The organism is Atlanticothrix silvestris CENA357 (assembly GCF_016056295.1).
GTDB lineage: Bacteria > Cyanobacteriota > Cyanobacteriia > Cyanobacteriales > Nostocaceae > Atlanticothrix > Atlanticothrix silvestris.
This window is the reverse complement of sequence record NZ_JAECZB010000003.1, coordinates 1-57,671: the sequence shown is the minus strand read 5'-3', so window position 1 is coordinate 57,671 and position 57,671 is coordinate 1. Positions and strand designations below refer to the sequence as shown.

Here is a 57,671-nt window from a genome sequence, read left to right as displayed (position 1 = left end):
TCCGCCGTTATCGTCGTACTCGTGGAAGCGTTAATTTTAAGTTTTGGGAAAGGTAGAGAGGTAGCGAGAGCAGCAATATGGGAAAAAGTTAAAGGGTAAAGGATGAAAAAATCTCCCCTTTAACCCTTCCCCTTTCCCCCTTACCCCTTCTTTCCCAATGCCCAATGCTCCATAATCAAGTATGTTTTTATATCTTTCCAAATTACTACCACTGTTTGTTTATCCATTGGGACTAGCTAGCGTGAGCTTGGTAGTGGCATTGATAACGCTGTGGAAAAGACCACGTATTGCAGCAGGAGCGATCGCCTTATCTCTAACTTTATTGCTTGTTTGTAGTAATGTTTGGGTGGCTAAATCCCTGGCGCGATCGCTAGAGTGGCAAAATCTCCCTCTTGACCCAATACCTAATGCCGAAGCAATCGTAGTTTTGGGTGGTGCAATTAAATCGGCTTCTCCCCCAAGACCAACTGTTGATTTAAGTGAATCGGGTGATCGTGTAATTTATGCTGCTCAACTATATCGCCAAAAAAAAGCTCCGATAATTATTCTTAGTGGTGGTCGCATCAATTGGCGTGGCAGTGGCTCATCAGAATCGGCAGATATGGCAACAATACTCACGTCTATTGGTATACCACCGGAAGCAATTGTCCAAGAGCCTGATTCTTTCAACACATATCAAAATGCAGTAAATGTCAAGAAAATTTTAGAAACTCGTGGCATTAATCGGATATTATTGGTAACTTCAGCAATGCACATGCCGCGATCGCTAAAAATTTTTCAGCGTCAAGGTGTTGATGTGATTCCTGCACCTACTGACTTTCTAGTCACTCAAGGCGATATCAAAGAACTGGGCAGCACCCCCAAAGCCGCTATACTGAGTTTATTACCTGATAGCGACAACCTCAACCAATTTACTAGCGCCTTAAAAGAATATATTGGTAGTTTTGTCTATCGCTTGCGCGGTTGGCTTTAATAAAGTTAGGAATTATTAATTGTTAGTTATTTAACATTATGTCTAAAAATTTACCTTATATTATTCCATCTGCTCAACCTGAAGTTGAGGAAAGTTTTGCTGCCTACCAAACAACCCATCAGTTTTACCACGAAGTTCAGACGCGCTCAGAGTTTCAGCGCTATTGTGAGTGGTATTACATCACAGCAGAACAACATCGTCAAGAACTAAAAAAAATGCGCGGCGAACTGAATATTTTGCAGTGGTTTCGCCGCCCCTAAGCAATTTAGATAATCTCTAACTCATCTTCACGCAAATGAGCTTTGAATTTTTTACTAAATTGAACAAAAATTGGCAAATTGGCGCTTACAGGTCTACCTTGCCATTCTGTGGCAAAACCTATAATTTCCCCTTCTAGACCTTTAATGTCAAAAGCCTGACCTCGATGCTCAGGATCATGATAAACCACTACCGAATCTTTAACGCGGACGCGATCGCCAACTTTCATAACACCATTTACACCTAGCTTTTGCTGTTCCACAAGTATCTCCACAGCTATTCCTCATTGAACTGCTATTTTGGAAAATAGACTGCTTGCCACAGCCACTCTTATAGGTCTAATTTTTACAGACACTATATTTTGTCCCTCTGTACCTGCTACACAAACAAAGCCTGCCCATGCAGGCTTTGATAGAATTAGTCAGAGACATCAGAATTTCAGAGCAGACTTTAGTATTAACAGACTATGTGGGAAAACTTTACTTCTTATTTCCTGACGGCAATAAAGTGAAAAAACCGAGTGACGGCTTCCGACAGGTAGCAGTTCTGCGGGGAGAAAACCCACAGTGCTTTGTTTCCTCAATGCACTTGTCCACTCCCACGGGTGTCTCAGAGGTGCTTTATCAAGGAAAAATAAGCTATAACGGGCAAGTAAAACCCGCTTTGCTCTTGCTGTGCGCTTTAACGACAAATTTCATTCTACAACAAATAGATTTCTATTCCTATAGCTGTGCTTTAAGAGCAGCATATTGAAAAAGCAGAGGATTAGGAAGAAGACGAGGGTAAAACCCAAGGCTTTCTCTTCTACTTTTGCTCAATGCCCAAAGCTTTAATCAATTAGATTGGCTTTGTGGACAAATTACTTGCATTCCTTGGGGAAGTTGGCGACATACCTGTTGAAATCCCTGCGGATTAAGTTGCCACCAAGCAAATAACCCTAAACTCGTACCTCCCACCAGTAAAGTTGATAATCCTCCAACTAATACTAAAGGTTTGACTCGACTTACTCGTTTTGCCTTGGGAACAGGAGTTGGGATGGATTCTTCTGGCAAATCCAAATCCAAATCTAAATCTAGTAGTGCCTGGGAGCTTTCTGCTAAAAATTCTTCTGTTTCTGGTGGTTTGGTCTCTACAATTTCTACAGATTGCTGCGATCGCGTCACTGGCACCAAGTATTCTTTAGAGACACGGTAAAGTGTCAGCACAACTGAAGTATTATCATGACCATTTTTTAGGTTTGCCAGATTAATCCAATCACGAACAGCATCTTCAACTGAAACTTTACCAGCTAGTACTGGGATTGCGTAATCTTGCCAAGATTGTTCCACCCAATTATGGTCACTCAAGCCATCAGAACACAGCAGTAATATGCCATCTTCATCTAAGATAAAGCGTCTAATTAAAAGACGTAGAGACTCAGCATCTTTTGTCCCCAATGCTTGAGTAAGAGCAGTTGCGTCTGGTCTTTGGAGTGCTTTGTGATACAAACTCCGGGCAGAACGAACTTCTCGTGCTGCCACATCATCATCTACAGTGAGTAATTGGCAATAATCACGAGTCATCCAATAAGCACGACTATCACCAATATTCGCCAAGTAAAGTTCATGAGCATTATCTGACTGCCACCCAGAAATCGTTGGTACTTTTTGCGGCACTTGTATTGCCATCACAAGAGTTGTCGCCATGCGTTCTCTACCTTGGCGTTTTTGTTCATCATTGCGAGAACAAATCACATTATTGACTACCCGTAAACTGGCCTCCAGCTGTTCCTGCAACAATTGTGGCTGTACAGGTTCAGATTGTTCTGCTACCTCTGCAAATAAAGCACGGATTTGTAATTTCAGAGACTGTACTGCCAATTGACTCGCAACTTCACCGCCTTGGTGTCCACCGATGCCATCACAAACAATCGACAAACGCGGTAGTAATGGGTCATCTAGGTCTTGAAAAACTGTGGGATAGCAAGTATCTTCATTTTGCGCTAGTTCAGGCCCAATATCTGTTGCTCCTGCCACCTTGAGGGTTAAGGGCAATTCTGCCGCCGATGCAAGTAATAAAGCATTGAGTTGAGTGGCAATGGTTTCTAACTGTACCTCAGCGTTACCCATCTGCTCAACTATCTTCTCTAATTCTTTGGCTACTGATGTTTTTGCAGACTCTATCCAAGGCTGCCAAGATTGTCCCAAATCCTGCAAAGTTGATGTTTGGGTAGTTTTTTGAAGTTCCAACAGTCGCACACACCAACCTTGTACACGTAGGTTGTTTGGCAATAGCAGACTATGGGCAACTCCTAATTCTAATAAAGGTTTCCATAGCTGGAGAATTTGCCACAGCCAATAAACTTGTCTAACTGCCGTTGCTTTCTCCCATGCGTCAGTAATAGTTGGGTAGATATTTCCTGTTTCATCTATTGGGACATTTTCCAGTAGCAAGATATCATGATCACTTGCACCTTCCTTAAAGGAGGAAGCGAACCCATAGACTTGGGACAGATGCAATCGCTCTGAGTGCAGTTTCAAATAAGGAATAACCATTTGTGGCAACTCTTCAGGCACTTCTGGCGGTAGCCCTGGTTGAGTATCTAACCAAATCTGAGGCTTAATCACCTCATACCTGTCTTCCACTTTCGAGCCTGGTGTAATTTTGGCTGCCAAAGAGCCACTAGCCCAAAGATAACGGTGAACTAGAGAAGTTTGGCAGCTTGCACAAACACTATCTCCCATAGGATTAATAGGGTTATTACAGCCTGGATTTATGCAATAAATTATTCGCTGAGTAGAAATCATGAAATTATAAATTCAAAAAATAAATCAACTCGTAAAGTTCGATTAAATTTAGCTGTCAACAACTTGAAGGCTAGAATAAACTAGGTTTGTGTACCCCTAGCTACACCTTGTTACTGAAATTAATCAAAATTGTCAAAAACCAAGTTTTATTTTCTGTAAACAGTTAGTTTTCGGGTGTATCTAATCTCAGAAATGCATCTAAGTAAATGTAATGTCTAGGATGGCACTATGCCAAGTTATACCTTAATCTGGCTCCTAGCAGGATCAATTCTGTGTTTAATGGAACTGTTTTTGCCATCGGCTTTTGTTGCGTTCATGATGGGAATCAGTGCTTTTATGGTGGCGCTGCTCTCTGTGACGGGCTTGGCAAATTTGTGGCTGCAAGTCGTGGTTTGGCTATTGTTTTCTTTAATACTGGTTGTACTTTCCAGGCGGTTTTCGCAACCAAAACGACGCAAGTCCAAAATTCAGGATGCGACTGTAGCTGAAACATTAACAGAAATTGCTGCGGGAAAAACAGGGCGGGTACTGTACGAGGGCAATTCTTGGCAAGCACGATGTGATGATAACCAACTCAGCGTCGCACCCCATCAAAGAGTGTATGTGGTCAGAAGAGAAGGCACAACTTTAATTGTGATGCCAGAATCTCTGTTGCATTCTTAAGTAGAAGTTAATAATTAGTTAAAAATTATACTTGTAAGTTTCAGGAGAACCAATAAATGTTAGAAAATTTATTTTTACTAGTCTTTTTGGCGCTTGGTGGTTCTGCGGTAGCTGGGTCTGTGAGAGTTATCAATCAAGGTAATGAAGCTTTGGTGGAAAGACTGGGTAGCTACAACAAAAAACTGGAACCAGGTCTGAATTTTGTGATTCCTTTTTTGGATAAACTTGTTTATCAAGAAACTATTCGCGAAAAAGTCTTAGATATTCCCCCACAAAAATGCATCACCCGCGACAACGTTGGTATTGAGGTGGATGCGGTGGTTTACTGGCGCATCGTGGATATGGAAAAAGCTTGGTACAAAGTAGAACATCTGCAATCGGCAATGGTCAACTTGGTACTTACCCAAATTCGTTCGGAAATGGGACAGTTAGAGTTAGATAAAACCTTTACCGCCCGTTCTCAAATTAATGAAATGTTAATGCGAGATTTAGATATAGCCACTGATCCTTGGGGGGTAAAAGTCACGCGGGTAGAACTGCGAGATATTATCCCCTCTCAAACTGTACGGGAATCGATGGAATTGCAAATGTCGGCAGAACGGCGTAGACGAGCAGCAATTTTAACTTCTGAAGGCGAGAGGGAATCTGCTGTCAATAGCGCCAGAGGTAAAGCTGAAGCGCAAATACTGGATGCTGAGGCTCGTCAAAAAGCCACTATTCTCCAAGCAGAAGCGCAACAAAAGACGATTGTGTTGCAAGCGCAGGCTGAACGCCAACAGCAAGTTCTCAAGGCGCAAGCAACCGCAGAAGCAATGCAAATTATTACTAATACCTTGAAAAATGAGCCAGGGGCACAGGAAGCGTTACAGTTTTTACTTGCCCAAAATTATCTGGAAATGGGCATGAAGATTGGCAGTAGTGACAGCAGCAAGGTAATGTTTATGGATCCGCGCAGTATTCCTGCAACTCTAGAGGGAATGCGTTCTATTGTTTCTGACGCTACTGGAGTAAATTCCAATCCCTTGTTTGGTAGTGAATTACCAAAGAATAATAACCGCCCTAATTAAGAAGTCAGGAGATATTCTCTCACTTGTCTTTAGGTGATTTTTGGATGAAAATTTTGAGGGAAGTAATTTATTTTAAATTCCCTCACAAACAATTTTAAGCATCTGCCGTAACCAAAGATTTGCTTGATCTTGATCTGTAAGTTTGCTCCAAAGCATGGAAATCATCCACGGTTCAGTTTGCAGGGGAAGTTCAAAAATTTCTAATGTGCCTTGACATGCAAATGGTTTTGCTAGCCGTGAGGGAATGGCGGTAACTAGGTCACTGGATGAAATGACTGCTGGTAGGATTAGCAAGTGGGGAGTCGTTAGTACGACTCGACGCTGGAGGTTCGATTGAGCCAGCACTTTGTCTAGTTCACCAACCTCATCTCTACGGAGGGTGAAAAGAGCATGAGGAAGTTGAGCAAAGGTTTCTGGCGTAATAGTCTCCTGGGTAATGGCAGGATGTCCACGACGAGAGATACCTACAAACTGTTCTGGAAATAATGGAAGTTGAATTGTTTGTCTAGGGGGATTTTGGAAGACACCCAAGGCTATGTCAATCTCTCGCTGCTCTAGGAGTTCTCCAACACAGTCTTTTTCAAAACCAATCAATCTAAAATCAATACCCGGTGCTGTCTGACGGCAGACTTCTAATAATTTGGGTACAACAACATAGCTGGTATAGTCTGAACTACCAATTGCAAAAGTACGTTTAGAAGTGGTTGGATCAAAAGTTTGGCTAGTTTCTAATGTCTGTCGGATTTGCTGTAGAGCGATTACGATACCGGGAGCAATTTCTATTGCTCTCGCCGTAGGCTGCATTTCTCTACCCATACGAATAAATAACTCATCTTGGAATAGTAAACGCAACCTTCCTAATGCAGCACTCATCGCTGGTTGCCCTAAATACAGCCTTTGGGCGGCGACTGTAACACTCCGTTCTTCAAAAAGCACCTCAAAAGCAACGAGCAGGTTCAGGTCAACGGAGGATAAATCTATTAATGCCATCAATTAAATATATCATTATAATCAATTTGATTAATTTATAACATCTCAGTACAGTAAATTTAAAAGCAGTTTGAAGGTCATAAAAATGACGACTCAAAAAAAGATTGCTGTGGTTACAGGCAGTAATCGAGGGCTAGGATATGCTATTTCCCGTCAATTATCTCAAATTGGCAACCGCGTAATTCTGACGAGTCGTAATGAAACAGATGGTCTTGCTGCCAAACAACAGCTTGATAGTGAAGGGTTTGATGTAGACTATCATGTGTTAGATGCCACCAACGATCAAAGTGTGCAGCAGTTTAGCAATTGGCTGTATGAAACTTATGGCAAAGTAGACATTTTAGTCAATAATGCAGGTGTAAATCCCACAACTAAGCCAGAGGAGTCTAGCTTACTGACTGTTCAACTAGAAACAATGCGATCTACCTTTGAAACTAATGTTCTAGCGGTACTGAGAATTTCTCAAGCATTAATTCCCTTGATGAAGGTGCAAAACTACGGTCGCATCGTGAATATTTCCACGGAAATGGCATCTATGGTGTCAGTTTCCACCGATTATTACCCTTTAGCGCCTTCTTATCGACTTTCTAAGGTGGGAGTGAATGGACTAACTGTGATTCTTGCCAAGGAACTTCAAGGTAGTAATATTCTTGTAAATGCTTATTCTCCTGGTTGGATGAAAACTGACATGGGGGGTGAAAATGCCCCGTTCACGGCAGAAGAAGGAGCCGAAACTGCTGTCTATCTGGCAACATTGCCGGATGGAGGAGCGCAAGGACTATTTTTTGCAGAGATGCGAAAGTTTGGTGGCCCGATTCAATTACAGTGGTAGGTTATACCAATTCGTAATTCGTAATACTTCGGCTCCTTTCGACTGCGCTCAAGGCAAGACGCTCAGTACAAGTGACGCTCCTGCGTCGCTAACGCTGCGCTAACGTAATTCGTAATAACAAAATTCAGATACAATCTGGATTGCCAACTTTGCATCTGTCGCATTCTTTTTTAAAATTGGTATTAATATGGAAAATCCCGCAGGTTTACCGCCGATTTATGTAGATCAGCCGATTGAGTTGGCAGTTGCCAAAATTATTACTTCATTTCCGGTAAATACTTTTTTAGAAAATCTAGCGATCGCTCCAGATGGTACGATTTTTGTCACAAATCACGAAGTTGGTCAAATTGTTCGCATTACCCCAGATGGCAATCAGCAGATTCATGCCACTGTTGAAGGTAAAGTCAGTGGTTTGGCTTTCACTACTAACGGGGATTTAGTAGCAACGGGATGGAATGCTGATTCCATACCTGTGGTTTCTCTAATCGACGCAAATGGCACTGTGGAAACCTTGCTAACACTGCCAGATGCAATATTTTTAAATGGCATCACTACGCTTTCTGGCACTCAGTATTTGACAGCAGATTCCTATCGAGGCGCAATTTGGTTAATTGATATTGCCCAACGCCATAGTTCAATTTGGTTGGAACATCCCTTATTGGCTCGTAGCAATCCAGAAAACGTTATTCCAGCTGCAAATGGTTTGAAGCGTTTTGGTGATATTCTTTACGTTTCCAATACAGAAAAAATGTTGCTGTTGAAAATTCCAATGACTACAGCAGGCGAACCCGGCGAACCAGAAATCTTTGTGGAAAAGACCAATATTGATGACTTTGCTTTTGATGTGGAAGGCAACCTTTATGGAGCAACGCATATTTATAACAGTGTCATCAAGATTACCCCCGACGGAAAAACCACAATCATTGCTCAATCAGAACAAGGTGTAATTGGCAGTACAGCCGTTGCTTTTGGTCAAACCCAGAGCGAACGCACCGCAATTTATGTTGTGATGAATGGGGGAATGTTTTTACCTCCTCCTACAGGTGTAGTTCCTGCTAACGTTGTTCGGCTAGAAGTGGGGAAAGCTGGGTATGTCTTTTAGTAATTTTCTAAGAATTGTATTAGAGACTTATAATGCTCTTGAATATTCATTCTTTGGATGAAGCAAATGCACGAGAGATCGCTGGGTGGCATTACGACTCACCTTACGATTTCTATAATTTAAACTCCAACGAAATTGAACAAAGCGTACAGTACTTTCTCGATCTTCAAAACAACTTCTACGGTATTTTTGAAGAGCCAAGAAAGTTTGTTGGCTATTGTAGTTTTGGCAAAGATGGTCAAGTGCCTGGAGGTAATTACAGCACGCCAGGGCTAGATATTGGTATGGGTATTTGCCCAAATTTAACAGGGCGAGGCCGGGGGCGCTGCTATGTTGCAGCAGTTTTAAATTTTGCTCAACAGATGTTTGCACCTGCTATTGTGCGGGTAACTATTGCGGCATTTAATCAGCGTGCCCTCCAGGTATGGTATGGAGTAGGGTTTCATTCTGTTGATACCTTTGAGCATCAGTACCTGGGTGTGCCTTTTATTATCTTGGTACGAGAAACCGATCATGTATCAAAAGCTTGATAGTGACATAACTATGGAGATGGAACAGGGCGATCAATTTGTAACCGTGGTTATTTCACAGGTTGTCAAACCGGGATGTGAAATTGCTTACGAGGCTTGGTTGAAAGAGATTACCAGTGTTTCTAGAACTTATGCTGGTCATTTGGGTACAAATGTAATTCGTCCCCAAACTGGTGTGCGATCTGAATATGTGATCATCTTCAAGTTTGACGGTTTTGAAAATTTGCAAGCGTGGATGACATCGCGTGATCGCGAATATTGGCTAAGTCAAGCCCAAAATTTGGTCGAATCTGACCCTCATGTTCAACAAATCAGTGGGTTAGAAGCTTGGTTTTCTCTTCCTGGTCAACCACTGAAGACTCCACCGCGTTATAAAACAGCATTACTAACTTGGGCAGCTGTATATGTGTTGATTAATATATTGAATATGTTGATAACGCCCTTACTTCGTGGTTTACCGCCTTTGATTGCTTCGCTGATTATTACTATTATTATGGTTGTATTGTTAACTTACGTTATTATGCCTAGAGTTAGCCGTTTGTTTAGCAAGTGGCTATATCTTAAGTAATAAAGTAGGTAAAAGTTGGGATAACACAACTGATTATCGAATCATTAAGTTTATAGAGGTAGTTAACAAGGTCACGGAGTATACTTAAAGTAATGCCAATAAGCTATTGCTGATATTTAAAAAAATGTCAACAGCAAAAAGAAATAGGCTTGCTGGTATTTTGTTCAGAATATTCCCCAATTATCCAGCAACTAAATAGTATTTGCTAATATTTGTGTTGTTTTGTAAAATTTTTGCAATTTTCCCTCCTGGTTGCTAGTCGTTGTGTCATCATGGGAGACGAGAGTTAATTCGGCGACAGCGTTTGTTTTTAGTATTGACAGGCTTTTTCCTTGTGGTATTTACAGACTTCTCTCCGAAATCTAAATCTCTACACTCTAACGGTTTTGGAGACTATCTATGTCAGTTTATGTAGGCAACCTTTCCTACGAAGTTACACAAGACGCTCTGAGTGCAGTTTTTGCAGAATATGGTTCTGTAAAGCGTGTTCAGATCCCTACTGATCGTGAAACAGGCCGTGTACGCGGCTTTGCTTTTGTGGAAATGAGTACAGATGCAGAAGAAACAGCTGCTATCGAAGCTCTTGATGGTGCCGAGTGGATGGGTCGTGACCTGAAGGTCAATAAGGCTAAACCCAGAGAAGACAGAGGTGGTTCCTTTGGTGGTGGCGGTGGCAACCGTGACCGTGGTGGCTACGGCTCCCGTAACCGCTATTAAGCTACATAGAATCAACCCTTTTATACCTTGAAGGGGCCTATGCTGTTTCTCAATCAATGAGTAGCAGTAATTTAATAAAATTTAGCAAAAGACTCAAGAGTAATACTTGAGTCTTTTGCTAGTTTACCGATTACTTTGCTGACGGTAACGCCGATAGGCTAACCCTGCTCCTGCAAGCATCGTACCAGCCATTGTCATTGGTTCTGGTACAGGTTCAGAAGACTTAGGAGTGAGTAAAAAAGCACGTTGTTGGCCGTCTTTGAAGCCACTGCCTACAATTTGCCCATTGTTATTAATGGCATTAGCTTCGTTAAGTGTCCAACCCAAATTTTGATCAATCAGAGTATTCAAGTCGGTCATCCCCCTGTCGTAGCTCCATAACCAAGCTAGACTGTCACTCAGTGGTATTTGTGATGACCCTACTATCTGACCCTGATCATTAATATCTTGGGCAGCATTTCCACTGGCTCCTGGGAGAGTGCCGAGGTCGGTAATAGGACTATTGCTGCTCCATAAAACGGCGCGATCGCTTTCACCTGTGGAAGTGCCTACTATCTGACCCAAATTATTGATACTTCTTGCCAGACCGTAATCCCCATCTGCCAAAGTGCCAAGATTGGTGATATTACTATCGCTCCACAAAACAGGAGATAGAGCAAAGTCGTTGAAAATTTCCCACGATTCCCCTACTACCTGACCTTGATTATTAATACTATATGCAAAACTGTAAGTGTTATTTGGCAGTGTACCGAGATCAGTCATGCCAGTGCTGCGGCTCCATAAAAAGGCATGAGTGCGGAAAATGTTTGTACCGTTAGAGTAGCCAACTACTTGACCTTCATTATTAATGCCCGTTGCTGTACTAAAATCATCGCCAAACAGACCAAAAGTACCGAGGTCAGTAATAGGACCATTGCTGCTCCATAAAACGGCTCGTCTACCAGTGTTGGTATTGTAAGAAGACCCAACAATCTCACCCAAGTCATTGATGGCAGCAGCCATACTAGAATTATCTCCTAGAAGAGTACCAAGGTCGGTAATGCCACTGTTGCTGCCCCATAAAAAGGCGCGATCGCCAGAGTAACCAACTACCTGACCGTTATTATTGATATCACTTGCAATACTATAATCGCTTCCTGGGAGAATACCGAGGTCGGTAAGGTCATAAAGAGATGCCGCTGTTACTTTGGCATTCACCCCTAATGTCATCATGGCTGCTAACCCACACAAAACTGGCAGCTTTGTTATCATCTTTGTTTTTAAGCTATTCCTCACCACCATCCAACCTGCTCCTTGTCAAATATAAATTTTGAATTCAAAATTAAAATTCTAATTTGAGAATCTTAATTGTTTCGCTATTAGCAAGTGAGCGCTATCTGTATGATGATAGTAGAAAAAAGCCAAAAACTATCGTCATATTTGATTAACATAAATTATGCTTGTGCTGTACCAGGGATTTATCACAAACAAAAAAAAGTCTTACATCAGGGCGTGTAAGACTTTTTTTTGATACATCATAAATTGAAATTTAAGTAGGCAAACATAGTAAGTACAAACCCATGTTAAATGCTTACAATATAGTCTTTTCGTGGCATCAAGGGATTAGCAAGTGTATGGTGTATTGACCAACTTTGCCAAATTTTGCTATCAAAATTGTCATTAATTATAGATTACTGCGATCGCTTGTCCATTACTTAACGCTAGAGCCAGATAAAAAACAGCCGACTTGTTACCAGTTTCAGCGGCTTCAGCATTAATTACAGTCAGACTGATAATCGTGTTAGCTACAGAAGGTGTAATATTTAATGCCCATAACTCTTTGCCGCTTATACCGTCATCAGCACTAACATAGAGAGTGCCGTTGATGTAAGTTAAGTCAGAAGGATTGGAATTACTAGACCCAGCATTGATATCTTGAATAAGGACTGTACCCGCTTAAATTTTCTTTTTCGTGACTCATCATATCGAAATATAGGTCAGAACACACCCTAAAAAAAGTTTATTTTTGCTTTCAAAAATAACATATAAAATCTTTTTTAAGATATAGAGAAATTTTATTTATTGGCTGATTATAATTTTCCTCAGAAGATATATTTTATAAAAATAAACATAAACTTATTAAGGTCAGCTTAACAATTTGTATGCTGTGCAGTGGTTGCTTTACTTAAGCTTCTACATTAGGAAGGGTAAGAGCAGAATAAATTGTAATAGCAAAATCCATGCTCATGCAAATAACTAAGATAGTAAGAAATACTCAAAGCAAACATTGCTAGAATAACAGGAATAACAGTATTAAACTCTATTTTCCGTTTTTCAAATATCTCTAAAACAGAAATAGGAATAGTTAGAGGCCAAAAAATAGTTGTGATTAAAAACATCACAAACGATAAAAATTTTTCTTCAGGAAAAGAACTAGGATGACGTAGAGAAAATCTTAGCCAGTTGCTGAAAAAATAGCAGGACATCAGCACATAACCAATAACTAAAGTCAACTGTATCTGATTCATGATTAAAGCTCCTTGAGTCTGGGTTAGGGAGTCAGTCGCCAGATTATTCTGACTCCTGATTTGTTTGTGGGTTTATTGGATTCATCCGAGAATTACTAGATTTACAAGACGAATTTCACATTTAACAATTCTGATGCTACCCTGATATTCCTTAATACGATAAATATTAGGCGAAGTCAGAAAACACATAAATCAGTACTTTTACTTAATTTAAAGGGAAACTTAACAGGCTTGTAATTATAATTTTGAATCACTAAGAGCCTGCTAAGGATGATATGGTAGTAATTTTAAAGTGTAAAATTAAAGACATTTTTTATTACTCTGGATTTTAAGCAAAGATTGAAGCATAAGAGAATTTACCACCTACACCAGAAAAATTTCAATATAAATGCAATTGCTTTAATTAATGCTGGTAGTTAAGCTGTCACGCATCTAAGTTGCACACCTTTTCGTATGGACTGTTAACGGTAGCAATCCGCATTGAAATATTCAATTGCGATCGCATACAAAAATAATCAAGCGCCACTCTTTGGCGCTTGATCTAGAAGATTATGACGATTTGTTTAATCTTGGGAATGATTTTGAGGAAACAAGTAAGAGATTGCAGTCCAACCAGATACAGTCACTAAACTTACCAAAAATGTAGCCAGAATAAAAGTAAACATATAAAGGCTGCGTATTGGGTATAAGAAGAATTGAAGAAGTCTCCCTGTGCTTTGTATTCTCCTAATTCTTTTTAAGTTAGCAATTTGATATGACGCAGATACAACCAGCTTGTGACAATTCGTTGTATGTATAGCTCAAGCCAAAGGCAAGAAAAAACGAAATGTACTACCAACACCCAACTCGCTTTCTACGTGAATTTGACCGCCTTGTAATTCCACCAAACGGTGAGTGATAGTTAAACCAATGCCTGTTCCTCCAGAATGGCGATCGCGTGATTGATCGGTGCGCCAAAAGCGCTCAAAAACGTGGGGTAAATCCTTTGAGGCAATGCCAATACCTGTATCAACAACCGCAATCCAGAGTTTAGATGCTTCAGTCCAAGCACGAATGGTAATTGAACCTTGAGTAGTGTAACGCACTGCATTACCAAGTAAGTTGACCAATATCTGTTCTGTACGGTCAATATCTGCCAATACCAGTGGTAGTTGGGATGGAAATTCTGAACGCAAAATGGGGCCATCTTCCAACATCTGATCGGTAAACTTTTCTACCAATGATTCTAATAAAGGAGATAAATTAACTGGCTGTATATTAATTGGCAGATAACCAGCTTCTGCCTTAGAAAGTTCTTGCAAATCATTGACCAAACGCTCTAAGCGCTTGGTTTCCTTGGCTAACCGCTGATAAATCTCCGGTGACGGTTCTATTTCTCCATCAGCAAGTTCTTCTAAGTAACCGCGTACAACAGTCAGGGGTGTGCGTAATTCGTGAGTCATGTCTCCAATTAATTCTCGCCGCCGTGCTTCTACTCCTTCTAGACTGGCCGCCATCCGATTAAAACTAGCACCTAATCGATTGAGTTCTGGAATATCAGACAAAGGTAATCGCGCTTCTAGCTGACCACCAGCAAATTTTTGAGTAATTTGTTCCATTTCGGTCAATCGCTGCATAATCCGTTTCGATACCCAATAACTCAATCCTCCCGCCGCAGTAGTACCGACTATAACTGACCAAAGAGTGCTTCGCCGCCAAGCTATTTCAAATCCTTGAACTAATTCTGTACGAATATTGATTAATTTCAACCCTCTACTTTCTAGTCTTTCTAAATGCAGGACGAAAAAGCGCGGTGAAGAAACTTTGCTAATGATCACAAGACTGAGTAATCCCACTATCATTACCACCAAGTGAGAAAAAAACAGACGCGATGCTAAAGGCAAGGATTTCGTCCAACGCCAGTTCGTTTTAGTCATATTTACATTACAGGGGAGTCTTCAAATTTATAACCGACTCCAACAACAGTTTTAATAAAAGCGGGATTACCAGGATCAGGCTCAACTTTTTTTCGCAACCTAGCGACATGAGTATCCACCACCCGTTCATCACCAAAAAAATTATCACCCCAAAGTTTGTCAATTAATTGGGTGCGGTTCCAAACTCGGCCAGGATTGCTGACAAAGGTGCTTAATAAATTAAATTCTAGGGTAGTTAAATCTAAAATTTCTGGCTCTTGAGAATCTATTTGACGACTGGCCGTGCGTTGATCTACATCTACTATAAAGTGTTGGGTACGATTTACTTGATGTTGTCCTCCTTGGCGGAGACTACGCCGCAATAGCGCCCGTACCCTAGCAACCAATTCTCTAGGGCTAAAGGGTTTAACCATGTAGTCATCAGCACCAGTAGACAAGCCAATTACCCGATCAATTTCCTCGCCCTTAGCTGTGAGCATTAAAATATAGGGATCTTTTGCACCTGGTTTCTGGCGAATTCTGGCACAAACTTCCAATCCATCCAACCCAGGAATCATTAAGTCTAGGATGATTAAATCTGGCGGTTGTTCCTGAAACATCCGCAAAGCATTGATACCATCGCGAATAACGCGACAAGAAAATCCTTCTTTTTCTAAAGAGAGTTGGATTAACTGAGCAATTTCTGGTTCATCCTCAACAATTAAAATATCCATCTTGATTAGGATTTAAGTAAAATACGCAGAGAAATTCCCTAGGTTGTGATTTTACTCCAGAAGTTGGCCATCAGATCTGGTAGTAATCAATGTAAACTTCGATGGATTGGCGATCGCAATTTAAAGTTTAGAGTTAGACATCGCCCGATAATTATAGCCTGGGTGAGAATCCTTTTGAATGTGTTGCTTAATGCTATCGAGATCAATAAAACAATCAGTAACATCAATTAAGTTGTCGCTGGTCATTGTTCGCAGACTTACTAATTCCACTCTAGAACCTGTACTGGAAACAGCATTTACCGCATAAGCTAAATCTCCATCGCCGCTAACTAAGATTGCAGTATCGTAGTAGGGAGCTAAGGTGATCATATCGACAGCAATTTCTACATTCAAATTGGGTTTTTTGGAATTATCTGCTGACTGTACTTCTTTGGTAAATACGCGATAACCATTTCTACGCATCCAAAATAGAAAACCTTGTTGCTTTTCATTGCTGCGGGGACGCGTAGCGGTTTGTCGTGAGACATCGATTGTTGTGTAAAAGAAGGCACGCAATAGTCGTGAACCAGCAGTTAGATGACAAAGCAGTTTGAGATAGTCTATTTCAATCCCAAGTTGCAAAGCTGCATGAAATAAGTTGACACCATCAATAAAAATAGCTACTCGACCACGATTTAAGTCATTAATAATCAAACTGTCAGTCTGAGTCCCCTTTTTTTTGGTATCTTCGCATTTGATACCATTTTTTACCAAAATTTTCCCTTGCAAATTTGTTTCTTCTTCAAGACGTTTATATGCATTTTTGGTCTTGGTAAAAGTAGTGATAGTCATTGATTCCTCGGAATTTTAAATTGGGTTTAGAGCATCGGTAATGAGAAATAAATGCAATGGCGAGTGATGCCAATTATTTGAGTTAAAAACAGCTGTATGCCAGTCTCTATAAAGGCGAAAACCTCCACTCAAAATTTTTTGGCAATATGCTGGCTACTCAATTACCAATACCCACGAATTTACTATGCTGATAAATCAGCACAGGAATAAATGGTATGTAGTCACTTGGTGACAATACACTTCAATCGTATGAGTTGTGCAAAGGACAAAATTTAACGCACCAGATTTTACCTATTAAGAGAGCTGGTTTTACGAGATATTCCCTATGCCTACAAATATGCTGTTCTTGATCTACCCCTAATCCATATTGATTGATCACAGAATGCTAGCAATTAGGCATAAACAGCTTCCTGTTAGGATAGGGTTAGAGTGAACTATCGGCAACTATTTGTATTGTACATCTGTGGGTAGAAACCTTCAATCAAGGCTTCATATATATATTGATATGGTGATATATGTTGATAGAAATTCCTACTATATAAATCCAATTTTATTTATGAAAAAATTCCGCATATTTTAATTGGAGTAAAGCAAGACTTTTCGTTTTATAATTTTTAATTTTTAATTCGAGCAAAGCGACAGTTAATCCCCCAAATAAATACCCAAACCACGAGCAGTTTTAACTAAAGTATCCTCTGGGTTGACAGTTCTATATTGAGCAATCGCCTCAGCAATTGGCACAGCAAAAACTTGGCGATTTTGCCAAGTCACCATCTGGTCATATTTACCTTCTGCAATCAGATCTACCGCTGCTACACCAAAGGCAGCTGCCACTAGTCGATCTAGTGGTGAAGCGGTTCCACCACGTTGAATATGTCCTAAGACTGTGACTCGTGTTTCTGCACCAATGCAATCGCTAATTTGATCGGCTAAGTATTGACCAATACCACCATATCGAGATTGACCCAAGCTATTTGTCATGGTGACAGTTTCACCTTCTTGGGTACGAACTGCCTCAGACACAATAACTAAACAATAATTTTTGCCTTTATCTTGGCGCTGCTTAATTTTGTGGCAAATGTGGTCAACGCTGTAGAGAATTTCTGGAATTAAAATCACATCTGCTCCTCCAGCAATTCCCGCAGCAATGGCGATGTGTCCAGCATCACGACCCATCACTTCTAAAATCATGACTCGACTGTGAGACGCAGCGGTAAAATGTAACCGATCAAGTGCTTCTGTGGCAATATTAACTGCGGTATCAAAACCGATAGCATGTTCGGTAATTCCAATATCATTATCAATTGTTTTGGGAATACCAACTAAATTAATATTGCCTTGTTGTGCCAAACGACGGAGAATAGCTAAGCTACCATCGCCACCAATTCCAATCAAAGCATCTAAACCTAGCTGATGATAGCTTGCAATAATTTCCTCGGAGCGATCGCATACACTGCCATCAGGCATAGGAAAAGCAAAAGGATCGCCTTTGTTGGTGGTTCCTAACATTGTTCCACCAGAGGTTAACAGCGGGTCAACTAAGTCGATTTCCAGTTTTGTGAATTGCGGCGGACGTGCCATTAAACCCAGAGTTGCTTGACGAATTCCCAGGACTTCCCAACCTTTTCCACAAGCACAATGGACAACAGATCTGATAACCGCGTTTAAACCAGAGCAATCTCCTCCACTAGTAAGAATGCCAATACGCTTACATGTACCCATCTTCATTAAGAAATGCTATTAGTTATTTGCCTAACTGAAATTTGGCATTCTTAAGAGCCTATGAGAATTTGGGTACATCTAAGCTTAGTCTGAAACAAAATTTTATTTTAATGAACGAAAAGTTACTGTGAATTGACCCCAGAGCAAGATTAATATTGAAGGTTTGGTAGTAAAAAGCGATCGCTCTTTGTTTGAGAAATATTACCCGTGTCCATTTTTGTTAGGTGTAACTCCTTGATTCTTCCGAAGTACAGACACATGCTGTTGATTAGCTACCAAATAAGAATTGGCACGAGATTGTCCCTGCCAAGCCGTGACTGGTGTACCTCGTAGTATTCCAGCCAGAGCAACAGAAAGTATAAATCCACCAGCGGCCGCAGCAATTAACGACAAGTTATCTTTCACACAAATCTCTCAGTAAAAATACAAATTTAATCAAGATTCAAAAATCCATAGTCAAAAGTCAAGAACATAACGGTTCTGTATGAATGTAAAACACCCACTCTAGCCCCTAGCCCCTAATTCCTATTTTGACTATTTCCGGATTCCATTTTCTCGCCGTAATCGCGGATTGACAAATTCATTTAGCCCCTCACCAAGTAGTGATAACCCTACCACCATGAATGTCATTCCTAAACCAGGGAAAAGTGTAGTCCACCAAATGCCTGTGGGTAGGGCTTCTAAAGCCTGCTTTAAATCGTGTCCCCATTCTGGCACTTCTTCGGGAAGTCCTAGCCCCAAAAAGCCCAAACCGCCTAACACTAAAATTGCATCGGCGGCGTTCAGCGTAAATAATACGGGTACGCTTTGAATGACATTGAAAAAGAGATATCGAGACAGCACAATCCAAGTAGAAGCACCCATTGCTTGAGCTGCTTCGATAAAAACTTCAGTTTTGACACTCACTGTATGGTTGCGAACAACGCGGTAATATTGGGGAACGTAGGCAATACTAATGGCGATCGCAGCATTCAATATTCCCCGCCCTACCACAAATGCTAATGTCACCGACAGCAGTAACCCTGGTAAGGTGTAGATGCTATCCATAATAAACAGCAAAAACTTATCCAACTTACCGCCCAAATACCCACTCACCATGCCCAAAGGCACGCCAATAATCATACTCAATGCCGTTGCCAAGATTACCACTTGCAGTGCAGCTTGAGCGCCAAATAGCGTGCGGGAGAAGACATCATGACCCAGGCGACTCGTACCAAACCAATGTTGGGCTGAAGGTGGGCTTTGAATTGGGTTTGAGAGAAATTCTTTAGGGTTTTGCAGCCATCCCCAAGTTTGGAATACAGGGGCAAAAAAAGCTAGGAGGATGAAAAATAGGGTAATGGCTAACCCAATCAGCATTAATTTTTGAGAAAGATTAGAATTTTGGGCAAAACGTAAAAAAGTCGGTAGCTGACGTTTAGTTATGGTCATGAGCGATCGCCTGGATGAATCAAGCAAGATACGCTGACCATTTTACATATCAAAGAGGAAATTGGGGGTTGATCAAATTAATATATTTTGATACGCCTGCAAGAGATATTTATCGTAAATGCTGTTAAGAACGCTTGTAGATCAACTACGGTTAAAGATTTGTTGGTAACAAGCTTTGATAATCACCGTGGCTTTAGCCCGGAGAATGTCAAAATAGTTGTAACAGTAGCAAAAGTAATTTGAAGAAAAGCCCTAAATGTTGAAAAGTTTGAAGATTGGAACCAAGATTGGATCTGGTTTTGCGATAAGTCTGGCGATTCTAACCACGATTGGTCTAATCTCCTACCAAAGTACTAATGAACTTATTAAAACTTCGCGCCGAGAAAGCCACACATACGAAGTACTCAGTAAACTCAAAGATCTGAATCTAGAACTGAGAAATGCTGAAACTGGGCAACGCGGTTACATAATTACAGGAGAACAGCGTTATCTAGAACCTTATAACATTGCGACGAAAGTGCTGGATCAAAAACTTCAGGAACTTCAAAAATTAACAGCAGATAACTTCATCCAACAAAGTCGGTTTGATAGGTTGCAGCCACTAATCAGCAAGAGATTGGCTGTAATGAAACAAGTAATCGATCTGCGACAAAACCAAGGCTTAGAAGCTGCTCAAAAAGCTGTTTTAACAGACCAAGGCAAGCAATTGACGGATGAAATCCGGCAGATTATTGGGGCTATGGAGGCTGAGGAGGATGTGCTGTTACAGCAGCGGTCTCAAAAAGCACAAGCGGTTTCTCAGCAAACCTTAAACATAATTACTTATAGCATTCCAATATTATCTTTAATCTTAGCTTTGATAGGGTTCATCCTGACTCGATATATCTCTAGACCATTGAAGCAATTTTCTGAAGTGGCGGAAAATGTTGCAGATGGCAATTTATTTGTGAGCTTACCAAACAGCGATCGCCAAGATGAAATTGGCGTACTGACGCGAACCTTCAACCAGATGATTGTAAATCTGCGAAACACCAATCAAAAAAATGATGAGCAAAATTGGCTGAAGTCGAATTTGGCTGAATTTACCCAGATACTCCAAGGAAAGAGAACTCTGGAAAGTGTATCTCGTTTGATACTGTCGAATCTGGCACCACTGGTTGGGGCACAGCAAGGCGTTTTTTATGTGATGGACTCGATTGATAACCAGCCTGTACTGAAGCTAATGAATAGCTATGCTTATCAAGAGCGCAAAAATTTAGCAAATCAGTTTCGCTTAGGCGAAGGGCTGGTAGGACAATGTGCCTTAGAAAAGCAAAAAATTCTCTTAACTGAAGTTCCTAACGATTACATTCGTATCAGTTCTGGATTGGGAGAAGCATTGCCACTGAATATTATTGTCTTGCCGATACTATTTGAAAACGAAGTAAACGCCGTCATTGAACTTGCTTCTTTTGGGCGTTTTAGTGAGCTGCATCTGGCATTTTTAGAGCAATTTAGTGAAATTATTGGTGTATTTTTGAATAATATTGCCTCAAGCGGGCAAACTCAGCATTTGTTGGAAGAGTCTGTTGCTTTAACAGAAGAATTACAACTGCAACAAGAAGAATTAAAACAAAGTAATCAACGTTTAGAACAGCAGGCACAAGAGTTAGAAGAATCACAATTACTCTTAAAGCAGCAGCAAGAAGAGTTGAAGCAATCTAACGAAGAATTACAGCAGCTTAACGAAGAACTAGAAGAAAAGGCGGAATTATTAGAGGTACAAAACCGGGAAGTTGCCCGCAAGAATCAAGAAATTGAACGAGCAAGACAGTCATTGCAAGATAAAGCAGAGCAACTGGCTTTATCTTCTAAATATAAATCAGAATTTCTGGCGAACATGTCCCATGAGCTGCGGACACCACTTAATAGCCTGTTAATTTTAGCTAGGCTACTGGCAGATAATCCAGGGGGTAATTTAAGCGACAAACAAGTAGAGTACAGCCGGACTATCTACTCTGCTGGTACAGATTTGTTGGAATTAATCAATGACATTTTAGATTTAGCGAAAATTGAATCGGGAACTCTATCAGTAGATATTGAGCAAATCTCTTTGGCAGATTTACAAAGTTCTCTAGAGCGAACCTTTGCTCAAATAGCCCAAAACAAAGGACTCAGATTTGCCATTGAATTAGACGATAACTTGCCAGATGTTATTTCTCACGATCCCAAACGCCTGCAACAAGTACTGAAAAATCTATTGGCTAACGCTTTTAAGTTTACTGAGCAAGGAAATGTAAAGTTACAAATTAGCATGGTTACGGAAGTAGAACACTCTGATAATCCAATGATTGCGTTTGCAGTTAGTGATACGGGTATTGGTATTCCTCAGGATAAGCAAAAGATTATTTTTGAAGCATTTCAACAGGCAGATGGCACAACCAGCCGTAAGTACGGAGGAACTGGCTTAGGCTTATCGATCAGCCGTGAATTAGCTCAACTGTTGGGGGGGAGAATTGAAATAGTCAGCCAACCAGATCAAGGAAGTACTTTCACTTTTTATCTACCCCAGACTTATTCAGGAAATGCTCAAAGAACGACTCAGAAACCAAGAAAAAGAGTAGAAGTTCTCTCCCCATTACCCCCATTACCTACCACACCATTAGCGCAGCTAGTACCTAATTTCCCTAATGAAATTGCCGACGATCGCGAAGTAATTGAACCAGGCGATCGCGTCTTATTGGTTGTCGAAGATGATGATAAGTTCGCCCGCATCTTACTAGAAATGGCTCGTCAGCAAGACTTTAAAGTGATAGTTGCTTTACAAAGCAAGCAAGGTTTAGCCCTAGCACAGCACTTTAAGCCCGATGCTATTACCCTAGATATCCACATGCCAGAGATGGATGGTTGGACGATGTTAGATCGTCTCAAACATGACCCAGAAACCAGACACATTCCAGTACATATATTTTCTGTAGATGACAGAGAGCAAAGGGGTCTACAGCTAGGAGCAATTACTTATTTACAAAAACCTGTATCCCCAGAAATACTAACTCAAGTCTTCACTGATATTAAAGGCTTTATTGAGCGCAAAGTTAGGAATCTCTTAGTCATAGAAGATGACCCTGTACAAGCTCAAAGTATTATTGAATTGATTGGTAATAATGATGTGCAAAGTACAGCGGTGGGTACGGGAGCAGAAGCGCTTTTAATTTTGAAATCCCAGCGATTTGATTGTATCGTGCTAGATCTAGGTCTACCCGATATGAGTGGATTAGAACTAATTGAGCAGATTAAGCAAGAGCCTAGCCTATTGAAATTGCCAATTATTATTTACACAGGCAAAGAACTGACTCGACAAGAAGATACCCAACTCAGGGGACTAGCAGAGACAATTATCATCAAAAATGTGCGATCGCCTGAGCGTTTATTAGATGAAACTGCTTTATTTTTACATCGAGTCCAGGCTAATTTACCCCAACCAAAGCGTCAGATATTAGAGCAATTGCACCAAACCGATCCGGTACTTACTAATCGGAAAATTCTGATTGTAGATGATGATTTGCGAAATATTTTTGCCCTAACCAGCTTTTTAGAAAGTTATCAAATGGAGGTATTGTTTGCCGAAAATGGTCGAGATGGTATTGAGATGTTGCAAGCTAATCCTGAGACTAATATTGTCCTCATGGATGTCATGATGCCAGAAATGGATGGTTATGAGACTACCCGTGCCATTCGCCAGCAACCAAAGTTTCGCACCCTGCCAATTATTGCTTTAACCGCCAAAGCCATGCCAGGCGATCGCGAAAAGTGCATCGAAGCTGGAGCTTCTGACTACATCACCAAACCTGTAGATACTGAGCAGCTACTTTCGCTACTTCGAGTATGGCTGTATCGTTAGATATTTAGTGATATGTCTCATTCATTTTGATTGGTTTGTAGTAAGCACTTTAGTGCTTAAAATTCAGGAATAAAGTCCTGATTACGAACTTATTATCCCCTCAGAACTAATGAAGTTAATTACCGATAGTAAAATTTATAATCCTTTAACAGGGTATTAATTTTCAGTCTAACTGCATAATATAAATATTCAGAATATTTAGTAAGTTTTTTCCTGATTTTTTGAGAAGTTGAATTATGAGAGTTCTCAATTCTTTGCTGAGTTTCAAAGTAAGCAAGCTTTGTATTACGCTGTGATTGTCCTGATGCAATCCTCACCTTTTCAATCCTATCGTCGAAAAAGTCAAGTCCTTCCATAACATCATGCCTCACTGAAAAACCAGCTTTAGCAGCTGCTAATCCCATAGCATAAGCTGGATGTTTATGCAGACTATTTAATTCGGCATAAAGTGCTAATTTTTCCCAATTTTTGAGAAACTGCACTTCTTTACCAGAATCTCGCGTCACAACAAATAAGAATTCATTTATCCATGTAATATCCTCAGTATCTATATCTACATTTAACTTTCGAGCCATTTTCTTGAGCATTTCAAATTGTTGAATGACACTTGCTGGGGGTGGATTTGTTTTATTAATTCGTTCTTGAAAATGCTTTAACATGCTGGTACAACTTCTTGCTGTTATTCCAGGTAGCCATTGCTGATATTGCGGTACTGGCGCACAAATTCGGACATCTGCGTCAAGATACATACATGAATTGAACGTTAATAAAGCTTTAGCAATGGCAAATCTGCGTTCATGGTAATGTAAAACCCCTTGTCTATGATGTCCAAATACTAAAATGTTTTTATTGAATTTATATTCATCAAACTCCTGGGGTCTATCAGTATAAAGTATTACAGGAATCTTGGGCGCAAATTTTTCTATGTCACTGAGGAGATTTTTTACTAAAGCACGATAAATCTTCCCAGCAGCATAAGTACAAAAGCAAAAATTTCTTTCTCCTGAATCCATGTTAAAGATACTCCCATTTTTTAATTGTCAGCCTTACCCTGTTTAATATTTTGACAAAAATTGGGATGCTATCAGTTCTTGGCTTGTCAAAATATTTGGGGAGGGAAGCCAATTAGTAAGGATTCAGAGCAAAGATGGAGAAAATAAGGGATATAAGGGAACTTATCCAGTTTTAATTAGCTAAATCAGCTTTATTGAGCGAGTTTATCCTTAAAATTACGATATTTTAGCTTAATGTTGCCAATTTTTTTGTTGACAAAACTTGTACTATTTTTTTGCAGATTCATTAGCAAACTCGGATGCTTAAAGCTTGTAGGTCTTTCTTCTGGCGATTTTAAGTAGCGATAATGTAAAAATACATCACGGTATGGAATATTCATATCTTCACCGAGGCAAAGTTGAGTAAATGTTGATGCACCTATACTCATATAGTGCAGATATGTGAGCCGACGTTCTTGGTCATATAAGACGTTATCTACCACATCAAATTTAGAAGACCAATGGCTACCAGTTGCCCTCTCTAAGTCATGATAAGCAAAGTTATAGTATGAGATGCCACTTTGCAATACCATATAGTTAAATAAAGATTGGTCAGGCCCTCCTAAAGCCATAACCTCGGCTTCACCAGCCTTTAATTTTTCGAGGAGATTTGCTAACATTTCTTGAGAAAAAACATGTTTTTTGGTTGCAAACCAACCTGCACAAAATACTTTATTTTGCAAGTTTTCTTCACTGAAAATCTGGTGCAAAAACTCTTGTGGAGCATCAAAAATATATTTTAATTCCGACTTATATTGAAAATCGTGTACTACCCAATCAAAGCTATCTAACTTTTCATAAATGTAGTCTATAGGACTCATTAATAAAGTATCCGCATCAAAATAAATAAACTTATCAAAAGAACCATCTAAACCACAAAGTTTGCGGTGCATTGGTAGACGATAAAGTTCTGACAAGCCCCGTTTTCGCCAATTTGTTTGTGCCCTTGGGTAATTTTTCCATACCTGGGTGGCAAAATCATCCCAGTAAGCGATGGAGTCAGATTCTTCAAATAGCGTGACATGATCTCTGCGCGCCACCTCTGCCCGCACTTTGTCTAGCCGTTCATCATAAGGAATTACACAAACAGGAATTTCTCTACCAGCATTAACTTCGATGCTGTTAAGCAAGGCAATTAGTTGGTCATAGACAACATCATTGGCCAGGGTGTAAATACCATTGATCATGGGGATACTCCTAATATCAAGTGCGGGCAACAATAAAGGGAAATAAACGGCGAGTCAGTTTTGGTACAAAGGCCAATCTACCTTCATGTAGATAGCGATAGTGTTCCCACAATTCCCAATAGGGGCTACCAGTTTTCATCCGTGTGCCAGCCCAGTGGAGATATTTTAGTTGCTGTCCTCGGTCATAGAGGACATACTCTCGCTGCTGGAAATTTCGAGAACCTGCCCAGCTACCAGGGCCTCCTCCTGGAATTTTGACAAGATTGCCACGTTTAGAAATAAGTTTGAGAACAAGATAATTGAGAATTGGTTGGTCTGTGACACCTTCAGAAAAATCAAAGTATTCGCGATGCATAGCACACTCGCACAAAGCGTCATCCATTTGTTGCTCAGTAATAACTCCCTTTCTGGAAGCCCAAAAGCCACTGTTAAAAACGTCTTCTAATTGCTCATCGGTAAAAATTTTCTGTTCTTTTACCAAAGGAGAAAAAATATTTCGTAATTTATCATTAGCGTGGTGATAATCACAACAAAAGAAGTCAACTTCTGCAAGTTTGTCTAAGTTGTCAGCAATTTTTTCAAAAACAACAATATCTGTATCAATATAAATAAATTCGTCTAAAGGGCCAAACCACGCAACTAACTTTCGCATTTTGTTAGGTAAGGCTAAAAAATCTCTGTCAAAAATTTCTCCTATGCGGTTGGTAAATTGTTCAATAAGTTGGAGATTAGGAAAAATTTGGACGTTATGTAAAGTTGCAAGTGTATCTAAAACTTTGTGATAATTTTCATTAAATGGTATGAGATAAACTAAAACTTCCGCATCGTAACAGCGAATGCTATTGAGTAGTGCGATCGCATTATCAATTACCCGATCATTAGCAACTATATAAATTCCCCGATTCATAAATTATCCTTAGTTAATAAAGTTGATTTTCTTTAAAGCTCTTGTTAGCAAATTTGGTGGTGGAGCATTATAAGGTTTTGGAGTATTTTTAAAGATAGGACGTTTATTGGGTTCGTGAAGATAACGGTAGTGAAGAAATAAATCCCGATAGGGAAAATCTATATTTTCTCCAGCACACACTGCTTGATTAACTCTGGGAGGAATACCAATATAATGGATGTAAGTTAATCGATTATCTTGGTCGTACAAAATTTTATCTTTTTCTTCAAAATGTTTAGAAGTAACGGAACATCCAGTTATTTGGTTATTTGGTAAGTAATGAGCCAAGTTATAAACTTGTATACCCGATCTCATAAACATATAGTTGAGAACTGGCTGGTCTCCGGTAGGATAAAGTATTTCCTGCTCACCGGCTTTTAGATAAAATGATAATTTTGCTATTTGTTCTTCAGGAAAGAGACCTTTTTTAGAAGCGTAAAATCCTGAACAAAATATTTCTTTTTGAATACGTTCTTCATCAAAAACTTTGAATAATTTAGATGAATTTATGTTATAAACTTTGTCTGGATGTTTAAATTGAAAATCGTAGACTACACAATCATACTCATTCAACTTTTCAAAAACCAAATCTAGTGAATTCATCACTAGAGTATCAGCATCCATATAAATAAAGTTATCAAAGGGGCCATCAAAGGCGCAAAATCGTCGATGACCGCCATAAATTCTATATTTATCTCTGTTCATGCTAGCGGGGCTAGCCTCTAACATAAATTGATCCCAGCGGTTGATTACATCTTGATTATCGTAAATAAATACATTAGGGCGCTGGGATATTTCTTTAGAAATGCGCTGCATTTGCTCATCAAAAGGATAGATACAAACAGGAGTTTCGGCTCCTAATATTGCATCAATACTATTTAGCAAAGCAACAAGTTGATCAAAAACATAATCATTGCCAAGGGTGCAAATGCCATTCATAATTTATGAGTGTTGAGCAACAAAATTTGACAACCAATTCAGGAGATTGAGTTTGTGTAAAATGATTTGACGTGCTTCGGCGATCGCATCTTTGGCAGCATACCAAGCATCAGGAGTAGCAGTCATTTCTTGAATATAAGCAATACCTTTGGCATCCAAGCTGGGTAAGCGCAAAAAACTACCAGGTGGTAATAATTTATCAGCCGCTGGGCCACCATAGTAAATTGGCAAACACCATGCTAGCAAGGCATCCCACATTTTTTCGCTGACATACCAATTATTTTCAGCATAATTTTCAATTGCCAGATTGTAATAGTAAGGTGCCATGCCATACCATTTATTACCCAATTCTCCAGATTTTTTTGCCCATCCAGGTAAGTCACGTCCATACAAATCAAACTTAATATCACTTGATTGCAACAACTGTAAAAACTCTAATCTCTGGCGATGATTAGCTGTGCGACTAATACCAGAAGTTACCCAACTGCAAGGAACAATTTTTTCTGGTGGTGGCATTTCATTTAATTCTCGAAATGAGTTGCTATGGTACCAGATTGCAGGCATATAGTCTGGAATAGGAACAAAATCATCAGGGCCAGAAATATAACCGCAATATTTTTGTGCTTCTTGATAGTTGCGTTTATTGATTTCTATTACCTCACTCAATGGTGGTTCCCGCAAAAGATAAATTACCCGATCTTTGGGAACATCGCGCAGGCTAGAGTTAATATTTAATTCTGGTTTTTGCGGTTTTCGTCGCCATTTATCTAACCACGATCGCTGCTGGGAAGGTTGAGGAAAATCAAACTGATACATAAGCAGAAAATCTGGTTTTTCTGCAAGTGCCTGAATTTGGATATTGTCCCAAACACCAAATTGATGGGGACTTTGTTGCCACAACCAATCGGCTCTTTGATCAAGACCTCGATAGCTGCTAATCATACCTACGGTTTTTAGATTCATTTGATGCAATATGAGTTATTTATAGCAACCTAAGCGATGAGTGATGGATGTAAAGATTCATCGACATAACTGAGAATTTTTTCGGCTCGATTTTCCCAAGAGAATTGCTGCACAAATTCAATAATTTCTGCATATCCTTCTACTTTTCGAGGATAAGTTTCTAAAACTCGCCTGAGAGCTTCTGCAAATTTATAGGGATTATCTGGCTCACACCAAGCAGCGATCGCCTGGGTATTTTTAAACTCAGTTAAGGAAGGAATTTCTGTGGCCACAATCGGATTTCCAGAGGCTAAATAGTCAAACAATTTCAAAGGAGATGTAAAAGTTGCAGCATTTCCTGAACAATGAGGGTGAGCTAAAACATCAGCTGCTTGTAGTAAAGATGCTAATTGCTCATGCAAGATGTAGCCTAAAAACACAATATTGTTAACCTGTTTTGCTGTTGCTAATTGTTGATAATGTTCTACCTCTATTGATTTACCACCTGCACATACAAACTGCACATCTGGCATTTGGCTAGCAACATCAATTAGCACATCAATACCTTTAAATTGTTTTAATGCACCTGCATAAACTACTAATTGGCTACGTCCACTTGTCAGTAATTTTTCTCGCCATTCTGATGCTTTCTCTGACTGTCTCAGCATAAATAAGCGATTAAAACCATTGTGTAGCTTAATCACTTTTGTTGGTGGCATACCATTTTTAATCATGGTTTCACGGATAGAATCTACAACTGTGACAGCAATTTGTAGCAGCGGGCTGTTGACAATTTCTGGCTCAAATTGTTTATCTTCATGGTGGTGATGTTCGTAAATTGCAGGAACGCCGTGTTTAATAGCAGCCTTGACTAAATTCCAATTGCGACTATGAACAAGTTTAGTAGTAGGGAATATATGAATAGGAAAATAATATTTTGCAGCAATAGTATTGGAGTTAGTAAATTTGTTATGAAAATGATCAATCGGCCAAGGCATTGGTAAGGTAGCAACTTTTAACTTGTCATGCAGGTTGTAATATTTAACGATTATTTCTGGCGTTTTTTGGGGTTGAAAAGGACGAGCTAAATTAACTAAATTCATCGTTCTTAATCCTTTTTGGGGATATATTAAAACGGTTGAATAACCCAAGTTAGCTGCTCCATTAGCTGCATTTGTCGCCTGTACCAAGTGAGCCTCTGGCTTGGGTAATTCTTCTTGAATAAAGAAAATATAATGTTTTTTAATATTGCTCATTGTTTTAATTTTTAATAATACTTTCAAAATTCTCTAAATTATTAAGTAGATGAATTGCCAGTTGATAAGCTTCTGCAATTAATTCATGTTCTTCTGGGGGCATCTCCATCAAATTCTCAGCTACAGAGTGGATAGAACTACGCATAGGCTTGAGATACTCTTGGAACTTAACGGCGAAGTGAGCAAAGTTTTGATGATGGTTAGTTCCATTGCGATTGATACCTGAAAATGTGTGTAATTGTGTTTTCATTTGCAGGTTAACAATATCTTCTAAAACATCAATTGCATTGACAATGCTAAAGGCAGATTTATAAGAATCTTCGATTAATTCTTGCCGTTCTTGGGGATTATCCACCATATCATCTAGTAATAAGAGCAGGAAACCAATCATAGAATTCAGCCGTGTGCGAATTTCGTGACCGATACGGACTAAACTTTGTTGCTGTTTAATCGTAGTTTCTGCCCGATCGCCAAATTGCATCGAGTAGAGGCGTGAGTAGTAACCATTTTTTTGTAAAAGTTCGTCGTGAGTTCCTACCTCTACCACCTGTCCTTGTTCTAATACAGCAATTTGATCAGCTTGTTGTACTGTTGAAAGGCGGTGAGCGATTACCAACGTTGTGCGATCGCGACTAAGATCATCGAGTGCAGCTTGTACCAAGCGTTCGGAAACAGTGTCTAAAGCACTGGTCGCTTCATCTAAAATCAAAATGTCTGGATTTTGTAGCAAGGCGCGGGCGATCGCTAATCTTTGCCTTTGTCCACCAGACAACATCACGCCGCGATCGCCAATTAGGGTGTCAAATCCCTTTGGTAATTTGCTCACAAACTCATAGGCATTTGCTCGCTTGGCTGCGGTGATAATTTCATCTTCAGTAGCCTCAAGTTGTCCGTAGGCAATGTTATTTCGTACCGAGTCGTTGAAAAGAAAGGTATCTTGACTAACGATTCCCATCCTCTTCCGCACAGATATCAAATCGAAGTCACGTAGATCCCTACCGTCGATGGTAATACAGCCAGATAAGGGATCATAAAATCTAGGCAATAAGTCTGCTAGGGTTGATTTACCAGCACCAGAACCGCCAACCAGCGCCAGAGTAGTACCTTGTGGTAAGAATAAGTCAACATCTTTGAGTACTAACTTTTCATGGCCAGGGTAGGCAAAAGACAGGCAATTAAAATGCACTCCCTTTTGTAATTTTGTGTAGGGAACTTCACCCTTACTCATGAATGGCTTGTCATGCTTATTTAAAAACTCAGTTACCATTTCTACACTAGTAGAAGTATTGGCAAAGCTACTACGAACAGAATTTAACTGAGAAATTAAAGGTAGCATTCGCAGCAGGATTAATAAATATGTCAGTAATACGGCTGAAAGGGAAGCAATCTGGTTTGCAAAGAAGGTTTTACTTAAAAATACAATTAGTAATAAGGCGGTAATTCCCATGACCTCACTGAGAGGTGTGATCGCTTCGGAATTAACCTGAGATTGGAAATCGGCTTTTTCGCGATCGCGAATTAGTTTCTTAATTCGTCGATATTCTCTTTCTTCATTTCCCGTTGCTTTAACTAATCGAATCCCATTCAAAGTTTCCAGCACAGCAATTGAATATGCTTTAGACATATCACTAAGCTGCTTACCAAACTTCTTGGAACGGGAAATCGCATATTGATTTATTAATGTCACAAAGGACAACAAAATTGTCGCTGCAATTGTTAACTGCCAAGAAATTGATAGCAACAATCCAACAAATACTAAAATTGTAATCCCTAAAATAATTAATCTGACTGTATTACTTATAGCACTTGCAGCCCGGCTGATTTCTCCACCAAGACGGTTGATTAAATCACCAACTTTCATCTTGGCATAATAATCTATATCAATTTCTAGTAATAATTTTAATCCGGCTTCTCGGATATCCGAAGTCAGCATTCTTGATAAAGAACTCGATACTAATGAACTCGCATAATTAGCCAAATTCTTTAAACAAATTGTCAATATAATTGCCCCAGACATCACTAAAATGCGGTAATTTTCTGGGATATTATCAAAGGGCTGCATAACAGTTTTGAGAATAGGAGGCGCACCAGTTAAATCGACTTCTTGCCCTACAATTCTTAAAATTACTGGCACAATTAAAGCTGTGCTTACCCCATTAAATAAGGCTCCAGAAAATCCCAACAATATCGTTAGTAAAATCCAACCTGGATAGGGTTTAGCAAATTTTAGTATTAGTTTTCTGGTAGACATGAGGTAGGTGTTTAGATTACACTTTAATTAGTATTAACATTCTTCTTGAATTTATTGCTATATTCAGTCATTGAATAAATCACAATAAATATATCTTTGGTATTGAAGCCATATAAATTATCTATGAACTCAATTAAATTAAATTTAAGATAATCTAAAATCACAAGTTACAGCTGAGCAATTAATAACTGTAATGTAGAAGCCATCGCCTCTACACTATATTTTTCTATACATCTTTCTCTAGCTTTTTTACCTCGTTCATTGGCTAAATCCAAATCCTGAAATATCAAGTTAATTTGTTTCGCAATTTGTTCGGGATCAGCAGGTTCAACCAAATAACCAGTTTCGCCTAAAATTTCGGGAATATCTCCAACTCGCGTTGATAATACAGGTTTAGCCATTGCCATCCCATCTGTCAACTTTAAAGGAAACTGTGCGCGAGCAGTCAAATTATCTCGCTGAGGAACAACTAGGACGTGAGCTGCTGCTACCACATCAGGCATAGTTTCCACCGGACATTTTGGTAACTTGATAATCCAATGCCCCCACTTTTGAATGAGGCGATCATCATAATCATCATAAGGACTACCACCTACAATTACTAATCTTAAATCTGGCTCATTCAACTGATCTAAAGCTATTAAAACATCTTCAACTCCTTTATGCGGTCGTGGTGCACCAGGAAACATCAAAACTCGATACTCAGAAAGACCATAACGCTTTCTACTTTCATCAGGGTCATATTTATGGGGATCAAACATGGCAGTATCTTTGCCATTAGGCACGTAAACTCCACCAAAACGTTCTTGAAGAAATTGAGTATCTATTGTGATCGCATTTGCACGATTTACTAAACTCTCCATCCACTTGAGATAAAGCGGATGATCGGGAAATCTTAATGCACCATCTTTTTTAAATATGTCTCTATATAATTGCTTCAAACTGGGACGATATTGCCATTTGTCACCTCCATACCAACTGAGTTCCCAGTCATCCATATCCAAAATTAAAGGACGACTGCTGCTAAATTTTTTAACTAAAGATAAACCAAAACTTGTAGGCTTAGGTTTAACTGCATAAATAATATCTCCATCTAGCTTTTTTAAAACTTTTTGAGCTGCTAGAAAAAATTCAGGATATTTTTTGCCATCAATGGAAACAATTGAGGTGTTAGCCGGAGGAATAGCATAGAGTTCTTTACCGAATAATAATCCTACAATCTCTACTTGATAATTGAGCTTGTTTAAGACTTGACCCAATAAAAATGCTCGAATTGCGCCTCCTCCAGATAAATCACTAACAACTAACGAAACTTTAGTTTTCATTATATTTACTCACTATGCCTGTAATAAATCACCTCTTATACAATTTTTGTTTGGTCTTTTAGTCCAGAAAAAGTAGAGATAATTTTTTTTAGCCGTGGCCCTCGGTATTGTTCATAAAGTAATGATTTAGGAATGATTAATCTAATGATATAAATAATTTTAATTAAAATAATATAATTGACTTTAATATTTTTATTCAACAAATAAAAAGGAGGTTTAAACATCCTTATGAGTCTATCAAAGCTCTTTTTATCTGCTTCCTTAATTGCTTCTTTAAGTAAGAAATTTATCCCAGGTTGGCAGAAAGAAATCAAATTTTTGTTTTTAGTAAAAACAGTTTCGTATAATATCGTATAATAATTTTTCATGTAATACCAATTATTAGTTCTGTTAGATTCATGTTTTGTATAAAATGCTCCTACTATTGGTGTATATACAAAATTAACACCTGCGACTAAAAGATCTAATGTAAAATCTCTATCTTGAAGAGCCTTAAGGCTTTCATCAAACATTTTTTTATTGAAAACACTTCTATGCATCAGTAGACATTGTTGGAGCAAGGGAAATGGAGAATTAGCTAAAAAATCAGGCAGCAGCAGGCGTTGTATCAATTGTTCTTGTGTTAAAGAAGAAATGATATTTGTTTCTCGTTTAATAATATTCTGATTGCTATCTAAATATACTCTTTCATAATCGCAGTAAAATATTATATTTTCCGCCGCTCCATTGCTTAAATAATTTAGTTGAAATCTGGTTTTATTTTCATGAATCCAGTCATCAGGATCTAAGCATTGAATCCACTCACCTTGAGATTTAGCAAAACCTAAATTTCTTGCAGATGAGACTCCTCCATTTTCTTTGTAAAAATACTTGACTCGTGAATCTCTACTAACTAATTTTTCACTAATTTGACGAGTATTATCAGTTGAACCATCATCTACAATCAGACACTCTAAATCAGTCAATGTTTGGTTTAAAACACTTGTAACACACTTTTCTAAATAGTTAGCTCGATTAAAGCAAGGTAAAATAAATGAAACTAATGGAGCCATAGATAGTTTAATCCTTTAACAGTTTTCATAATTGGATGAATAAATAAGCATAATTAAAATATAATTGTGGGCATTCACCTATTATTATGAATTGATTAGAGATATAATATTGGTAACTAATTTTTGATTGATGATGTGCGATCGCTCATTTTTTATTGTGAAATATTCAAAGAAAAATTAAAATACTTTTTACCTCTAAAATTAGACAACAATTTATTAAATTAGATAGTTAAAAACGAATACTTGTATCTGGAAATATTTCTTTTTAGTGGTATCTTGAAAATAGAAAACGACACAATAAATTTAACTTCATATTTGCTTTTTACCTAGAGAAATTTCACTGATAAATCAAACCAGGTTTAGCTATTTTTTATTGTACTTTAAGTGTAAGTACGGTTGTATATTATCATAGCTAAGGCTAACAGAGTACTACAACTATACTGAACAAGCCATAAATAGTTAATATAGTTAGTGCATCTAGTTTAGTTACTCACTGAAGTACACAGCTATAAAGTCATACCGAATATATACTTATAAAGGAGGCAGAAGTAATGCAGGTAATTCGTCTAGCAGTACTTTCAGACAACTACATATTCTTGCTGCACGACCCTCAACAAAATATTGCCGCTGTTGTTGATCCAGCAGAGGCTGAACCAGTACTTAAACAGCTTACACACTTACAGGCAGAGTTGGTAGCAATTTTCAACACCCACCACCATAGCGACCATGTAGGTGGTAATCGGCAGCTAATAGAACAGTTCCCCCAAGTAGTAGTTTATGGTGGAGCCGAGGATAAAGGAAGAATTCCTGGACAGCAGGTATTTTTACAACAGGGCGATCGCGTCCATTTTGGCGATCGCATAGGTGAAATTATCTTTGTTCCTGGACATACCCGCGCTCACATTGCTTACTACTTTCCTCCCAACACATCCAGTGAACCAGGCGATTTATTCTGTGGCGATACTCTGTTTGCTGGAGGTTGCGGCCGTTTGTTTGAAGGAACACCTACGCAAATGGTGGAATCCTTAAGTAAACTGCGAGCTTTACCAGATAATACTCGTGTCTGGTGTGCCCACGAATACACATTAAAAAATCTGCAATTTGCTCTCACTGTAGATAGTCAAAACACTGGCTTGCAAAGACGCTTCGATGAAGTGAAGACTTACCGCAGTCGAGGAGAAGCTACTGTTCCTTCCCTTCTGGGTGTGGAGAAAGACACCAATCCCTTTTTACGTTGGGAACAACCATCATTACAGTCCGCCGCTAAAAGTAGCGATCCAGTACAAACATTTGCCCGTATAAGGGGAATGAAAGATAAATTTTAATGAAAGGGAACGGGGAACAGGCAATAAGCAAAAGGGAGAATTAATACCGTTTCACATTCAGATTGATACAAATACTTAGTAATGGCAACAGAGAGCAGGAGGAAAGAACACTGTAGTAGCGCGGCAAGTTTAATTTGCTGGATTGAACAAAGTGAAACCCAAACATACCAAATTTCCTATGCCCTTGTGGCTGGATTTTTTTGAAAAGTACAGTTATTTGCAGGATAATCACTAAGATTTTTTCATCCAGCAGGCAAACATAACAGAGATATCAAAATAATCAGTGTTAATTTATACTATTTTCAATTTTAATAGTCGTTATACTCATTCTTAGGTTCTACCTGGGAATTAGGAAGTGGCTTCGCCACTTCTTTTTATAAGTAGGGTAGTTTAGCAAAAAAGTAATCAAAAAACTAAAAAGCAAGTGAAGTTTACTTTTTAGTTCTTTAACTTATCTTTTATTAATCGTTAGACATTTCACCTCGCCATTTTTCCTGGTTTTCTTTAATTTCTCCATTTCGCGATCGCACAAAATTCCAAGTCCCCCACGTTAGCGGCTTTTGTCTTTCCAGATGATTGATAAACTGCATAATGGATTGATCTGCCTTGAGTGGAGTTTTCAAATCAAACCGAATTGTTTGAAAAATCTTAATATCATCTTGGATAAAGTGGCTACCCACAATTTTAGTTAGCCACAGCAAAATTCGGTTGTATAACCAGCCAAAAATCCCTTTACGTTTCTTAATTATTGCCCAGGTTTGAGCTTCTGTTTTTCCCCCTTCAAGGAGACGCATGGCATACATAACGTGGATATGCAAAAAATCAACACCAATTGTCACCATGCCAATAGTGCCATACCAATAGCAAATACTACAGGTGACAGGATTTTTGTAAAAGGGACGGATAAGTTTGATCAAAAAAGAATCTTCACCACTATATGTAGTATTACTGAAAGTAATAGCATTATGATTCAGTTCCTGTTTTTCAAAAATAATTTCTGATAGCAGCTTGTGAACTGTATTGAAGTGTTGAGCATCAATGCCATTAATTGCCACGACATGAGGGTGACAATTCATCACTAGCCGAGGGCCAAAAGTAACATCACAATCCTTATGTTCTAGTTCAGGAAAAAATGGTAAAGGTTGTTGCGGAAATTCTCCAGTCCACACCCAAATCATGCCGTATTTTTCAGCAGTAGGCCATGTTTTTAACTTTAGAGGAAGCGGCTCATCCAAACAGGGGATATCAACACATATCCCTTCGCCATCAAACTTCCAACGGTGGAATATACAGCGTAGCTCATTACCCTCAACTTTACCTTCAGCAAGGTGAGCGCCCATGTGTGGACAGTAAGCATCATAAGTAACTACTCTTCTATCTTTACCACGATAGACTACTAGTTCTCTGCCCAAAAGAGTTATAGGTTTTACTTCACCCACCCGCAGATTTCGAGAAGGTATTACCCAATACCATCCCTCAATAAAACGCTCTGGGTTATTGAAAGTTTTAGGTTTACGGGATGAGATAAATGTCTGCGAATTGAAATTCATTTTTAGGGTTTCGCTTAAAGTGAAGCGGTTGATCTAGAAGTAACATGACAACTTCATAAAAACAGTTACTTTCAGTACTATGACAGTTAGCTATATAATTAATTAATAAATTTGAAAAACGTTAATTCTTGAATAAACGCTGAAAACATAATCACGACTTTGATAATTAAAAATAAAAGCAAAACCTAGTAAAATTTCTAATTAAATCAAAAATTACGATACTCATGCTAAAAAAAATTGCTAATTTCTTAGAAAAGTTAGCAATTTGATAAATATGTAATAATAGTTACAAGAATTGGGGAATCTGCCGTGTTAATTCAGAATGAAAAACTACTTTTAATTGGCCAGGTAACAGATTTGAGTGGAATCCCCATCAGGACAATCCGCTATTACGAAACTTTAGGTTTAATTCAGTCTTCAGGACGCACAGAGGGGGGCTTTCGCCAATTTTCATTTGATGTGATCACTAGGTTAGCCTTTATTAAAAGGGCACAACATCTAGGTCTGAGCCTAGAAGAAATTGGAGAGATTCTCCAGGTTTATGACCAAGGGCAACCTCCATGTGGGGATATCAAAGAAAAGCTGGAAGAAAAACTTTCACAAATTGATTACCAAATCAATCAGCTGTTAACTTTACGGTCTGAAATTGGAGAATTACTTTCTGGTTGGAAAAATAAAGGTGGTAATCAAGAAGATACAATTTGTCCGATTATCCAGCCAAGTAGTAATACCAATTCGTAATTCGTAATGACGCTCGCGGACTCGCTACCGCTGCGCTAACGTAATTCGTAATTAATAAAGAAACACCGGGCTGCCAAAACGTGATGCTCCCAATTGGTATAAAGTCTCACTGACCAAAGTGTAAAAGTAAATCTTAAGTTTGTAAGGTGCGTTAACGCAGCATAACGCACCTTTATTAATTTTGTATATTCTTGAGCTTTTAATCTTGCACTTCTACGATTCCTCTGAACATATTCATGCCACAGGTAAATTGGTATTCTCCTGATTTTAGGGGTGTAAATTCAATTGGTGTGACATGATTAAGAGCCAGATCCGAAGCAATTTGAAAGTCAGGTAGCAAAACTTTTTCTAGACAACTACTGGGGTCATTTCGCCAGAAATTGAGGCGCACAGGTTGACCTACTTTGACAACCACACGAGAAGGTTGATAACCACCGTCTACTGTGATTGTCAATTCTTGAATTCCTTGATGTGCTTCAGCTTTTTGTGCTGGTGATTTACTGAAAAGAAACCACCATAGTTCTACGCCAATTAATGCTAAACCACCGATCGCAACACCGACTTTCAACGCCAAAGGTTGCTCAACAGAGCGAAATTGGCTATTTGGTGCAGCTGATGAAGTGGGCATTGCTGCTAACGCTGCACTTGATGTAGTTCCTAAAAGCAGTCCTAAACCAGCAAGGCTTCCCCAAAGTGTTTTTTTGCTGAACATTGGTTAAACTCCTGTGCGATTATGAAGTGATTTTTGGTTGAAAATTACGCAATCTCAGAGCATTAGTCACAACAGAGACTGAAGATAAAGCCATTGCTGCTCCGGCAATAATCGGATTGAGTAACCAACCAAAAATCGGGAAAAGAATGCCAGCTGCCACAGGAATGCCGATGATGTTGTAAATAAAGGCAAAGAATAGATTTTGCTGGATATTACGAATGGTGGCGCGGCTGAGTTGAATTGCTGTGGTAATTCCTTGCAAGTCTCCAGAAATCAGGGTGATATCGCTAGCCGCGATCGCCACATCTGTTCCTGTCCCAATGGCAATTCCCACATCTGCCTGTGCTAGTGCTGGGGCATCATTAATACCATCACCTACCATCGCCACAAGGGATTTTTCCTGCTTTTTGAGCGTCCCCAGTCCTTCTTGCTGAAGGAATTGAATAATTGCTGCTTTTTGGTCTGGTCGCACTTCTGGAAAAACTCGCCCAATACCAACTTGTTGTGCGATCGCTTCCGCAGTTTTACGATTATCTCCAGTCAGCATTACTACTTCTAAACCTAACTTTTGTAATGCTTTTACCGCTGCGGCTGACGAAGGTTTGAGCGCATCGGCAATACCCATTACTCCTTCAATTTCCCCATCCACGGCAATCAAAATGACTGTTTTACCAGCGGCTTCCCAAGCGTCTTTGTATTGCTGGATTGGGTCGGTATTAATTCCCAGTTCGATCATCCAGCGTTGTGTGCCAATTTGTACAAATCGCTCTGCAACCACAGCTTGGACACCACTACCTGCGTTAGCTAGGAAGTTCTTTGCTTCTGTTAAACTGACTTCTTGGGACTGGGCATACTTAACAACCGCCTCTGCCAAAGGATGCTCAGAATTACGTTCCACCGAAGCAGCTAACTGTAAAAGCTGAATTTCATTGCGATCGGCTGTACCGTTAACAGCTACAAAATCGGTAACTGTGGGTTTACCTTGAGTCAAGGTTCCGGTTTTATCAAGCACTATAGTTTGGATTTTGTGTGCCTGTTCGAGACTTTGAGCGCCTTTAATTAAAATGCCATTTTCTGCACCTTTACCTGTCCCCACCATCACAGAAGTAGGAGTAGCTAAACCCAAAGCACAAGGACAAGCAATAATTAAGACACCTACTGTTGTAATTGTGGCGAGGGTAAAGTTACCCATAAAATTAAACCAAATTACAAAAGTGGCGATCGCAATGGCAATTACAGCGGGTACAAACCATCCTGTAACTTGATCTGCCAACCGCTGAATTGGTGCTTTGGAACCTTGAGCTTGTTGCACCAGTTTGACGATTTGAGATAGAAATGTATCTTTACCTACTCGTGTTACCCGAAACTGAAAACTACCAGTTTTGTTAATGGTTGCCCCAATAACTTCATCTCCTGGCTGCTTTTGGACTGGCAAGCTTTCACCTGTTACCATTGCTTCATCTACTGTTGAAGTGCCTGTAATCACTTCGCCATCTACGGGAATTTTTTCACCAGGACGTACTAAAATCACATCGTTAACTTGAACTTCTGCAATGGGGATATCCATTTCCACACCATCGCGGATGACTCTAGCATCTCTGGCTTGCAGTCCAATAAGTTTGCGGATAGCTTCAGAAGTTTGTCCCTTGGCACGATTTTCTAATAATCGTCCCAGTAGAATCAAAGTAATTACAGTTGCAGCTACTTCATAATACACATGAGGTTCCAAGCCTTGAGTAATAAAAAACGCCGGGAAAAGAGTAACAAACAAAGAATATAGATAAGCTGCACCTGTACCCAAAGCAATTAGTGTATCCATCGTCGCCGCACGGCGTTTAAAAGCTTTCCAGCCATTACGGTAAAAAGAACCACCACACCAAAATTGCACAGGTGTTGTCAACACCAACTGCACCCAAGAATTATGCAAAAAATGTGGAATTATGGGCAAGTTTAAGCCAGTCATCATGGGTAACGACCCTACCATCAGTAAAATACTGATTACAGCTCCTACCACTACTTTAAGAGTGAGTTCACGCTGTTCTGCTAACCTACTCGCCTTTTCAACATCATCTTCTGCTGATAGCATTTCTTCTTGGAGTACAGAAGATGAATATCCCGCAGCGTCAATGGCGGCTTGGATTTTTTCCAAGTTAGTTCGCCGTTGCTCATAACTGATGGTGGCTTGCTCTGCTCCAAAGTTAACATTGCAGTTCATTACTCCTGGAACCGAGCTAATTGCTTGTTCAATATTATTGGCGCAGGAGGCGCAACTCATACCTCGAAGTTTGAGTGTGAGAGTATCCATGATAGGTGAACCACTGTAATTGATTGAAAAAAGACAGTCATCTATAAGTTTCCTCACCCCATCCAAGTTAGGTAATCAGGAAGAATTAAGCTCATCCCACCTCTTGAACGGGTGGGATTCCGCGTTTCTGATCAGTATTTAGTTCTTTTTGCTACTGAACACTGACCACTGACACCGGACGGCAGCGGGGCTTTAAGTTGCTGGATAACCAGCAGCAGCTAAGGCATCCTTGATTGCTGTTGCTGAAGCTTGAGTATCTACACTCACAAGCTTGGTTGCAGGATCAGCTTGAACGATCGCACTAGCATCAATTGTCTTCACTGCATTAGTAATGTTGTTTGCACAAGCAGAACAAGCCATGTTAGGAACTGTGAGTTGGAGTGTCATAGATTTACGGTGTTGAATGAAAATAACTGCATCTGCTGAATTTCAGCAGTTTGCGCTTTGATAATAGCTTCAGCAAAGTTGCAAATCTGTGGTTGGGGAAACCTCTTGAGAAGCATCCACGCCATCGTCACAGACATTTAATTCTTGCTGTAAGTCGCCTTAAGTTTTATCCTAATCTCTCTAGTTAACTAGAGAGTCTATAGATATTTACAAAACTTAAACTAAATTTTAAAATTGGTTACAACTTTGACCTCAACCACAGAGGTGCATTTCAAAATAAACTTGAATGGGAAAATTGTAAAACCCTTTTTAGTTGGGTCATAAGTGAGCTTTTGTGTTGAAAGCAATGACAACTAAGCTGAGTGCTTATCTAAATTCTTACGACTTGATTTTTGAAGCTATGTTTAGGGCAGTTTCAAAAAAATAGTATTATCAGAAAATTTACCTTATAAATACAGATTCTTAACGTAATTAAATATACTAAAGCTATACTGAGTACGGTTAATAGCGAAATTTACTGCAAAAAATTAGTGCCAGGCTGTACTAAGTCATGAGTCATTCACAACTTTTTAGAAAATTAGCGCACACAATTCACATTGTTCGCTATTGTCAAAAGCATAATATTTCTACTAGCGAAGGCATTGAACGCATTTCTGCCTTTAAAGAAATGATGTCAATTCGCAAAACAAAACGGCGAGAATTTCTCGCAGATTTGGGAAAACTCACTTTAGTTGGTGGAACCATTGGTACAAGTTCTGGTTACTTTCGCCGTACCCTAGCTGCACCACCATCAGTTGATGCCAAAATAGCGATTGTCGGGGCTGGTTTGGCAGGACTCGCCTGTGGATACGAACTGCAACAAAAGGGCATTCAAGCTAGTCTTTACGAAGCAAGCGATCGCCCAGGTGGAAGGTGTTATTCTCTTGATAGCCTTTTCCCTGGTCAAGTTGTCGAGAGAGGTGGGGAATTTATCGACAACCTGCATAAAACAATGCTGGGATATGTTAAAGAATTTAAGTTAGAAGTAGAAGATTTATCCAAAGAACCTGGAGAAGTTTTTTACTACTTCAATGGTCAACGTTATGCGGAGTCAGCAGTAGTTGATGAATTTCGGAATTTTGTTGCTGCAATGAGAAACGATTTAGGCACAATCGGAGAACCTACTGCTAGCAACTTTACAAAAGCCGAACGAATATTAGATTTCATCAATCTCCAAGATTATCTTAATAGCCGGGGGGCAGGAAATTTAATTAAAAACGTAATTAAATCTGCTTACATTGGTGAATATGGTCGAGAAATAGAACAGCAAAGTAGTATTAGTTTTCTACTATTTATTCATGCAGATAAACGATCAAAGTTTCGACCTTTTGGTGTATTTAGTGATGAGCGTTATCACGTAATCGGAGGCGGGAGCAACGCGATTTGGTGAGGTCGTATCAAAAACCAGCGATCGCTAATAACTTCTTTTCAGTAAAAAAAATATTTGTTACTTAATATTGCGTATAAATACATAAAAATTTCTTGCCTGCTCTGTAATGACGACGAAAAAAGGTAAGATTCCTTTGAAATAATGTTTTCAGATAGGGAATATCTGCCTTTTATGACAAAAAATATATGTGCGACTCTTGATTTAAATAAATCAATAAGAACTTTTCAATTGAATGTTACAAAACTTTTGGATTTCGCTAATATCCCAGAATGGGATGGAAAAAACCTCAAAGAGCGAGAAGAAGAAATCAGAGTTCAGGCACTAATTTTAGCTGGAGAATGTATAGCTCTGTTATTATATAATCTTTCAACATCACCAAATTTTCTTGACTATTCTGTTGCTCAAACACAGGGATGGAGAAGCCCAAACACACAAAAGCATGGTTATAAAAAGCGACAAATAGTAACAATCGGAAATGTCGAAGTAACTTTAAACTTACCTTATGTACTTGAACAGAATCCGACAAGTAAAACATTTGATAATTCTGCACTCAAGGAGCAAAAAATCAAAACCTCAAATCAAGGATTTTGTCCGTTTTTAAAGTGGCTAGGGATGTCTGAAAGTATTACCCCTTTAGTCTGGTCAACAATTGCAAAATATGGTGCAATTTCTGGCTCGTTTGAAGCTGCACGTACAACACTAATTGATTGGGGAATAAATATTAGTCTAAAACGAATAGAACGGCTAACATATTATTTTGGTAAAATCGGGATAGATTTACGTAAAAATAAGTTAAATGACTTAGAATCTGGTACTTTATCTAACTTAAATACTCTGAAAGACCAACGTGTTGTAATCGCTGCGGACGGTGGTCGTACCCGTATTCGGATTAATAAAAAAGGAAGGCGTAAAGTAAAAACAAATCGTCATGGCTTTGTAGGCGAATGGATGGAGCCAAAATTACTAACAATTTATGTAGTAAATGAACAAGGTAAAAAAATTAAAACCTCAGCAATACCTGTTACTAATGATGGCACGTATTCTGGTTATAAAGAATTCCTCAAAATTTTAGAGATGTATTTGGTAAATTTGGGTATAAGTGAAGCCAAGCAGGTATTATTGATTGCTGATGGTGCAGACTGGATATGGATACACATTCCTCCTTTATTAAAAAAATTAAAATGCCCACTTGAAACTTATCAATTATTAGACTTTTATCATGCAGCATCACATTTACAAGATTTTGCTGATGCTGCTTTTAGCACAAATGATGAGCGACAACAATGGTTTCAAAAGGCTCGAAAAACTTTAAAAAAAGGTCAGGCACTAGATTTAATGAGAAATATGGGTGAATTTATTTTTGAGGCGAACGGAGAGCGCCTTAAAACTTTGGTACGAGAACGAAATTATATTTTAAAAGCTTACCGACGCAGGCTTTTAAACTATAACTCTGTTGCCTTGAAAAAACTTCCTCTTGGTAGTGGCGCGGTTGAAAGTTTAATTCGCCAAGTTGTTAATTTACGGATGAAAGGTAATAGTAAGTTTTGGCTTCAAGATAACGCAGAAATTATGTTGCACCTCCGTTGTCAATGGATAGCTAAAAGTTGGGATAATTTTTCTGATTCTATCTTTAATTCGTTTATCAAACCTCAAAGTGCCTGATAAATTTTATACTTCAATTCGGCATTTAATTAATTTTTTGCCATAATTGATACCAAGCATTAAAGATTTATTGCAGATATATTTGGAAATAATCGTCAAATAACTTACTAGCAATCTTTTTGAGAGATCTCATAAAGATAACTTTTCGTGCAATTACGTATGTTAATTGCAAATAAAATCACCTCATGTAGAAATGTAAGTTTTAGCGATCGCACTTTTTTGTCCGACCTCACAAAATCGCGTTGCTCCCATCGGAGGCAACCAACAAATTGTTAAAGCTTTAGAAAGCCGTCTCCAAAGACAAATTAAATATGGGAAAAAACTAATTGCGGCTAGAAAAGATAACGCAGGCAAAATCGAATTAACTTTTAACAATAGTCCTAGTGAGAAATTTGATGCTGTTGTCTTTGCGGTTCCTTTTTCAACTCTGCGAGAAGTTGATTTACAGGGACTCCAACTTCCACAATGGAAACTCGATGCAATTAAAAACTTAGTTTATGGAACCAACTCCAAATTAATGGTGGGTTTTAATAGTCGTCCTTGGGCTACTCTTGGGAGTAATGGTAGTTCTTACGCCGACCTACCTTATCTGCAAGGCACTTGGGAAACTAACCCCAGCCAAGCTACATACAACAGGGCTGTACTGACAAATTATACTGGTGGAAATTTGGGTGCAGGACTCAACTCCAAAAAACTTCAGCGGGAGGCTGCTAATTTCCTCAGTAACCTGAAATTTATCTTTCCTGGTACGGATATTGCGGCAGCAAAAATCAACAATACTGAGTTTTTAGCATATTTAGAAAATTGGTCTTTCAATCCTCTAACTAAAGGCAGTTACACCTGTAACCAACCTGGCTACTTTACAACTATTGCGGGTAACGAAGGTAAATCAGTTAATAACCTTTACTTTGCAGGAGAACACACTAATTCATTCTATGAATGGCAAGGTTTTATGGAAGGTGCTGCGATTTCGGGGATCAATGCAGCACAGCAAATTCTCCGCGATTTCAAATAGATGCGTTGTCAAAGCCTATCGTACTCCTCTAAAGAAGCAGGCTGCGCGTAGCGTCTCGTAGAGAAGGTATCGCCCCTGCAACCTCTAGCCAATTCCTTGATATCTTGGTAGAAAAACTGGGGGCAAAACCTATGGTAACAACAGCAGCAAAAGCGATTAGCTCTCAACGGGTCATATTGTCTAACATCAGCTGGCAGACCTTTGAAACCATCCTCTCAGAAATGGGGAATGATCGTGCCACTCGATTGGCTTATGACCACGGAACGCTGGAAATTATGACTCCTTTAATGCCTCATGAACATAACAAAAGACTGATTGAGAAGTTGATTGATAATTTAGCAGAAGAACTCAATCTCAACCTGAAAAGCACTGGTTCAGTAACTTGTAAGCGTCCAGACTTGCTGCGGGGTGTAGAACCCGATTCGAGTTTTTACATCCAAAATGAACCCGTGATGCGACAAAAGCAGAATCTAGACTTGACCCAAGACCCACCACCTGACTTAGTAGTTGAGGTAGACTACACCAGTGCTTCTGTTGATCGACTCTCCATATATCTTGCTTTAGGTGTTCCAGAGGTTTGGCGTTATGATGAACCTGTAATGCAGATTTACCAGTTGCGAGATGGTATATACATCCCTGGTAATGTCTCACCCACTTTTGCCAATCTACCTTTAACAACTGAAATTCCCCGTTTTCTGCAAGAAAGCCTGAAAATGGGTGAAATCCCAATGATTAACTCTTTTCGGGCGTGGATAAAACAGCAGAAAAAAGATTGACACGAAATCGTCAAAAGGATATACCATATCAAAGTCCAACATACGCAAGCCTTTATCTTATGCCTAGTGTTGAACGTGACGAAAAACGGGAACATCGTATTGAGACAGAGATCATTGTCGATACCGATAATGACAAAGAAGAACGGGCTATGGGTTGGTATTACTACCTCGACGATACTTTGAACGTTCCCTTCATGGCCAAGTGGAAGAAGAAGTCACGCAAATCGTCTGAGGTTGAGGAAAAACAAGTTGAGGTGCTAGGAATGGCACCAGATGATGAATGTTTAAAAGATATGTATCTGGAAGTGGTTTATCCAGAGGGCAATGATGAAGATGTGTTTTCTGTCAAGTTATCGGAATTAGAAGCAATTGATGCCGATAGTGAAACTCAAGAAGCGATCGCAGACTGGCACTATTGGCTGGCTAGAGGATACAAGTTCTAATGAATAATCATTTTAGGACAAATGCCGAATGATGCGGCAGGGATTACCTGCTGCCACTACATTTGCTGGGATATCTTTTACAACTACACTCCCAGCACCAATAGTAGTGTTGTCACCAATTGTGACACCTGGACAAATAATTGCACTGCCACCAATCCAGACATTATTGCCAATTTTGACTGGAGCAGCCAATTCTCTACCTGAAAGGCGGATTTTTGGTTCTACAGGATGATAAGCAGCATAAATTTGTACGTAAGGAGCGCACAAAACATGATCACCAATTTCAACTGTATTACAGTCTAAAATCACACAACCATAGTTCATATATAATCCATCGCCCACAGAAATATTGCTGCCGTAGTCGCAGTGAAATGGTGGTACAATCGATGGTTTATTCCCTATTTTTTGGAATAATTCTTGCAAAAGTTGTCTTCGTTCTTTCTGCTGTTCTTCTGTTGTCGCGTTGTATATTCGCAGAAGACGACTAGCTCGTTTGTTTTCAGCAACTAATTCAGGATCATTTGCGAGATATAACTCGCCTGCTAGCATCTTTTGTTTTTCTGTTTGTTCCATTACAAAATCTCTAAGCTTATTAAAATAAGATTTATTTTAAACAAAAAAGCAAGATATAGCGTTTCTTCATCTGGTGAGGTACAAATTTATCTGCGTGCATCTACGTTCATCTTCTTCTATCGGCGGTTAATTATTACTTGCTATACTTCACTAATGTGGAAATCGCTATAAGATTAATTTGCAATTATTTTGATAGAAAAAATCTAGATTATTAATCAGATATAACATGTAAGTTATATTCAGATAAATTGGCAAGTCAAAAATTGCAGAAAATTCGGAGTAATATGCCTTTTCGGATTTTGAGCTTAGATGGTGGCGGGATTCGGGGAGTGGTTACAGCGACCATTCTAGCCGCAATTGAACAGCGAATTAATCAACCGTTAAATCAATATTTTAACTTAATTGCGGGAACTTCTACAGGGTCACTTTTAGCAGCTGCGATCGCTAGAGGATGTCATAGCAAAGAAATCATTGATTTATACAAGCAAAAAGGTAAACTCATCTTTCCTTATCAAAGCCGTTTTTCTCTACAACGAATACCTTTAATATTAAAATATGGTTTATCTGCTCCCAAGTTTTCTGATAGCGGCTTAATTCAAGTCCTTAAAGAAGCTTTAGGTGATACAAAACTATTAGATATTACAAAACCACAATTATTAATTGTTTCTTACGACACAATTACTAGAGAACCAATCATATTTAAAAGCTGGCGACAAGATAAAGGTTATGGCGATGTGCCATTGTGGGAAGCTTGTTTATGTTCAGCATCGGCTCCAAGTTATTTTCCAGCACATAAACTAGAAAAAAGAGTAAATGGAATAGTCAAAAATGGAACGCCACAAACCATCACTTTAGATGATGATGCATCTGCGATCGAGAATATATATAACGATACTCAAATTAGAATCACCAACGGCACAGGTAACGGTCAAACTCGTACTATTAATAAGTATGCAGGAACAAATCGACTAGCTTTTTTAGATTCTTCTTGGACAAAGATACCGGATAATACCTCTACTTATTCGATTAAATGCATATACTCTGCTATTGATGGTGGCGTTGCTGCTAACAACCCCTCTAGTTGTGCTGTTGCTGAAGCTTTAAGATTAGGCTATAAAGCTGAAGAAATTACTGTTCTTTCAGTAGGAACTGGACATCGAACACGAGTAATACCATTTGAACAAGCTCAAAGTTGGGGTCTTATACAATGGGCACAGCCGTTAATTGGTATATTGTTTGATGCCTCATCAAACATTCATGAATATATTACTAATCAGATAATTCATAATCAAGCTTTACGATTACAATTCAAACTTGATCGAGAACTAATTAATAAACCCTTAAATGATGATATTGATGATGTAAGTCAAGATAATATCTGCAATTTAATTGAGGCGACAGAAGTTTATATTAATCAACCAAAAGTGCAAGTTGCATTACAGGAATTTTTACGAATTAATCAATAAAATATTTTTGGAAATTGAGTCTTAGCTATGAAAAACAGAGTTTTATTTTCAATAAATTAGGTTAAATGCACCTAGATAACTTGACTTTATGTATCATTTATTTTTTCGATCTACTTAATAGAGAACCACTAACAATTAGTAGCTTCATCAAATACGCTAAAACGGGCTTTTCCCTTCTGTTTAGCACGGTACATGGCAATATCAGCATCCCGTAGTAAACTTTCAGGTTCATGATAACCACCACAATTTAGAGCTACACCAATGCTGGCTGTAGTACATATCTGATGTCCGTTGAGGTTAAGTGACAATCCTAAGGTGTCTTGAATACGTTTAGCTACATTAATAGCGTCGGTAACGTCTCTAATATCTTCTAAAAGTACGGCAAATTCATCGCCGCCAAATCTTCCTACAGTATCACCACTGCGTACACATGATTCTAACCTGCGAGCGATCGCTACTAAAAAATCATCGCCCATTCCGTGTCCTAGGCGATCGTTAATCTCCTTGAAACCATCTAAATCTAAAAATAAAACTGCAAATTGATAATCAGTACGTCGTTTTTTACGCTCTATTGCTTGCTTGAGTCTATCTAAAAATAAAACTCGATTGGGTAAGGTTGTCAGTCCATCATAAAAAGCATTCCGCAGTAGTTGTGCTTCCATCTGCTTACGTTGAGTAATATCTTGGAAAACCAACACAGCCCCGATAATATTACCATCACTATCGCGGATGGGTGCAATATTATCTCCAATTGGTATTTCTTTGCCATTTTTTGTGACTAGCATACAGTTTTCTGGTAAATTTACCACTTCCCCTAATGCCATTGCTCTTACAGCTAAATTTTCAGTTGCTTCGTCCATATCTTTGTCAATTAAACTGACAACTTCTGTGAAGTCTCTCCCTACTGCTTCATCTTGATTCCAACCAGTAAGAGCTTCTGCCATTGGATTCATCATTTGGATGCAACCATTGGTATATGTGACGACAACTCCATAAGCCATACTATTAATAATTGCCACCATTATTTGCTTTTATTCCTGCAATTTTTTGTTGCTTTGATGCTTGTATAAAGCCATTTCTACGGCAATATGTAAGTCTGTCTCAGCAAATGGTTTGAAAATATAACTAAAAGGCTCACTAAAGGGTTTTTCATGTAATTTTATATATTCCGAATACTCGGTTAAATATAATACGGGTATTTGGAAAATCTTCTGAACAATATCTGCTACTTGTATACCATTAATTTTTCCTGATAAACAGATATCAATTAATACTAAATGTGGATGAGTATCCGCTACCTTTTTTATTGCCTCCTCGCCATAATCCAAGATTTCTCGAACATTGTATCTCAACTTCTGTAAACTATTTTTAATATTTAATGTTAGGAGATTTTCATTCTCAACAACTAGGATTTTGCTGGCGAACATGTTAAAATAACCTGTCTGCTAAGGTTAATATATTGTTTTCGGTGTCCATTCAACCTGAAAGTCAATAATCCTATGATAATCAATCTCTAATCTATCGGTGTACTTGCTTGACTAAAATGTTGCTTAATTAGCAACTATTTTGTTTTTATTAGCCGTAGTTTACACGTTTGGCTGAATTGGTAAATTAGATAATCTAGCTTATGTAGTTAATACTCACTATTTTAAAATTAAATATAATTTAAAGAGGCTAAATTCAGTAAAAACACCAGATTTAATAGCATATTGCTATCTCTAGAGAATACTTAAACTAAAAATTACTAAAAATAGCAAAGTTTACATAAATACAACAATAGATAGTATATTAATAAAGTTACTTAGTCAAAACAGCAAACAAAGATATTGGAAAAATTGAAGAGAGTTAATTTTTTATAATATTGATTCTTTTTACATTTTAATTAATTTAGATCGAAAAATTATTACAAATAATACATTCCATTTTGTATCATCAAAGCTTTGCTAAAAGTAAATAGGTACAGATCTTTTTTTCACCATCATTTATTAGTTAGTAGACGATGTCTATAACGGGCTACGCCTACGCATCACATATAATTAAGTGATGAATTGATTGTTTACTGGCATCATTGTCTCTATAAAATTTGATACAATTTACTAAAGATAAAATATTTTTGTTACTCAGTATCCTTTTACCACTAATCAAGTAACCTAGAAGTAATGCCTTCAATTATTTGGATAAAGTCATGGTTGAGCAACTCTTAATCAATGATGATGATTACTATGTGCCAGATGCCAACCAGTTAGTCACTGAAGATGATACACCTGTGGACAATTTCGCATCTGCCAAACAGCAACGCCTTTTGATTGGCTCTCTTTATAGTTCTGTAAAAAACCAGACTTTTTTAGCCGAAGCTAATGTAGGTATTTACTATACAGATCTTCAACCCCCCATTGTACCTGATGTTTTTCTCAGCTTAGATGTCCAATTACCTCAAAATTGGTGGGAGAAGCAAAACCGTTGTTATATGGTGTGGCGTTTTGGTAAAACACCAGAAGTCGTCATTGAGATTGTCTCTAACAAAGAAGGTGACGAACTGGGAAAAAAACTAAAAATTTATGAACACATGCGGGCTAGTTACTATATTGTATATGACCCAAACCAGCAACTAGGAGAGCAAGTACTACGCGTTTATGAACTAAGAGGAATGCGCTACTTTGAAACTTCAGCAACTTGGTTAGAACAAGTGGGTTTAGGTATAACCTTATGGGAAGGCGAATTTGAAGGTAGACAAGATTTTTGGTTACGCTGGTGCTACCAAGATGGAACTGTTTTGCTGACTGGAGATGAACACGCAGAACAAGAACGACAACGCGCCGAGCAAGAACGACAACGCGCTGAACAGGCTGAAGAACGTGCGCAATTACTGGCAGAAAGGCTACGAGCTATGGGTATAGATCCTGATACTCTTTAGGATACAGATGTATGAGCGCCAAAAAACTTCTTGCCTCTGAACTCATTGAGAACAGCAAAAATTCTCTACTCGCTGCCAAACCTTCTCTAATAAATTAGGATCATCCGCATCAAACCACTCAATTTGTGAATATGCTCTAAACCAAGTGCGTTGTCGTTTAGCAAATTGTCGCGTATGCAAAACTGTTAATTCTTCGGCTTCATCTAGAGAAATATTACCAGCTAAATATTGCTTAATTTCTTGATATCCCAAAGTATTCAACAAAGGTAAATTAGCACCATATTTCTGACAAAGATATTCCACCTCAGCTACTAAGCCATCTGTGAGCATTTGCTCAGTGCGCCTGTAAATACGTCGCTCTAGCTTTTCCACATCACAATCCAATCCAATTTGCAAAATAGGATAATTGGGTGGATTTTCCCCTTGCTGTTCTGAAATAGGTTTTCCCGTGATATAAAATACCTCTAAAGCTCGCAAAGTCCGCACGATGTCGTTAGCATGAATTTTTTGTGCAGCAACGGTATCAACTTGTTGTAAGATTCCATAGAGCGTGCTTTGACCAAGAGATTCCAGTTGCGATCGCAGTTGTTTATCTGGTGCAACTCTGGGGATTTTCATGCCTTGAACAATAGAACGTATGTATAAACCAGTGCCACCAACTAGTAACAATGGCGAAACACCAAGGGAAGCAACTAAACTTTGTGCTTGTTCTTGATAATCCGCTACCGTCATTGTGTCTGTTGGATTGCAGATATCTATTAAATAATGTGGTAATAATTTTTGTTCTATCAATGTTGGCTTTGCTGTACCAATATCAAACTCGCGGTAAACCTGACGAGAATCTGCACTGAGAATTACAGAACCGAGGCGCATCGCTAACTTCAAAGCCAACCCAGACTTACCTGTTGCTGTTGCTCCACAAATCACAATCAATTTAGTCATTAGTCAGTTGTCAGTTGTCAATAGTCAGTTGTCAATAGTCAGTTGTCATTAATTATTTTCGCCTTGTTTACTTGTCTCACATAATAGTTAAATCTCTTGAATAAACTTCTGATAAAAATGCCCTAGAGTCGCTTGTAAGGCTTTTGTGTTAAAATCTTGAAGCTTTTTGGCATTTTTTTGACTAGAGACGGTTTGAAACCCACTGTTCATAACAATTTTTATGACAAGCAGTTACAATATCAGCCAAATTCTCATTTTAGAAGCTATTCATAAGTGATCGGAGATTCACATTGCGAATAATATAGTATTTATACTTAACTGAGAAACTAGCTTAAAATTGAGGCAATTCATTCCAAAAACTTATGGGGTTGTATCCCCTACGTAAACTTCTCATAAAATTGACCTAAAGTCGCCAGTAAGGCTTTTGTGTTAGAATTTTGGTATGTTTTGACTTTTTGCCTTTGGGCGACTTCAACCCCACGCATCAGGAGAATTTTCATGACGAGCAGTTACAGTGCCGATCAGATTCAAGTTCTGGAAGGTCTGGAAGCCGTCCGCAAACGACCAGGGATGTACATAGGTACTACTGGGCCGCGAGGACTCCACCATTTAGTTTATGAGGTAGTAGATAACTCTATTGATGAAGCTTTAGCGGGTCACTGCACTCATATAGAGGTGGATATCAATGCTGATGGTTCCGTGACTGTAACAGATGATGGTCGGGGGATTCCTACCGATACTCACTCGCGAACGGGGAAATCGGCCTTAGAAACCGTGTTAACCGTGTTGCATGCCGGAGGAAAGTTTGGCGGCGGCGGTTACAAAGTTTCTGGAGGATTGCACGGGGTTGGTATTTCTGTAGTTAACGCCCTATCTGAGGTGGTGGAAGTCACGGTTTGGCGAGATCAAAAAGTTCATGTCCAGCGTTATGAACGAGGTTTGCCAGTTACCGAACTGCAAGTCAAACCTGAAAAAGAGGGGAGAACCGGAACTTCTGTAAGATTCAAGCCAGATACTCAAATCTTTACTAATGGCATTGAATTTGATTACATCACTTTATCAGGTCGCCTGCGGGAGTTGGCATACCTAAACGCAGGTGTCAAAATTACCTTTACCGACCACCGTTTAGAACTGCTGAAAAGTGACACACCCAAGGTAGAAACCTACGAATACAAGGGTGGTATCAAAGAGTATATTGCCTACATGAACCGTGAGAAGCAACCGCTGCACGAAGAAATTATTTATGTGCAGGGGGAACGCAACAACGTACAAGTGGAAGTATCCTTGCAATGGTGTACTGATGCTTACACAGACAATGTGTTGGGTTTTGCCAATAATATTCGCACCGTTGATGGTGGTACACACTTAGAAGGTTTGAAAGCGGTTCTGACTCGCACATTAAATGCGATCGCCCGTAAGCGCAATAAAATTAAAGAAAGTGAATCCAATCTCAGTGGTGAACATGTCCGCGAAGGTTTGACAGCGGTGATTTCTGTCAAAGTCCCAGATCCGGAATTTGAAGGACAAACTAAAACCAAACTCGGTAACACCGAAGTCCGGGGTATTGTTGACTCTCTAGTAGGAGAAGTTCTAACTGAGTACTTAGAATTTCGCCCTAGCATAGCAGACTCCATCTTAGATAAAGCTATCCAAGCCTTTAAAGCCGCAGAAGCAGCCCGTCATGCACGGGAATTGGTACGGCGTAAATCCGTGCTGGAATCTTCGCCATTACCTGGTAAATTGGCAGATTGCAGTTCTCGTGACCCCAGCGAATCGGAAATTTATATTGTGGAAGGTGATTCCGCAGGTGGTAGTGCCAAACAAGGACGCGATCGCCGCACTCAAGCAATCCTGCCCCTACGTGGTAAAATTCTCAACATTGAGAAAACTGACGATGCCAAGATTTATAAAAACAACGAAGTCCAATCCTTAATTACTGCCCTTGGCTTGGGTGTAAAAGGCGAGGAATTTGACGCGTCTCAACTGCGCTATCACCGGATCGTGATCATGACTGATGCTGATGTGGATGGGGCGCACATCCGTACATTGTTGTTAACTTTCTTCTATCGGTATCAGCGATCGCTCATCGAACAAGGCTTCATCTACATTGCCTGTCCCCCACTATACAAATTAGAACGAGGACGCAGTGAGCCAAAATATTGTTATAGCGATCGTGAACTGCAACAGGAAATAGCCAAGTTTCCCAGCAACGCCAACTACAACGTCCAACGCTTCAAAGGTTTGGGTGAAATGATGCCAACACAACTCTGGGAAACTACAATGAATCCAGAAACCCGCACCCTTAAGCTAGTGGAAATTGAGGATGCAGCCGAAGCTGATCGCATTTTTACAATTTTAATGGGCGATCGCGTCGCACCTAGACGCGAATTTATTGAAACCTATGGCTCTAAACTCAATTTCATTGATCTAGATATCTAATATCAAGTTAGTATCAATATACTTTGATATGTAGTGAACCTAGTAATGGGTAGTTGGTAGAAATGAAAAAAGCAGGGGAGCAGGGGAGCAGGGAGCAGGGGAGAAAAACCACCCACAAGGGGGAGCCAGTCTCGTGGGCGGGTTCCCCGACTTGAGTGAAGTGGCATCAAGGTTTGTACCTTTCCCCCTGCCCCCTGCCTCTTATCAATGCGCCATTGTCGGAAGTAATGATACACCGTTTTCCATTTAGGAAAATCGTTTGGGAGCATTTGCCACGCACAACCTGCACACAAAATGTACATGATTGCGTTAACGATCGCCTGCATATCGACACTTTGTTTGCGACCTCCAGTTTTTGGCTGTGGAATCAGGCTTGATAATAGTTCCCATTGCTCACTAGTCAGATTACTTGGGTACGATGGACTCATAGCTCTCGTAACGCTGTCATACTTAAGTACTTTTTCTACTGACAGGATACCGTTATGTGAGCTTTCTGACTTTTCAGACATCCTCTAATCTTGATTCTCGCTGTGCATTAAAATTGGCTTCGGTTGAAATATGTAAATTGAATGTCAATTAGTTGATTTATTTAATCTGCAAACCCGCCTGAATTAAATCAAAATTTTGGGGAAAATTGGTACTGCGATCGCAGTCTGCTTTTTCTAAATTTGCTCCTTGGAGATTTGCTTGGCGGAGATTGGCTGACATCAACAATGCTCCCCTCAAATCAGCATTCCTCAGGTCAGCTTGACTAAGATCCGCAAAGCTGAGGTCAGTTCCCCTGAGATTAGCACCACTTAAGTTAGCCTCACTCAAATCGGCATAACTCAAGTCAGAACCTTTCAGGTTTAAGCCTTGCAAATCGGCATTACCTAGTTCCGCTTTACTAAAATCTCGTATCCCCGCAGCGTAATTCTCTATGAGAGCAGCCACCGTATTGATGGGCTGTTGAGCATTTAATTCAGACATATAACAGCCTCACAGGTTGTCTCGTCAATTTGGTTATGTGCCATCACACAAATAATCATAAAACCGCCGATGCACAAAATTGAGACAGAACCAATATAAATTTGTCCAATGATAAACATAGTTCTTTGCAGAAATTTTCTATTTCCTCACAAGTTCCTCAAACTTTTCTCCTAGGTTCAAACATGGAGCTAGTGAAGTTGATCGCACTTGTTAAATTTACAGTTTCATAAAAATACTTCAGGAGGGCAAATTCATGCCATCCCTTAATTTATTAGCTGTTTTTAATCCATCCAACTACTGGCGAAAGAGCTACATCACCATATCTTGGCAAGCGATCGCCCAACAATTTCCAATTCCACCAGAGGAACTAGTATTAAGCGAACTGCGCGATCTTGCACATACACCAATCAGCTCTCAAGTAGACATAATTGACCCAGAAGATCCTTCCCGTGATACTCTCACTTTTTTTCTGGCAAATCCAATTCCACCGGGCTCCCCAGATGATGTCCTCGCCTCAGCTTTAATTCGATTAGAGCAAGGCAAGGCTATCCCAAAAAAACTGGGTGAACCATCTTTGGAAGTTATTTATGGAAGTGATGGACGGGAGCGCGGTGTCAGACTTGTCAATAATCGGTTGATTGTTTGGTTCAATTTAATACCTGCACCCGAAGATGACGAACGGAACTGGTTTTCTGGTTCAGCGACAAGTGTACAGCTTGACCACCAAGAAATTCTCGATCCTTTTTTAGCAGCAATGGGTGAATGGTTGGGACAAGATCCAGAAAAGCGTTGTATGCAGGTAAGTGAACTACAATTACCTGGGTCTTCCTATCCTAAATCGCCTTATTATCAAGTCTCTCTGTTCAATCATGCTTATCGGCTAGTTGCCCAATCTAGTGGCCCTGTGCGAGCTAGCATTACCATTGCCTCAGAACCCTTTGATTATATTGGTGCAGATCCAGTTACAGGTCATAACCGGCATTTAGTATGTGAACTTTATCGGGTCATTAGTTTGTACGCTGGTGCAGATTACCTTATTGAAGAACTATTTGTGAAAGGTAAACCCAAAAAATCAGCAGAAAGAATTGGCGATGCTCAAGAAGTTGTTAATATCCCCGTGGGACTGCATTACTTTGCCCATATAAATATGGGACAAACAGAGGATATTCAACAGGTATTCCCTGTACCCGATTGGTTTGCTGTCGGCTCTACTGCACCACCCTACGCTGCTTATGGCTTGGCGACAAATTTGCACATAGACGCGATCGCCCATCCCCATGAAGGCAATCCCAGTTGTTTCTCTTGGCAATTGTTACCTGGTCAGTCGGCAAAGTGTATGCATACCTTCATGCGTGGTCAACCAGAGGGTTTTGATGCGCGGGTAGGTCATCTTTGGTACGAGTTAATTCACCAGCCTCTAAGGGCAGAAATTTATCAGGATGCTGAGATTAAAACTTCTGATGGGTATGACAAATTAGTTACTGCTTGAGGCAATAGGCAATAGGCAACAGGGGGAGCAAGAAGAGGGGGGAAAAGGTTAAAGGGTAAAGGATGAAGAAACAAACCCTTTACCCCTTCCCCTTTCCC

Annotated in this window: 52 protein-coding genes and 1 pseudogene (1 of these 53 running past the window's edge); 23 read left to right on the top strand and 30 right to left on the bottom strand. The window is 39.3% G+C overall.

Features of this window, described 5'->3' with window-relative positions; genetic code table 11:
* The 3 genes from I8751_RS02450 to I8751_RS02440 form a co-directional block, all read left to right on the top strand.
* Positions 1–56, top strand: partial view of a hypothetical protein gene (locus tag I8751_RS02450; RefSeq protein ID WP_214437576.1) — the 3' end only. Its footprint begins 448 nt before the window's first position; the window shows 56 of its 504 coding nt (coding positions 449–504); its start codon lies beyond the left edge, outside the window; its stop codon occupies positions 54–56.
* A gap of 125 nt (positions 57–181) precedes the next feature.
* The gene (locus I8751_RS02445; protein ID WP_214437575.1) at positions 182–973 is read left to right on the top strand and encodes a YdcF family protein; all 792 of its coding nucleotides are present in this window, start codon (positions 182–184) and stop codon (positions 971–973) included.
* Between the two features lie 38 nt (positions 974–1,011).
* Positions 1,012–1,233: a hypothetical protein gene (locus I8751_RS02440; RefSeq protein WP_214437574.1), complete on the top strand. Its 222-nt coding sequence runs from the start codon at positions 1,012–1,014 to the stop codon at positions 1,231–1,233.
* 5 nt (positions 1,234–1,238) lie between these two features.
* Here I8751_RS02440 and I8751_RS02435 read toward each other — a convergent pair whose 3' ends face one another.
* Positions 1,239–1,511 carry a ferredoxin-thioredoxin reductase variable chain gene (locus I8751_RS02435; RefSeq protein WP_214437687.1) on the bottom strand — a complete coding sequence of 91 codons (273 nt, stop codon included), beginning with the start codon at positions 1,509–1,511 and terminating at the stop codon, positions 1,239–1,241.
* Between the two features lie 119 nt (positions 1,512–1,630).
* Between I8751_RS02435 and I8751_RS02430 the strand changes: the two genes are divergently transcribed.
* Positions 1,631–1,984: a hypothetical protein gene (locus I8751_RS02430; RefSeq protein WP_214437573.1), complete on the top strand. Its 354-nt coding sequence runs from the start codon at positions 1,631–1,633 to the stop codon at positions 1,982–1,984.
* Between the two features lie 80 nt (positions 1,985–2,064).
* Here I8751_RS02430 and I8751_RS02425 read toward each other — a convergent pair whose 3' ends face one another.
* Positions 2,065–4,017, bottom strand: a complete 1,953-nt coding sequence (locus I8751_RS02425) for a PP2C family protein-serine/threonine phosphatase (RefSeq protein WP_214437572.1) — start codon at positions 4,015–4,017, stop codon at positions 2,065–2,067.
* Positions 4,018–4,245: 228 nt separating this feature from the next.
* On the opposite strand from I8751_RS02425, the gene I8751_RS02420 reads away from it, so the two are divergent.
* Positions 4,246–4,680 carry an NfeD family protein gene (locus tag I8751_RS02420; RefSeq protein ID WP_214437571.1) on the top strand — a complete coding sequence of 145 codons (435 nt, stop codon included), beginning with the start codon at positions 4,246–4,248 and terminating at the stop codon, positions 4,678–4,680.
* Positions 4,681–4,736: 56 nt separating this feature from the next.
* On the top strand, positions 4,737–5,747 hold the full coding sequence (locus I8751_RS02415; RefSeq protein WP_214437570.1) for an SPFH domain-containing protein: 1,011 nt from the start codon (positions 4,737–4,739) through the stop codon (positions 5,745–5,747).
* 72 nt (positions 5,748–5,819) lie between these two features.
* Here the strand turns inward: I8751_RS02415 and I8751_RS02410 are convergent, their stop codons facing one another.
* A complete protein-coding gene (locus I8751_RS02410; RefSeq protein ID WP_214437569.1) occupies positions 5,820–6,737 on the bottom strand; it encodes a LysR family transcriptional regulator in 918 nt (305 codons plus the stop codon).
* Positions 6,738–6,822: 85 nt separating this feature from the next.
* On the opposite strand from I8751_RS02410, the gene I8751_RS02405 reads away from it, so the two are divergent.
* The 5 genes from I8751_RS02405 to I8751_RS02385 all read left to right on the top strand — a co-directional run bounded on the left by I8751_RS02405 (position 6,823) and on the right by I8751_RS02385 (position 10,486).
* A complete protein-coding gene (locus tag I8751_RS02405; protein ID WP_214437568.1) occupies positions 6,823–7,569 on the top strand; it encodes an SDR family oxidoreductase in 747 nt (248 codons plus the stop codon).
* Between the two features lie 187 nt (positions 7,570–7,756).
* Positions 7,757–8,671, top strand: a complete 915-nt coding sequence (locus I8751_RS02400; RefSeq protein ID WP_214437567.1) for an SMP-30/gluconolactonase/LRE family protein — start codon at positions 7,757–7,759, stop codon at positions 8,669–8,671.
* 32 nt (positions 8,672–8,703) lie between these two features.
* Positions 8,704–9,201 (top strand): GNAT family N-acetyltransferase, encoded by a 498-nt coding sequence (locus I8751_RS02395; RefSeq protein WP_214437566.1) that lies wholly within the window; start codon positions 8,704–8,706, stop codon positions 9,199–9,201.
* A gap of 19 nt (positions 9,202–9,220) precedes the next feature.
* Positions 9,221–9,769, top strand: a complete 549-nt coding sequence (locus I8751_RS02390) for an antibiotic biosynthesis monooxygenase (protein ID WP_214437686.1) — start codon at positions 9,221–9,223, stop codon at positions 9,767–9,769.
* A 399-nt stretch (positions 9,770–10,168) separates the two neighbouring features.
* On the top strand, positions 10,169–10,486 hold the full coding sequence (locus I8751_RS02385) for an RNA recognition motif domain-containing protein (RefSeq protein WP_214437565.1): 318 nt from the start codon (positions 10,169–10,171) through the stop codon (positions 10,484–10,486).
* A 123-nt stretch (positions 10,487–10,609) separates the two neighbouring features.
* On the opposite strand, the gene I8751_RS02380 is transcribed toward I8751_RS02385, so the two are convergent.
* The 8 genes from I8751_RS02380 to I8751_RS02340 form a co-directional block, all read right to left on the bottom strand.
* A complete protein-coding gene (locus I8751_RS02380) occupies positions 10,610–11,737 on the bottom strand; it encodes a PEP-CTERM sorting domain-containing protein (RefSeq protein WP_214437564.1) in 1,128 nt (375 codons plus the stop codon).
* Positions 11,738–12,663: 926 nt separating this feature from the next.
* Positions 12,664–12,993, bottom strand: a complete 330-nt coding sequence (locus tag I8751_RS02370; protein WP_214437563.1) for a hypothetical protein — start codon at positions 12,991–12,993, stop codon at positions 12,664–12,666.
* An 800-nt stretch (positions 12,994–13,793) separates the two neighbouring features.
* Positions 13,794–14,909: a sensor histidine kinase gene (locus tag I8751_RS02365; protein ID WP_214437562.1), complete on the bottom strand. Its 1,116-nt coding sequence runs from the start codon at positions 14,907–14,909 to the stop codon at positions 13,794–13,796.
* A 2-nt stretch (positions 14,910–14,911) separates the two neighbouring features.
* Positions 14,912–15,622, bottom strand: a complete 711-nt coding sequence (locus tag I8751_RS02360; protein ID WP_214437561.1) for a response regulator — start codon at positions 15,620–15,622, stop codon at positions 14,912–14,914.
* 120 nt (positions 15,623–15,742) lie between these two features.
* Positions 15,743–16,453: a LabA-like NYN domain-containing protein gene (locus tag I8751_RS02355; RefSeq protein WP_214437560.1), complete on the bottom strand. Its 711-nt coding sequence runs from the start codon at positions 16,451–16,453 to the stop codon at positions 15,743–15,745.
* A gap of 642 nt (positions 16,454–17,095) precedes the next feature.
* Entirely contained in the window at positions 17,096–18,175 is a 1,080-nt protein-coding gene (locus I8751_RS02350; RefSeq protein WP_214437559.1) for an ATP-dependent 6-phosphofructokinase, read from the bottom strand.
* A 201-nt stretch (positions 18,176–18,376) separates the two neighbouring features.
* Positions 18,377–18,580: a hypothetical protein gene (locus I8751_RS02345; RefSeq protein ID WP_214437558.1), complete on the bottom strand. Its 204-nt coding sequence runs from the start codon at positions 18,578–18,580 to the stop codon at positions 18,377–18,379.
* A 129-nt stretch (positions 18,581–18,709) separates the two neighbouring features.
* Positions 18,710–19,606: an ABC transporter permease gene (locus I8751_RS02340; RefSeq protein ID WP_214437557.1), complete on the bottom strand. Its 897-nt coding sequence runs from the start codon at positions 19,604–19,606 to the stop codon at positions 18,710–18,712.
* 256 nt (positions 19,607–19,862) lie between these two features.
* Here I8751_RS02340 and I8751_RS02335 point away from each other — a divergent pair, with 256 nt between their 5' ends.
* Positions 19,863–23,486 carry a response regulator gene (locus I8751_RS02335; protein WP_214437556.1) on the top strand — a complete coding sequence of 1,208 codons (3,624 nt, stop codon included), beginning with the start codon at positions 19,863–19,865 and terminating at the stop codon, positions 23,484–23,486.
* A 119-nt stretch (positions 23,487–23,605) separates the two neighbouring features.
* Here I8751_RS02335 and I8751_RS02330 read toward each other — a convergent pair whose 3' ends face one another.
* The 9 genes from I8751_RS02330 to I8751_RS02290 all read right to left on the bottom strand — a co-directional run bounded on the left by I8751_RS02330 (position 23,606) and on the right by I8751_RS02290 (position 34,436).
* On the bottom strand, positions 23,606–24,499 hold the full coding sequence (locus I8751_RS02330) for a hypothetical protein (RefSeq protein ID WP_214437555.1): 894 nt from the start codon (positions 24,497–24,499) through the stop codon (positions 23,606–23,608).
* A 191-nt stretch (positions 24,500–24,690) separates the two neighbouring features.
* Entirely contained in the window at positions 24,691–25,725 is a 1,035-nt protein-coding gene (locus tag I8751_RS02325) for an Npun_R2821/Npun_R2822 family protein (protein ID WP_214437554.1), read from the bottom strand.
* A gap of 16 nt (positions 25,726–25,741) precedes the next feature.
* The gene (locus I8751_RS02320; protein WP_214437553.1) at positions 25,742–26,632 is read right to left on the bottom strand and encodes an Npun_R2821/Npun_R2822 family protein; all 891 of its coding nucleotides are present in this window, start codon (positions 26,630–26,632) and stop codon (positions 25,742–25,744) included.
* Between the two features lie 9 nt (positions 26,633–26,641).
* The gene (locus I8751_RS02315) at positions 26,642–27,610 is read right to left on the bottom strand and encodes an Npun_R2821/Npun_R2822 family protein (RefSeq protein ID WP_214437552.1); all 969 of its coding nucleotides are present in this window, start codon (positions 27,608–27,610) and stop codon (positions 26,642–26,644) included.
* A 3-nt stretch (positions 27,611–27,613) separates the two neighbouring features.
* Positions 27,614–28,573, bottom strand: coding sequence for a glycosyltransferase family 10 domain-containing protein (locus tag I8751_RS02310; RefSeq protein WP_214437551.1), 960 nt, complete (start codon positions 28,571–28,573; stop codon positions 27,614–27,616).
* A 29-nt stretch (positions 28,574–28,602) separates the two neighbouring features.
* Positions 28,603–29,808: a glycosyltransferase gene (locus I8751_RS02305; RefSeq protein WP_214437550.1), complete on the bottom strand. Its 1,206-nt coding sequence runs from the start codon at positions 29,806–29,808 to the stop codon at positions 28,603–28,605.
* 4 nt (positions 29,809–29,812) lie between these two features.
* Positions 29,813–32,059, bottom strand: coding sequence for an ABC transporter ATP-binding protein (locus I8751_RS02300; protein WP_214437549.1), 2,247 nt, complete (start codon positions 32,057–32,059; stop codon positions 29,813–29,815).
* Positions 32,060–32,226: 167 nt separating this feature from the next.
* The gene (locus I8751_RS02295) at positions 32,227–33,384 is read right to left on the bottom strand and encodes a glycosyltransferase family 4 protein (RefSeq protein ID WP_214437548.1); all 1,158 of its coding nucleotides are present in this window, start codon (positions 33,382–33,384) and stop codon (positions 32,227–32,229) included.
* 35 nt (positions 33,385–33,419) lie between these two features.
* Complete coding sequence (locus I8751_RS02290) at positions 33,420–34,436, bottom strand: glycosyltransferase family 2 protein (protein ID WP_214437547.1); 1,017 nt, start codon at positions 34,434–34,436, stop codon at positions 33,420–33,422.
* A gap of 551 nt (positions 34,437–34,987) precedes the next feature.
* Between I8751_RS02290 and gloB the strand changes: the two genes are divergently transcribed.
* Positions 34,988–35,761 (top strand): hydroxyacylglutathione hydrolase, encoded by a 774-nt coding sequence (gloB, locus tag I8751_RS02285; protein ID WP_214437546.1) that lies wholly within the window; start codon positions 34,988–34,990, stop codon positions 35,759–35,761.
* Between the two features lie 461 nt (positions 35,762–36,222).
* Here gloB and I8751_RS02280 read toward each other — a convergent pair whose 3' ends face one another.
* Complete coding sequence (locus I8751_RS02280; protein ID WP_214437545.1) at positions 36,223–37,311, bottom strand: aromatic ring-hydroxylating dioxygenase subunit alpha; 1,089 nt, start codon at positions 37,309–37,311, stop codon at positions 36,223–36,225.
* Positions 37,312–37,620: 309 nt separating this feature from the next.
* Between I8751_RS02280 and I8751_RS02275 the strand changes: the two genes are divergently transcribed.
* Positions 37,621–38,052, top strand: a complete 432-nt coding sequence (locus tag I8751_RS02275) for a heavy metal-responsive transcriptional regulator (RefSeq protein WP_214437544.1) — start codon at positions 37,621–37,623, stop codon at positions 38,050–38,052.
* 199 nt (positions 38,053–38,251) lie between these two features.
* Here I8751_RS02275 and I8751_RS02270 read toward each other — a convergent pair whose 3' ends face one another.
* The 4 genes from I8751_RS02270 to I8751_RS30320 all read right to left on the bottom strand — a co-directional run bounded on the left by I8751_RS02270 (position 38,252) and on the right by I8751_RS30320 (position 41,581).
* Entirely contained in the window at positions 38,252–38,764 is a 513-nt protein-coding gene (locus I8751_RS02270) for a cupredoxin domain-containing protein (RefSeq protein ID WP_214437543.1), read from the bottom strand.
* 19 nt (positions 38,765–38,783) lie between these two features.
* Complete coding sequence (locus tag I8751_RS02265) at positions 38,784–41,069, bottom strand: heavy metal translocating P-type ATPase (protein WP_214437542.1); 2,286 nt, start codon at positions 41,067–41,069, stop codon at positions 38,784–38,786.
* Positions 41,070–41,261: 192 nt separating this feature from the next.
* The gene (locus I8751_RS02260) at positions 41,262–41,456 is read right to left on the bottom strand and encodes a heavy-metal-associated domain-containing protein (protein ID WP_214437541.1); all 195 of its coding nucleotides are present in this window, start codon (positions 41,454–41,456) and stop codon (positions 41,262–41,264) included.
* A complete protein-coding gene (locus I8751_RS30320) occupies positions 41,453–41,581 on the bottom strand; it encodes a hypothetical protein (RefSeq protein WP_404800413.1) in 129 nt (42 codons plus the stop codon). The genes I8751_RS02260 and I8751_RS30320 overlap by 4 nt, the downstream gene beginning before the upstream one ends.
* A 425-nt stretch (positions 41,582–42,006) precedes the next feature.
* Between I8751_RS30320 and I8751_RS02250 the strand changes: the two genes are divergently transcribed.
* From I8751_RS02250 to I8751_RS02230, 5 genes are all read left to right on the top strand, one after another.
* Positions 42,007–42,885, top strand: coding sequence for a flavin monoamine oxidase family protein (locus I8751_RS02250; protein WP_214437539.1), 879 nt, complete (start codon positions 42,007–42,009; stop codon positions 42,883–42,885).
* Between the two features lie 171 nt (positions 42,886–43,056).
* On the top strand, positions 43,057–44,547 hold the full coding sequence (locus I8751_RS02245) for an ISLre2 family transposase (protein ID WP_214437538.1): 1,491 nt from the start codon (positions 43,057–43,059) through the stop codon (positions 44,545–44,547).
* A gap of 208 nt (positions 44,548–44,755) precedes the next feature.
* Positions 44,756–45,562 carry a flavin monoamine oxidase family protein gene (locus I8751_RS02240; RefSeq protein ID WP_214437684.1) on the top strand — a complete coding sequence of 269 codons (807 nt, stop codon included), beginning with the start codon at positions 44,756–44,758 and terminating at the stop codon, positions 45,560–45,562.
* Positions 45,563–45,693: 131 nt separating this feature from the next.
* A complete protein-coding gene (locus tag I8751_RS02235; protein ID WP_214437537.1) occupies positions 45,694–46,338 on the top strand; it encodes a Uma2 family endonuclease in 645 nt (214 codons plus the stop codon).
* 59 nt (positions 46,339–46,397) lie between these two features.
* A complete protein-coding gene (locus I8751_RS02230) occupies positions 46,398–46,781 on the top strand; it encodes a calcium-binding protein (RefSeq protein ID WP_214437536.1) in 384 nt (127 codons plus the stop codon).
* Between the two features lie 12 nt (positions 46,782–46,793).
* On the opposite strand, the gene I8751_RS02225 is transcribed toward I8751_RS02230, so the two are convergent.
* A complete protein-coding gene (locus I8751_RS02225; protein WP_214437535.1) occupies positions 46,794–47,354 on the bottom strand; it encodes a sugar O-acetyltransferase in 561 nt (186 codons plus the stop codon).
* A gap of 248 nt (positions 47,355–47,602) precedes the next feature.
* Between I8751_RS02225 and I8751_RS02220 the strand changes: the two genes are divergently transcribed.
* The gene (locus tag I8751_RS02220) at positions 47,603–48,820 is read left to right on the top strand and encodes a patatin-like phospholipase family protein (RefSeq protein WP_318780280.1); all 1,218 of its coding nucleotides are present in this window, start codon (positions 47,603–47,605) and stop codon (positions 48,818–48,820) included.
* Positions 48,821–48,948: 128 nt separating this feature from the next.
* On the opposite strand, the pseudogene I8751_RS02215 reads toward I8751_RS02220, so the two are convergent.
* Positions 48,949–50,247 (bottom strand): annotated as a pseudogene (locus I8751_RS02215) (diguanylate cyclase domain-containing protein).
* 758 nt (positions 50,248–51,005) lie between these two features.
* Here I8751_RS02215 and I8751_RS02210 point away from each other — a divergent pair.
* A complete protein-coding gene (locus tag I8751_RS02210) occupies positions 51,006–51,734 on the top strand; it encodes a Uma2 family endonuclease (RefSeq protein ID WP_214437534.1) in 729 nt (242 codons plus the stop codon).
* Positions 51,735–51,776: 42 nt separating this feature from the next.
* Here I8751_RS02210 and miaA read toward each other — a convergent pair whose 3' ends face one another.
* Complete coding sequence (gene miaA, locus I8751_RS02205) at positions 51,777–52,676, bottom strand: tRNA (adenosine(37)-N6)-dimethylallyltransferase MiaA (protein ID WP_214437533.1); 900 nt, start codon at positions 52,674–52,676, stop codon at positions 51,777–51,779.
* Positions 52,677–53,174: 498 nt separating this feature from the next.
* Here miaA and gyrB point away from each other — a divergent pair, with 498 nt between their 5' ends.
* Positions 53,175–55,115 carry a DNA topoisomerase (ATP-hydrolyzing) subunit B gene (gene gyrB, locus I8751_RS02200; RefSeq protein ID WP_214437532.1) on the top strand — a complete coding sequence of 647 codons (1,941 nt, stop codon included), beginning with the start codon at positions 53,175–53,177 and terminating at the stop codon, positions 55,113–55,115.
* A gap of 2 nt (positions 55,116–55,117) precedes the next feature.
* Here the strand turns inward: gyrB and I8751_RS02195 are convergent, their stop codons facing one another.
* Both I8751_RS02195 and I8751_RS02190 read right to left on the bottom strand, forming a co-directional pair.
* Positions 55,118–55,543, bottom strand: coding sequence for a transposase (locus I8751_RS02195; protein WP_214437531.1), 426 nt, complete (start codon positions 55,541–55,543; stop codon positions 55,118–55,120).
* A 157-nt stretch (positions 55,544–55,700) separates the two neighbouring features.
* Complete coding sequence (locus I8751_RS02190) at positions 55,701–56,084, bottom strand: pentapeptide repeat-containing protein (RefSeq protein ID WP_214437530.1); 384 nt, start codon at positions 56,082–56,084, stop codon at positions 55,701–55,703.
* Between the two features lie 253 nt (positions 56,085–56,337).
* Between I8751_RS02190 and I8751_RS02185 the strand changes: the two genes are divergently transcribed.
* Positions 56,338–57,573 (top strand): hypothetical protein, encoded by a 1,236-nt coding sequence (locus tag I8751_RS02185; protein ID WP_214437529.1) that lies wholly within the window; start codon positions 56,338–56,340, stop codon positions 57,571–57,573.
* Positions 57,574–57,671: the final 98 nt, after the last annotated feature.

Excerpts from the sequence above, each read along its gene's own strand:
- I8751_RS02445 (WP_214437575.1), top strand. The coding sequence starts at position 182 with ATGTTTTTATATCTTTCCAAATTACTACCACTGTTTGTTTATCCATTG.
- I8751_RS02440 (WP_214437574.1), top strand. The coding sequence starts at position 1,012 with ATGTCTAAAAATTTACCTTATATTATTCCATCTGCTCAACCTGAAGTT.
- I8751_RS02430 (WP_214437573.1), top strand. The coding sequence starts at position 1,631 with ATGCAGGCTTTGATAGAATTAGTCAGAGACATCAGAATTTCAGAGCAG.
- I8751_RS02425 (WP_214437572.1), bottom strand. The coding sequence starts at position 4,017 with ATGATTTCTACTCAGCGAATAATTTATTGCATAAATCCAGGCTGTAAT.
- I8751_RS02420 (WP_214437571.1), top strand. The coding sequence starts at position 4,246 with ATGCCAAGTTATACCTTAATCTGGCTCCTAGCAGGATCAATTCTGTGT.
- I8751_RS02415 (WP_214437570.1), top strand. The coding sequence starts at position 4,737 with ATGTTAGAAAATTTATTTTTACTAGTCTTTTTGGCGCTTGGTGGTTCT.
- I8751_RS02410 (WP_214437569.1), bottom strand. The coding sequence starts at position 6,737 with ATGGCATTAATAGATTTATCCTCCGTTGACCTGAACCTGCTCGTTGCT.
- I8751_RS02405 (WP_214437568.1), top strand. The coding sequence starts at position 6,823 with ATGACGACTCAAAAAAAGATTGCTGTGGTTACAGGCAGTAATCGAGGG.
- I8751_RS02400 (WP_214437567.1), top strand. The coding sequence starts at position 7,757 with ATGGAAAATCCCGCAGGTTTACCGCCGATTTATGTAGATCAGCCGATT.
- I8751_RS02395 (WP_214437566.1), top strand. The coding sequence starts at position 8,704 with ATGCTCTTGAATATTCATTCTTTGGATGAAGCAAATGCACGAGAGATC.
- I8751_RS02390 (WP_214437686.1), top strand. The coding sequence starts at position 9,221 with ATGGAACAGGGCGATCAATTTGTAACCGTGGTTATTTCACAGGTTGTC.
- I8751_RS02385 (WP_214437565.1), top strand. The coding sequence starts at position 10,169 with ATGTCAGTTTATGTAGGCAACCTTTCCTACGAAGTTACACAAGACGCT.
- I8751_RS02380 (WP_214437564.1), bottom strand. The coding sequence starts at position 11,737 with ATGATAACAAAGCTGCCAGTTTTGTGTGGGTTAGCAGCCATGATGACA.
- I8751_RS02370 (WP_214437563.1), bottom strand. The coding sequence starts at position 12,993 with ATGAATCAGATACAGTTGACTTTAGTTATTGGTTATGTGCTGATGTCC.
- I8751_RS02365 (WP_214437562.1), bottom strand. The coding sequence starts at position 14,909 with ATGACTAAAACGAACTGGCGTTGGACGAAATCCTTGCCTTTAGCATCG.
- I8751_RS02360 (WP_214437561.1), bottom strand. The coding sequence starts at position 15,622 with ATGGATATTTTAATTGTTGAGGATGAACCAGAAATTGCTCAGTTAATC.
- I8751_RS02355 (WP_214437560.1), bottom strand. The coding sequence starts at position 16,453 with ATGACTATCACTACTTTTACCAAGACCAAAAATGCATATAAACGTCTT.
- I8751_RS02350 (WP_214437559.1), bottom strand. The coding sequence starts at position 18,175 with ATGGGTACATGTAAGCGTATTGGCATTCTTACTAGTGGAGGAGATTGC.
- I8751_RS02340 (WP_214437557.1), bottom strand. The coding sequence starts at position 19,606 with ATGACCATAACTAAACGTCAGCTACCGACTTTTTTACGTTTTGCCCAA.
- I8751_RS02335 (WP_214437556.1), top strand. The coding sequence starts at position 19,863 with ATGTTGAAAAGTTTGAAGATTGGAACCAAGATTGGATCTGGTTTTGCG.
- I8751_RS02330 (WP_214437555.1), bottom strand. The coding sequence starts at position 24,499 with ATGGATTCAGGAGAAAGAAATTTTTGCTTTTGTACTTATGCTGCTGGG.
- I8751_RS02325 (WP_214437554.1), bottom strand. The coding sequence starts at position 25,725 with ATGATCAATGGTATTTACACCCTGGCCAATGATGTTGTCTATGACCAA.
- I8751_RS02320 (WP_214437553.1), bottom strand. The coding sequence starts at position 26,632 with ATGAATCGGGGAATTTATATAGTTGCTAATGATCGGGTAATTGATAAT.
- I8751_RS02315 (WP_214437552.1), bottom strand. The coding sequence starts at position 27,610 with ATGAATGGCATTTGCACCCTTGGCAATGATTATGTTTTTGATCAACTT.
- I8751_RS02310 (WP_214437551.1), bottom strand. The coding sequence starts at position 28,573 with ATGAATCTAAAAACCGTAGGTATGATTAGCAGCTATCGAGGTCTTGAT.
- I8751_RS02305 (WP_214437550.1), bottom strand. The coding sequence starts at position 29,808 with ATGAGCAATATTAAAAAACATTATATTTTCTTTATTCAAGAAGAATTA.
- I8751_RS02300 (WP_214437549.1), bottom strand. The coding sequence starts at position 32,059 with ATGTCTACCAGAAAACTAATACTAAAATTTGCTAAACCCTATCCAGGT.
- I8751_RS02295 (WP_214437548.1), bottom strand. The coding sequence starts at position 33,384 with ATGAAAACTAAAGTTTCGTTAGTTGTTAGTGATTTATCTGGAGGAGGC.
- I8751_RS02290 (WP_214437547.1), bottom strand. The coding sequence starts at position 34,436 with ATGGCTCCATTAGTTTCATTTATTTTACCTTGCTTTAATCGAGCTAAC.
- gloB (WP_214437546.1), top strand. The coding sequence starts at position 34,988 with ATGCAGGTAATTCGTCTAGCAGTACTTTCAGACAACTACATATTCTTG.
- I8751_RS02280 (WP_214437545.1), bottom strand. The coding sequence starts at position 37,311 with ATGAATTTCAATTCGCAGACATTTATCTCATCCCGTAAACCTAAAACT.
- I8751_RS02270 (WP_214437543.1), bottom strand. The coding sequence starts at position 38,764 with ATGTTCAGCAAAAAAACACTTTGGGGAAGCCTTGCTGGTTTAGGACTG.
- I8751_RS02265 (WP_214437542.1), bottom strand. The coding sequence starts at position 41,069 with ATGGATACTCTCACACTCAAACTTCGAGGTATGAGTTGCGCCTCCTGC.
- I8751_RS02260 (WP_214437541.1), bottom strand. The coding sequence starts at position 41,456 with ATGACACTCCAACTCACAGTTCCTAACATGGCTTGTTCTGCTTGTGCA.
- I8751_RS30320 (WP_404800413.1), bottom strand. The coding sequence starts at position 41,581 with ATGGCGTGGATGCTTCTCAAGAGGTTTCCCCAACCACAGATTTGCAAC.
- I8751_RS02250 (WP_214437539.1), top strand. The coding sequence starts at position 42,007 with ATGAGTCATTCACAACTTTTTAGAAAATTAGCGCACACAATTCACATT.
- I8751_RS02245 (WP_214437538.1), top strand. The coding sequence starts at position 43,057 with ATGACAAAAAATATATGTGCGACTCTTGATTTAAATAAATCAATAAGA.
- I8751_RS02235 (WP_214437537.1), top strand. The coding sequence starts at position 45,694 with ATGGTAACAACAGCAGCAAAAGCGATTAGCTCTCAACGGGTCATATTG.
- I8751_RS02230 (WP_214437536.1), top strand. The coding sequence starts at position 46,398 with ATGCCTAGTGTTGAACGTGACGAAAAACGGGAACATCGTATTGAGACA.
- I8751_RS02225 (WP_214437535.1), bottom strand. The coding sequence starts at position 47,354 with ATGGAACAAACAGAAAAACAAAAGATGCTAGCAGGCGAGTTATATCTC.
- I8751_RS02210 (WP_214437534.1), top strand. The coding sequence starts at position 51,006 with ATGGTTGAGCAACTCTTAATCAATGATGATGATTACTATGTGCCAGAT.
- miaA (WP_214437533.1), bottom strand. The coding sequence starts at position 52,676 with ATGACTAAATTGATTGTGATTTGTGGAGCAACAGCAACAGGTAAGTCT.
- gyrB (WP_214437532.1), top strand. The coding sequence starts at position 53,175 with ATGACGAGCAGTTACAGTGCCGATCAGATTCAAGTTCTGGAAGGTCTG.
- I8751_RS02195 (WP_214437531.1), bottom strand. The coding sequence starts at position 55,543 with ATGAGTCCATCGTACCCAAGTAATCTGACTAGTGAGCAATGGGAACTA.
- I8751_RS02190 (WP_214437530.1), bottom strand. The coding sequence starts at position 56,084 with ATGTCTGAATTAAATGCTCAACAGCCCATCAATACGGTGGCTGCTCTC.
- I8751_RS02185 (WP_214437529.1), top strand. The coding sequence starts at position 56,338 with ATGCCATCCCTTAATTTATTAGCTGTTTTTAATCCATCCAACTACTGG.